The sequence below is a fragment of the Veillonella criceti genome (genome assembly GCF_900460315.1).
In the GTDB taxonomy this organism is placed as follows: Bacteria; Bacillota; Negativicutes; order Veillonellales; family Veillonellaceae; genus Veillonella_A; species Veillonella_A criceti.
On record NZ_UHIO01000001.1, the window covers coordinates 1,192,501 to 1,250,171 of the forward strand.

The 57,671-nt window shown below is 38.4% G+C and carries 40 protein-coding genes and 2 rRNA genes (1 of these 42 running past the window's edge); 8 read left to right on the forward strand and 34 right to left on the reverse strand.

Translation table 11 applies throughout. The features are described 5' to 3' along the window. The 8 genes from DYE54_RS05440 to pdxR form a co-directional block, all read right to left on the reverse strand. Window positions 1–771, reverse strand: a 23S ribosomal RNA gene (locus tag DYE54_RS05440); it reaches 2,162 nt to the left of the window's first position. Window positions 772–1,075: 304 nt separating this feature from the next. Then, window positions 1,076–2,638: ribosomal RNA gene (locus tag DYE54_RS05445) — 16S ribosomal RNA — on the reverse strand. The 16S and 23S rRNA genes sit together here, the layout of an rRNA operon. Before the next feature lie 521 nt (window positions 2,639–3,159). Next, window positions 3,160–4,305 carry an efflux RND transporter periplasmic adaptor subunit gene (locus DYE54_RS05450; protein ID WP_115310286.1) on the reverse strand — a complete coding sequence of 382 codons (1,146 nt, stop codon included), beginning with the start codon at window positions 4,303–4,305 and terminating at the stop codon, window positions 3,160–3,162. A gap of 38 nt (window positions 4,306–4,343) precedes the next feature. Next, on the reverse strand, window positions 4,344–4,961 hold the full coding sequence (locus tag DYE54_RS05455) for a TPR end-of-group domain-containing protein (RefSeq protein WP_245935694.1): 618 nt from the start codon (window positions 4,959–4,961) through the stop codon (window positions 4,344–4,346). A 217-nt stretch (window positions 4,962–5,178) separates the two neighbouring features. Beyond that, window positions 5,179–9,777 carry a glutamate synthase large subunit gene (gltB, locus tag DYE54_RS05460; protein ID WP_115310287.1) on the reverse strand — a complete coding sequence of 1,533 codons (4,599 nt, stop codon included), beginning with the start codon at window positions 9,775–9,777 and terminating at the stop codon, window positions 5,179–5,181. A gap of 355 nt (window positions 9,778–10,132) precedes the next feature. Then, window positions 10,133–13,033, reverse strand: a complete 2,901-nt coding sequence (locus tag DYE54_RS05465; RefSeq protein ID WP_115310288.1) for an ATP-binding protein — start codon at window positions 13,031–13,033, stop codon at window positions 10,133–10,135. Further along, window positions 13,023–14,291, reverse strand: coding sequence for a metallophosphoesterase family protein (locus DYE54_RS05470; protein ID WP_115310289.1), 1,269 nt, complete (start codon window positions 14,289–14,291; stop codon window positions 13,023–13,025). Before DYE54_RS05470 ends, DYE54_RS05465 begins: the two co-directional genes overlap by 11 nt. A gap of 1 nt (window position 14,292) precedes the next feature. Next, a complete protein-coding gene (gene pdxR, locus DYE54_RS05475; protein WP_115310290.1) occupies window positions 14,293–15,729 on the reverse strand; it encodes a MocR-like pyridoxine biosynthesis transcription factor PdxR in 1,437 nt (478 codons plus the stop codon). A 322-nt stretch (window positions 15,730–16,051) separates the two neighbouring features. Here pdxR and bioB point away from each other — a divergent pair, with 322 nt between their 5' ends. Next, window positions 16,052–17,074 (forward strand): biotin synthase BioB, encoded by a 1,023-nt coding sequence (gene bioB / locus DYE54_RS05480; protein ID WP_115310291.1) that lies wholly within the window; start codon window positions 16,052–16,054, stop codon window positions 17,072–17,074. Window positions 17,075–17,225: 151 nt separating this feature from the next. Here the strand turns inward: bioB and DYE54_RS05485 are convergent, their stop codons facing one another. The 4 genes from DYE54_RS05485 to pta form a co-directional block, all read right to left on the reverse strand. Continuing rightward, complete coding sequence (locus DYE54_RS05485; RefSeq protein WP_115310292.1) at window positions 17,226–18,536, reverse strand: DUF445 family protein; 1,311 nt, start codon at window positions 18,534–18,536, stop codon at window positions 17,226–17,228. Continuing rightward, entirely contained in the window at window positions 18,533–19,768 is a 1,236-nt protein-coding gene (locus DYE54_RS05490) for a DUF445 family protein (RefSeq protein WP_115310293.1), read from the reverse strand. Before DYE54_RS05490 ends, DYE54_RS05485 begins: the two co-directional genes overlap by 4 nt. A 16-nt stretch (window positions 19,769–19,784) precedes the next feature. Further along, on the reverse strand, window positions 19,785–20,489 hold the full coding sequence (locus DYE54_RS05495; RefSeq protein WP_115310294.1) for an MBL fold metallo-hydrolase: 705 nt from the start codon (window positions 20,487–20,489) through the stop codon (window positions 19,785–19,787). A 244-nt stretch (window positions 20,490–20,733) separates the two neighbouring features. Beyond that, the gene (gene pta, locus DYE54_RS05500; protein WP_115310295.1) at window positions 20,734–21,735 is read right to left on the reverse strand and encodes a phosphate acetyltransferase; all 1,002 of its coding nucleotides are present in this window, start codon (window positions 21,733–21,735) and stop codon (window positions 20,734–20,736) included. Between the two features lie 342 nt (window positions 21,736–22,077). On the opposite strand from pta, the gene DYE54_RS05505 reads away from it, so the two are divergent. Genes DYE54_RS05505 through bioF form a run of 3 tightly spaced genes read left to right on the forward strand, consistent with a single transcriptional unit; the run spans window position 22,078 to window position 24,590 of the window. Further along, a complete protein-coding gene (locus tag DYE54_RS05505; RefSeq protein WP_115310296.1) occupies window positions 22,078–22,581 on the forward strand; it encodes a hypothetical protein in 504 nt (167 codons plus the stop codon). Then, entirely contained in the window at window positions 22,571–23,359 is a 789-nt protein-coding gene (locus DYE54_RS05510) for a 6-carboxyhexanoate--CoA ligase (protein ID WP_115310297.1), read from the forward strand. The genes DYE54_RS05505 and DYE54_RS05510 overlap by 11 nt, the downstream gene beginning before the upstream one ends. Window positions 23,360–23,393: 34 nt before the next feature. Next, window positions 23,394–24,590: an 8-amino-7-oxononanoate synthase gene (gene bioF / locus DYE54_RS05515; protein WP_115310298.1), complete on the forward strand. Its 1,197-nt coding sequence runs from the start codon at window positions 23,394–23,396 to the stop codon at window positions 24,588–24,590. Here bioF and DYE54_RS05520 read toward each other — a convergent pair. The 5 genes from DYE54_RS05520 to DYE54_RS05540 all read right to left on the reverse strand — a co-directional run bounded on the left by DYE54_RS05520 (window position 24,583) and on the right by DYE54_RS05540 (window position 30,303). Beyond that, window positions 24,583–25,923, reverse strand: a complete 1,341-nt coding sequence (locus tag DYE54_RS05520) for a purple acid phosphatase family protein (protein WP_115310299.1) — start codon at window positions 25,921–25,923, stop codon at window positions 24,583–24,585. The genes bioF and DYE54_RS05520 overlap by 8 nt on opposite strands. Before the next feature lie 79 nt (window positions 25,924–26,002). Further along, on the reverse strand, window positions 26,003–26,551 hold the full coding sequence (locus DYE54_RS05525) for a cyclophilin-like fold protein (protein ID WP_115310300.1): 549 nt from the start codon (window positions 26,549–26,551) through the stop codon (window positions 26,003–26,005). 41 nt (window positions 26,552–26,592) lie between these two features. Then, window positions 26,593–27,582: an alpha/beta hydrolase gene (locus DYE54_RS05530; protein ID WP_115310301.1), complete on the reverse strand. Its 990-nt coding sequence runs from the start codon at window positions 27,580–27,582 to the stop codon at window positions 26,593–26,595. A gap of 228 nt (window positions 27,583–27,810) precedes the next feature. Next, a complete protein-coding gene (locus DYE54_RS05535; protein ID WP_172460566.1) occupies window positions 27,811–29,037 on the reverse strand; it encodes an alpha/beta hydrolase in 1,227 nt (408 codons plus the stop codon). Window positions 29,038–29,142: 105 nt separating this feature from the next. Beyond that, window positions 29,143–30,303, reverse strand: coding sequence for an MFS transporter (locus DYE54_RS05540; RefSeq protein WP_115310302.1), 1,161 nt, complete (start codon window positions 30,301–30,303; stop codon window positions 29,143–29,145). Between the two features lie 279 nt (window positions 30,304–30,582). Between DYE54_RS05540 and DYE54_RS05545 the strand changes: the two genes are divergently transcribed. Next, entirely contained in the window at window positions 30,583–31,458 is an 876-nt protein-coding gene (locus DYE54_RS05545) for a LysR family transcriptional regulator (protein WP_115310303.1), read from the forward strand. A gap of 108 nt (window positions 31,459–31,566) precedes the next feature. On the opposite strand, the gene DYE54_RS05550 is transcribed toward DYE54_RS05545, so the two are convergent. From DYE54_RS05550 to DYE54_RS05585, 8 genes are all read right to left on the reverse strand, one after another. Beyond that, entirely contained in the window at window positions 31,567–32,877 is a 1,311-nt protein-coding gene (locus DYE54_RS05550) for a purple acid phosphatase family protein (RefSeq protein ID WP_115310304.1), read from the reverse strand. Window positions 32,878–33,247: 370 nt separating this feature from the next. Beyond that, a complete protein-coding gene (mglC, locus tag DYE54_RS05555; RefSeq protein WP_245935695.1) occupies window positions 33,248–34,258 on the reverse strand; it encodes a galactose/methyl galactoside ABC transporter permease MglC in 1,011 nt (336 codons plus the stop codon). A gap of 9 nt (window positions 34,259–34,267) precedes the next feature. Further along, window positions 34,268–35,779 (reverse strand): sugar ABC transporter ATP-binding protein, encoded by a 1,512-nt coding sequence (locus DYE54_RS05560; RefSeq protein ID WP_115310305.1) that lies wholly within the window; start codon window positions 35,777–35,779, stop codon window positions 34,268–34,270. 69 nt (window positions 35,780–35,848) lie between these two features. Further along, window positions 35,849–36,889 carry a galactose ABC transporter substrate-binding protein gene (locus DYE54_RS05565; protein ID WP_115310306.1) on the reverse strand — a complete coding sequence of 347 codons (1,041 nt, stop codon included), beginning with the start codon at window positions 36,887–36,889 and terminating at the stop codon, window positions 35,849–35,851. Window positions 36,890–37,010: 121 nt separating this feature from the next. Next, window positions 37,011–38,195, reverse strand: coding sequence for an ROK family transcriptional regulator (locus tag DYE54_RS05570; protein WP_115310307.1), 1,185 nt, complete (start codon window positions 38,193–38,195; stop codon window positions 37,011–37,013). 20 nt (window positions 38,196–38,215) lie between these two features. Further along, complete coding sequence (locus tag DYE54_RS05575) at window positions 38,216–39,370, reverse strand: galactokinase (RefSeq protein ID WP_115310308.1); 1,155 nt, start codon at window positions 39,368–39,370, stop codon at window positions 38,216–38,218. Further along, window positions 39,363–40,358, reverse strand: a complete 996-nt coding sequence (galT, locus tag DYE54_RS05580) for a galactose-1-phosphate uridylyltransferase (protein ID WP_115310309.1) — start codon at window positions 40,356–40,358, stop codon at window positions 39,363–39,365. The genes DYE54_RS05575 and galT overlap by 8 nt, the downstream gene beginning before the upstream one ends. 298 nt (window positions 40,359–40,656) lie before the next feature. Then, on the reverse strand, window positions 40,657–41,838 hold the full coding sequence (locus DYE54_RS05585) for a helix-turn-helix domain-containing protein (protein ID WP_115310310.1): 1,182 nt from the start codon (window positions 41,836–41,838) through the stop codon (window positions 40,657–40,659). Between the two features lie 596 nt (window positions 41,839–42,434). Between DYE54_RS05585 and DYE54_RS05590 the strand changes: the two genes are divergently transcribed. Beyond that, window positions 42,435–43,019, forward strand: a complete 585-nt coding sequence (locus tag DYE54_RS05590) for a hypothetical protein (RefSeq protein ID WP_115310311.1) — start codon at window positions 42,435–42,437, stop codon at window positions 43,017–43,019. A 101-nt stretch (window positions 43,020–43,120) separates the two neighbouring features. Here DYE54_RS05590 and DYE54_RS05595 read toward each other — a convergent pair whose 3' ends face one another. The 6 genes from DYE54_RS05595 to DYE54_RS05620 all read right to left on the reverse strand — a co-directional run bounded on the left by DYE54_RS05595 (window position 43,121) and on the right by DYE54_RS05620 (window position 50,628). Next, window positions 43,121–43,900: a cyclase family protein gene (locus DYE54_RS05595; RefSeq protein ID WP_115310312.1), complete on the reverse strand. Its 780-nt coding sequence runs from the start codon at window positions 43,898–43,900 to the stop codon at window positions 43,121–43,123. 117 nt (window positions 43,901–44,017) lie between these two features. Further along, window positions 44,018–45,964: a P-loop NTPase fold protein gene (locus tag DYE54_RS05600; protein ID WP_115310313.1), complete on the reverse strand. Its 1,947-nt coding sequence runs from the start codon at window positions 45,962–45,964 to the stop codon at window positions 44,018–44,020. A 31-nt stretch (window positions 45,965–45,995) separates the two neighbouring features. Beyond that, on the reverse strand, window positions 45,996–46,931 hold the full coding sequence (locus DYE54_RS05605; protein WP_115310314.1) for an alpha/beta hydrolase: 936 nt from the start codon (window positions 46,929–46,931) through the stop codon (window positions 45,996–45,998). A 194-nt stretch (window positions 46,932–47,125) separates the two neighbouring features. Next, window positions 47,126–48,145: a LacI family DNA-binding transcriptional regulator gene (locus tag DYE54_RS05610; protein ID WP_115310315.1), complete on the reverse strand. Its 1,020-nt coding sequence runs from the start codon at window positions 48,143–48,145 to the stop codon at window positions 47,126–47,128. Between the two features lie 136 nt (window positions 48,146–48,281). After that, window positions 48,282–49,526 carry an Nramp family divalent metal transporter gene (locus DYE54_RS05615; RefSeq protein ID WP_115310316.1) on the reverse strand — a complete coding sequence of 415 codons (1,245 nt, stop codon included), beginning with the start codon at window positions 49,524–49,526 and terminating at the stop codon, window positions 48,282–48,284. Window positions 49,527–49,683: 157 nt separating this feature from the next. Then, complete coding sequence (locus DYE54_RS05620; protein WP_115310317.1) at window positions 49,684–50,628, reverse strand: dihydrodipicolinate synthase family protein; 945 nt, start codon at window positions 50,626–50,628, stop codon at window positions 49,684–49,686. A gap of 396 nt (window positions 50,629–51,024) precedes the next feature. Here DYE54_RS05620 and DYE54_RS05625 point away from each other — a divergent pair, with 396 nt between their 5' ends. Beyond that, a complete protein-coding gene (locus DYE54_RS05625) occupies window positions 51,025–52,302 on the forward strand; it encodes an S-layer homology domain-containing protein (protein WP_115310318.1) in 1,278 nt (425 codons plus the stop codon). Between the two features lie 142 nt (window positions 52,303–52,444). Then, window positions 52,445–53,902 carry a catalase gene (locus DYE54_RS05630; RefSeq protein WP_115310319.1) on the forward strand — a complete coding sequence of 486 codons (1,458 nt, stop codon included), beginning with the start codon at window positions 52,445–52,447 and terminating at the stop codon, window positions 53,900–53,902. Between the two features lie 126 nt (window positions 53,903–54,028). Here DYE54_RS05630 and DYE54_RS05635 read toward each other — a convergent pair whose 3' ends face one another. From DYE54_RS05635 to DYE54_RS05645, 3 genes are all read right to left on the reverse strand, one after another. Next, window positions 54,029–55,333: a YjiH family protein gene (locus tag DYE54_RS05635; protein ID WP_218564756.1), complete on the reverse strand. Its 1,305-nt coding sequence runs from the start codon at window positions 55,331–55,333 to the stop codon at window positions 54,029–54,031. 255 nt (window positions 55,334–55,588) lie between these two features. Beyond that, window positions 55,589–56,302: a hypothetical protein gene (locus tag DYE54_RS05640; protein ID WP_115310321.1), complete on the reverse strand. Its 714-nt coding sequence runs from the start codon at window positions 56,300–56,302 to the stop codon at window positions 55,589–55,591. 219 nt (window positions 56,303–56,521) lie between these two features. Then, entirely contained in the window at window positions 56,522–57,616 is a 1,095-nt protein-coding gene (locus DYE54_RS05645) for a M42 family metallopeptidase (protein WP_115310322.1), read from the reverse strand. Window positions 57,617–57,671 lie beyond the last annotated feature (55 nt).

Below are 57,671 nucleotides of genomic sequence, written 5' to 3' on the forward strand. Positions count from 1 at the left end.
GTTCGGTCCTCCACACAATTTTACCTGTGCTTCAACCTGGCCATGGATAGATCACTACGGTTTCGGGTCTACTATCACTAACTAATCGCCCTATTCAGACTCGCTTTCGCTTCGGCTCCATGTTTTCCACTTAACCTCGCTAGTAACAGTAACTCGCCGGTTCATTCTTCAATAGGCACGCCGTCGCGCTGCAATTATACGCGCTTCGACTGTTTGTAGACATACGGTTTCAGGTTCTCTTTCACTCCCCTCCCGGGGTGCTTTTCACCTTTCCCTCACGGTACTATGCGCTATCGGTCCATACTGGTATTTTGCCTTGGAGGGTGGTCCCCCCTGCTTCCCACAAGGTTTCACGTGTCTCGTGGTACTCTGGATACTGTCCCATGCATGCAGGATTTCGATTACAGGGCTTTCACCTTCTACGGCTGCGCGTTCCAACGCTATTCTTCTATCCCATTTACACTTGTTGACAGTCCTCAACCCCGGTTCGGTTTCCCGATCCGGTTTGGGCTCTTCCCCGTTCGCTCGCCGCTACTAGGAGAATCTCGTTTGATTACTCTTCCTCTGGGTACTTAGATGTTTCAGTTCCCCAGGTGCCCTCCTCATACTCTACGGTATGGGTGACGGAACATAACTTCCGCCGGGTTCCCCCATTCGGAGACCTACGGGTCAATGGTTGCTTGCACCTCTCCGTAGCTTTTCGCAGCTTACCGCGTCCTTCATCGGCCAGTATAGCCAAGGCATCCACCGTACGCCCTTAAAATCTTTACTTAGATTTTTAAGACTTTCGTCTTGCCTGTAGCTTAACCTACTTCTATAAATCAGAGAATTATTTCCTAATGTGCTTGGTTAACCCTTGGATTCCTCCAAGAGGCTTACCTTACAAATTATTATCTATCTTCTATGTAGTTTTCAAAGAACAATGCTCATATACACATATTTTGTTATATGAACTGAGAGTCTTTACAGATCTCTCAAAACCAAACAATGTAAAGTGTCTTAAACCTTAGTTTTAAGCGCCAAAGTGTCGACCTAAGTGACATCGAAAGTCTTGCTTTCGTGTATGTCTCCCTAGAAAGGAGGTGATCCAGCCGCACCTTCCGATACGGCTACCTTGTTACGACTTCACCCCAATCATCGACTTTACCTTAGACGGCTGGCTCCCGAAGGTTACCCCACCGGCTTTGGGTACTTCCGACTTTCGTGGTGTGACGGGCGGTGTGTACAAGGCCCGGGAACGTATTCACCGCAGTATGCTGACCTGCGATTACTAGCGATTCCGACTTCACGTAGGCGAGTTGCAGCCTACGATCCGAACTGAGAGCTTGTTTCTGGGGTTTGCTCCACCTCGCGGTTTCGCGTCCCTCTATTAAAGCCCATTGTAGTACGTGTGTAGCCCAGGTCATAAGGGGCATGATGACTTGACGTCATCCCCGCCTTCCTCCGCATTGTCTGCGGCAGTCTCTCATGAGTTCCCACCCGAAGTGCTGGCAACATAAGATAGGGGTTGCGCTCGTTGCGGGACTTAACCCAACATCTCACGACACGAGCTGACGACAGCCGTGCACCACCTGTTTTCTGGCTCCCGAAGGAGAAAAACAATCTCTTGTTTCGTCCATCAATGTCAAGACCTGGTAAGGTTCTTCGCGTTGCGTCGAATTAAACCACATACTCCACCGCTTGTGCGGGCCCCCGTCAATTCCTTTGAGTTTCAGCCTTGCGACCGTACTCCCCAGGCGGGGTACTTATTGCGTTAACTCCGGCACAGAAGGGGTCGATACCTCCTACACCTAGTACCCATCGTTTACGGCCAGGACTACCGGGGTATCTAATCCCGTTCGCTCCCCTGGCTTTCGCGCCTCAGCGTCAGTTGTCGTCCAGAAAGCCGCCTTCGCCACTGGTGTTCTTCCTAATATCTACGCATTTCACCGCTACACTAGGAATTCCGCTTTCCTCTCCGATACTCTAGTTCCATAGTTTCCATCCCCTCACGAGGTTGAGCCTCGCACTTTTAAGACAGACTTACGAAACCGCCTGCGCGCGCTTTACGCCCAATAATTCCGGACAACGCTTGCCACCTACGTATTACCGCGGCTGCTGGCACGTAGTTAGCCGTGGCTTTCTATTCCGGTACCGTCAAATCTCTGCACTATTCGCACAAAGACCATTCGTCCCGATTAACAGAGCTTTACAACCCGAAGGCCGTCATCACTCACGCGGCGTTGCTCCGTCAGACTTTCGTCCATTGCGGAAGATTCCCCACTGCTGCCTCCCGTAGGAGTTTGGGCCGTGTCTCAGTCCCAATGTGGCCGTTCATCCTCTCAGACCGGCTACTGATCATTGCCTTGGTGGGCCATTACCCCTCCAACTAGCTAATCAGACGCAACCCCCTCCTTCAGCGATAGCTTATAAATAGAGGCCACCTTTCAATGAACTCCGATGCCGAAGTTCATTCGCACGCGGTATTAGCAACGGTTTCCCGTTGTTATCCCCCTCTGAAGGGCAGGTTGGTTACGCGTTACTCACCCGTTCGCCACTAAGATTGATAGAAGCAAGCTTCCATCGCTCTCCGTTCGACTTGCATGTGTTAAGCACGCCGCCAGCGTTCGTCCTGAGCCAGGATCAAACTCTCCAAGATATCTTGGAGCTATTTGCTAGCTCGTTTTCGTTGTTGTTAGCTTAACCGAAGTTATCTAACTTAGAATTTATTTGGTTGGTTTCAACTAATTGAAACCCGCACTCTGGCTATGTTCATTTCGTTAAAAATGATTACCTTACATTGTTCAGTTTTCAAAGATCTGTTACAAAACTAATTTGCAATCCACGCATTTCAGTTTTGCATTTTTCTCACCGTCATCTCTGACGGTTTTTATATTGTAGCACCAACATCTCATTCTGTCAACAACTTTTTTACAAGTTATTTACAAATTTGAAACATAATTGCTACTTCTAACAAATTCATATGGCTGTCTAATACAACACTAACTTGTTAGGTTACCACCTGTAGTACTTCATAAGTTGTACCCTCAAGTGACGACTTGACTATCTTACCAAAGTAAACCTTAAACGTCAACCCCTTTTTTTATTTTTTCACAAAAAAGTAAAAACTGTTGAGCCTCAGCATGTTTTACTGTGACTCAACAGTCTCTACAATCTCACTTAATAAGTAACTTGTTCCCCCAGTTCAAAGTTTCCTTTGGACGTAATAATCCGTTCCCCTTTGCTTAACCCCATAACAATCGCCGTATATCCATCGACCGTTTCACTCGTTTCAACAACCCGAACATCAACTGTATTATCCGCTGTTACGACATACACAAACTTCCCATCTTTATTTTCATGAACAGCTTCCTTCGGTACAGCAATAACGGGTGCCGTTGCTGATGATTCAATGACAAGAGTATAGAATTCACCTGGTTTAATCACATCATCAGTGTTATTAAATGTTGCCTTTACCAATACGCTCGGCGTACCAGCTGGTGCATTCGTATCAACATAAGTTAATTCACCAGGGATTTCTTTATCATCTACTTTTAAATACACTTTCAAGGTACTTTTATTAGCAGGTTCCGCTAACTTCAATGCAAAACTCTGCGGAATGCTTAAAGAAGCTACAACAGGGGTATTCTGCTGAATAAGCATAAAGGGACGACCTTCAATAGCCACTTTACGATCTTCATTATAAATAGCCGCCACTCGCCCCGTCATTGGTGCCACAATTTGTGACTGAGCAATCTGTGTCTGCAATTGGGCAATGGCTGCTTGAATCCCCGCCACTTCCATACCACCACCGGTTGCCACATAGCCTCCACCACTAGTTACTACAGTCGCTTGCGAGCGTTGTACAATCGTTTGGTATTCTTTTTCTGTAATAATGCCATTCATCATCATTTCGTGAGCGCGATTTACATCAGCAGAAGATACGGCCCCCGGCACTACGGTCGTTTCCTGTGGCACGGCTTGCACACCTGCATGACTCTGTTGTTCACCTAATTCTTGAATCAATTGATTTAACTGTGTTTGTAATGTGCTCGTATCCAGCATAGCCACCACTTGGCCTTGTTTTACCTCATCGCCTACTTTGACAGCCATCGTACTCACTTGTCCTGATACGGTAGGTTCAATCGTCACTTTATTAAGGGCTGTAATATTAGCATCATTACTAATCTTAACAGGCATTTCTTTTGTATCTACTTCCACTGTAGTTACTTTGGTTGGCCCAAAACAACCGCTTAAAGCCAACATCATTACCATAATGATAGGAATAACGGACCAACGAATGTTTCGTTGTTGTCGCTTTGTCATCTGTACGCCTCCACTCTATTAAGCTGCTATTATTCAAACTATTTCACAAGAGCATCAAAGGTTGGATTCCCATGAAACCGGACAAAATGATCCTGTGTACGAGCCACATCTTTTACTACTGGATCTATTGATATGGCCTGTTTTAACCATTCTAAGGCCTTCTCATCATTGCCTTGATCAGCATAAATCGTCGCAATACCATAAACAGACCACGTATTACGAGGATCTTTAGCCAATACCTTTTCAAACCAATTTTTAGCCTCCTGTAAATTACCTTCTAACTTATACAGCATCGCCATGTTATAGTAATTACTTACATTATTAGGGTTTATTTTATACGCTTTCTTAGTAAATTCTAATCCACCTTGGGCTGCTCCATTAAGCCCCATCGCCATTCCTTTAATTGAATAGGCTTCGTCTGAATTAGGATATATCTTCAAAATCTCATCCGCCTTTGCAATCGCTGCCGTGTACTCATTTTTTTGTAATAAACGAGTCGCTTCTGCCACAGCTTCCACTGGTTGTGCTTTGGTAGCCACAGTCGTATTGGGCGTCACTACTTTAACCGATTCATTAGACGTTGTTTCAGCACCGCAACCACTGAGCACTAAAGTTAACACAATCATCATCCCACTTACTGTATATGTAAATTTCACTTTTTCTCCTTTGCCCTCCACAAACGGTTTTCTGTCATTCATTATATACCATTTCCAATAAATTCTAAATATTCAATCCACGAAAAAGAGAGAATAACGCAAAATGAGCCCGTTTGCAAGAGATTTAGTCTAATCTCATTAACAATAATCGGACTCATTATAATCGCTTTAAATTTACTAAAATTGAACTTCTTTTAAAAACTTCATTCTATTTTTATCATTTTATATGATAGGTATCTTTAAAGGCTTGTAATTGCGCCTCATCTTCAGTAAATCCGTTAGCTACATAAGCAGCAATAGCCTGTTTCATAGCTTCATAAGCAGTCGGTACTATTTTAGTGAAACGATGAGCAAAGTTCTGCCAATTATCTAAAATATGACGACCTTTACGACTATTAGTGTGAAGTACATGCCCTTCAATTAACATTTTAATTCGTTCCAAATCCTGTTCCGTCGCTGCACGGGGCTCTACTAGACTCGTGTTACATTTGCGTACATCGAAATCTAAAATATAAGCATAGCCACCAGACATACCGGCCCCAAAATTTCGACCTGTATTGCCAAGAACAAGTACTTCACCACCAGTCATATATTCACAACCGTGGTCACCCACACCTTCTACTACAGCCGTAAGCCCACTATTACGAACAGCAAACCGTTCACCAGCACGACCACTAATATAGGCTTCACCCGCTGTAGCGCCATAAAATGCGACATTGCCAATAATAACATTCTGATCCGCTTCAAACAAAGATGCTCTTGGGGGATATACCGTAATGACCCCACCGGATAACCCTTTGCCTAAATAATCATTCGCATCGCCTTCCAGCTCCATAGTCATCCCTTTAGGAATAAATGCTCCAAAGCTTTGACCTGCACTACCAACAAAATTAAGTTTAATCGTATTAGGTGCTAACCCATTAGCACCATAACGTTTCGTGATTTCACTTCCCACAATAGTGCCCACTACACGATGTGTATTATTAATAGCTAATTTAGCACGAATCGGTTTTTGTTCTTCAATTGCGGGCCGACACATACGAAGCAATTTACCTTCATCAAGCGTCTTCGCCAATTCATGATCTTGTTCATTTTGATGATAATGGCCTACTGAAATATCTGTATACGGGCGGAATAGAATACGTTTCAAGTCAACACGAGATAATTTATAATTATCATCTGTTACTTTTTGACGTAATAAATCAACCCGCCCTACCATTTCTTGCACCGTTCGAATACCCAAACGAGCCATAATTTCACGAAGCTCACGGGCTAAAAATATCATCAAATGCTCTACATATTCAGGTTTCCCTTTAAAATTCTTACGCAATGTTTCATCTTGAGTAGCCACACCATACGGGCAGGTATTCAAGTTACATACACGAGCCATTTTACAGCCAACTGCAATTAACGGCAAGGTACCAAAGCCAAACATTTCTGCGCCCAATAAAGCCGCTACCGCAATATCAAAGCCTGTCATAAGTTTGCTATCTACCTCAAGAATAATACGGTCTCGTAAACGGTTCAACAATAATGTTTGATGAGTTTCCGCTAAACCAAGTTCCCAAGGTGCCCCTGTATGACGCATTCCCGTACGACCAGCGGCCCCAGTACCACCATCATAACCACAGATTAAAATATTGTCGGCTTTAGCTTTAGCCACACCAGCCGCAATTGTACCAACCCCTGCCTCAGCGGCAAGCTTGACACTAATTCGAGCATTGCGATTGGCATTTTTTAAATCAAAAATTAATTCTGCCAAATCTTCAATAGAATAAATATCATGATGAGGTGGTGGCGATACCAATTCTACCCCTGGCGTAGAGTGACGGGCCTTCCCAATAGGCGGATATACCTTTTTACCCGGCAATTGACCACCTTCGCCTGGTTTTGCCCCTTGCGCACACTTAATCTGCAATTCTTTAGCATTTACTAAATATTCCGAAGTCACACCAAATCGACCAGAGGCAATTTGTTTAATCTCACTGCACCGATTATCGCCATTCGGCAACAATTCATAGCGACTAGCATCCTCGCCCCCTTCACCAGAATTACTCATTGTACCTAAACGATTCATAGCGATAGCAATTGTTTCATGAGCTTCCTTACTGATAGCCCCATAACTCATAGCCCCACCTTTGAAACGTTTCACAATCGATTCCACAGGCTCCACTTCTTCAATAGCAATTCCTCCGCCCACAGGGTAATTAAAGTCAAGTAAACTACGTAATGTTACATGATAGCCCTGACAAATTTCACGGGCATACTCTTTATATAACTCATAGTTATTATCAATGCATGCTTGTTGCAATAAATCAATCGTCTTGGGGTTATATAAATGAGGTTCCCCCTCTTTCATAGGGCCATAAAAGCCACCAGCTTCCAGTACTGTATCCTTTGTTTCAAAAGCACGGGCATGACGAGCTAATGCTTCACGGGCTACCCCTTCCGTGCCAATCCCACCAATCCGAGTTGGTGTATTTACAAAATATTTATCAATAAAATCGCTATTAAGGCCCACAGCTTCAAAAATTTGCGCCCCTTGATAACTGCGTACAGTAGAAATGCCCATTTTAGACATAACTTTTAAAATACCACCTACGACGGCTTTAATATAATTATGTTCAGCATCTTCTGGTGAAATTGACCCCAAACGACCTTCTTTTTGCAAATTAGCTACCGTTTCAAACGCAATATAAGGATTAATAGCGGTTACGCCATAGCCAATTAACGTACAAAAATGATGGACTTCTCGTGGTTCCCCAGATTCTAGTACTAAACCAATATCCGTGCGCAATACTTTTTTAATTAAGTGATTATGTACAGCTGCCACAGCTAATAGCGCAGGAATCGGTGTATGTGTAGCATCTACACCGCGGTCCGATAAAATTAACACATTATAATCTGAACGAGCTGCTTCTTCTGCTTTCGTACACAATTCAGCCAAAGCCTGACGCATCCCCTGACTTCCATCTGTAGGATTAAATAAAATGGACAATGTCGTACTCTTCATTCGCCGACAATCCAGCTGTTTAATAGCCGCAAACTCTTTATTTGTCAAAATAGGGCGATCCAACGATACACAGTAAGTACCACTTTTATGCGGATCCATCATATTACCACTATTACCAAACATCACCCCGGTAGAGGTGACCATTTCTTCACGAATCGCATCAATAGGCGGGTTAGTAACTTGAGCAAATAACTGTTTAAAATAACTATATAGCAATTGTGGTTTATCTGACAAAATGGCTAATGGTGCATCGGCCCCCATAGCGCCCACTGGATCTTTACCATCTTTGGCCATAGGCTGCAACATACGTACCAAATCTTCCTGCGTATAGCCAAATACTTGTTGCTGTTCCTTTAAATTAGTAATTGTTGGAATATCCGCTTCATCAGCTGGTGCAATATCTTCTAAATGAATAATATGCTCTTTTACCCATTCACCATAAGGCTTCTCAGTGGCAATGCGATGCTTAATTTCTTCATCAGATACAATGCGTTGTTCCTTCGTATCAACGAGCAACATTTTACCTGGCTCTAGGCGACCTTTATGTCGAATGTTTTCTGCTGATTCATTCACCACCCCTACTTCAGAGGCCATAATCAAACGATCATCACTAGTAATGTAATAGCGGGAAGGACGTAACCCATTACGATCAAGTACTCCACCGATAACAGTCCCATCAGTAAAGCCCATAGCAGCTGGCCCATCCCAAGGTTCCATCATAAAACTATTAAATTCGTAGAAATCACGTTTTTCTTGACTCATAAGTTGATTCTTTTCCCAAGGTTCAGGAATCATCATCATCATAGCATGTGGTAAACTACGTCCTGTCATATACAAAAACTCTAAAGTATTATCAAACATGGCTGAGTCAGAGCCAGTATCATCAACAACGGGGAATACTTTTTTAATCTGAGGGAAATATTCCGAACTCGCTTTCCCTTCTCGTGCATTAATCCAGTTAATATTGCCACGAATCGTATTAATTTCCCCATTATGAACAATAAAACGATTTGGATGTGCTCTAGCCCAACTTGGAAATGTATTGGTACTAAAACGAGAATGTACCATAGCCAATGCCGACGTAAAGTCCAAATCAACTAAATCTAAATAAAAATCACGCAACTGTTTTGGCGTAAGCATACCTTTATATACAATAGTCTTAGCCGATAAAGAAGCAATATAAAAGTCGCCACTGTCTGCTTTACTCAGTGGAATAATCTGTTTTTCGGCCTCTTTACGAATAACATATAAAATACGTTCAAATTCTTCGTCATTCATTACATTATCGCCCTTACCAATAAAGATCTGAATGAACCAAGGACGAATAGCGGCTGCCTCGGCCCCTACAGCATGAGAATCCACAGGTACTTCACGCCAGCCAAGAACCACTTGCCCTTCCGCCCGTACAATGTCTTCTAGGATTGCTTTTTGCTTATTCCGTAAAGCTTCATACCGATGTGCAAAAATCATGCCTACACCATAACTACCAACGGGTGGCAACGAAAATCCCAATACTTCACATTCCCGCTGAAAAAAATTGTGTGGAATTTGCACTAAAATACCAGCCCCATCACCTGATGAAGCATCAGCCCCACGAGCACCACGATGTTCAAGCCGTTCTAAAATACGCAAACCATCATCAATAATATCGTGAGATTTACGACCTTTAATATCAACTACAAAACCCATACCACAAGCATCTTTCTCATAGGCTGAATTATATAGCCCCTTAGCTTGCCACTGTGCCTGTTCTTGTTGTTGTACTTCAATTTGTGTTGTCCCTAATTGCTCTCTTTGTTCCATAAGTCCTTGCTCCTTCCAACCCTATACGCTCTCTTTCCTCTAACCAACGCTCCGTATGTAAAAACTTCTACACAATACACCCTATTTACTAACATCTATGGTGTAAAAATTTTCCAACGTCATTAATTCTATAGAAAATAGATTGTTTATATTATACTCTCCTTTCTCAAGAAATGCATATAGAAATAACATATAAATACTGTGCAATAATCTCATGTATACAAGGTACTTTCAAATACAAAAGGACTTCTTACTTAAGTAAGAAGTCCTCAATTCATCTATAGGAATAATCAACTATATTCTATCAATATGTATTTTTATACCATTTTCATTTATAAAACGCCAAATTTTATCTTTATAAAGTATCTCGAGTACTCAAATCATACACATCCATTCCTTCTATTTGAGCACTCCGTTCCGCCGTACCTTGCTGACAGGTAAAGATTAATATCTGTTCTACCATACCAATATGCGCCAATAACTTTAACGCAGCGTCTTGACGGTTTTCATCAAAGCGCAATAAAATATCGTCTAAAATAATAGGCAAAGATTCCACGCGCTCGCCAAATACTTTGGCTAAACTAAGGCGTAGTGCGAGATATACTTGATCCCCTAGCCCACTGCTCCATCGCTCTGTGGGCACAACTTCCCCAGAAGCTAATACGGCCTGTAAAGACGAAGCTGTATCGCCTAACTGCAATGTGTATTTACCATCGGTCATCATCGATAAATAGGAAGAGGCATTCGCCATGGCTTCTGGTTGACGGTCTTTTTCATAATCCATTTGGGCCAGTTCCATAAAATGACTTACTAAAACTTGCGTAGCCCAAGCAGTTAGTGCTTCTTGTAACTCCCCTTCTAACTGCTGTTCTTCTTGTAAAGCTAACGACATAGCCTTATCCTGTGATAACGTGCGCATCGCTTCTTGTACTTGTCCACGCTTTTCATGCAAAGAAGCTAACCGCTTTTCAAGGGCTTGTACTTCCGAACGACTTCGTTCCGCTTCAGATTGCCACTTTTCTTTATTGCCTGTTTTTAAACGACGATACAACGCTTCATGACTGTCCTTTTTAGAGGCAAACAGAGCCAATTGATCTCGGCTTTGCTCATATACTTTTTGCCATTGTATATATTGGTCCTGCAATAATAAACGTTGTCGATATTCACCAGCAGTAGTAATTCCATTCTTTTGTAATAATTCGGCTTGCTCTAACAGTAGCGCTTTTTCCTGACGACTCCACTGTTCATATTCTTCATGATAATTACGACGTTGTGATTCCTTTTGTTCCCAGCGAACTTGATTTTGCCGATGGGATTTTAAGAGGTTATATACACGGCGCAATTCAATAGGCGTAACAGGAATCGATAATTCTAGTTTCTCCCATAAAGCAGCACAGCGGCTTTCAATTTCATGTAAACCAGCCTCATGTTCTTGTAATCGTTTTTCATACTCCTTGTACTGGTTTAAATCCTCCATGTACGTATCATATTCTTGCTTTAACGCAAAAAACTGGTTATCCGTTAGTACTCGACTAGCCCCTTGAGGCAACCAGCGCTGCCATGCTTCCATCGCTTTATTTCCAGCAGCCTCCAACTCTTTACCTTCCGCTAACCACTGATTATACAATTGCTCATAACTGTGAATTTTAGCTAATGCTATATTTTGATTACTAAATGTGGCTCGTTTTTCTTTTACAGAGTCTTCTAAATCTACAACATCAGCCGCCGACTGTGGCGTTGTCACGCCTACATCATGTGCTAACTTTTCTAATAGTTGTTGTTGCCGCTCACATTGATGAATAACTGCTTCATAGTGCCCTTGTTGTTTACGCTTGCCTTGCCAATCATATACAAATAAAACCACACCAGCTAAAAACAGCACCAGAGCTACCCAAGGCCCCATATCCGCCATCATCAAAAGGGCTAATACAGCAACTACTAACAGACCAATCGCCCCATAGCGATAGTACGGTTTTGGTAGGTTATCAACCAAAGCTTTTCGTGCAGTCACCGCCTCATCATAGGCCGTATAAGCTTCTTTTATGGCTTTAATCCCCGCCTCTAAAGCTTTCAAAGAGTTTTCTTCCTCTTTCACGTTTGTATTAGCCAATTCAACTGGTTCCACCGGTTTTCGTTTTTGCCAATGCAAATAATTATCCTGAGCGCTGCGCAATTGTCTAGCTAAAGATTCGCCTTCGGCCCAATTCACTTCCGCAGGCATCTCTGCATCAGCACGCCAAGCATTATGTAAAGTCCGAGACACTTCCAATTGCTCTTTAACCCGCTTCAAATAGTTATGCCCTTGGTCACATTCTTTCTGTAATTGCGTCCATTTCCCTAATTCCTGAAAAAGGCCTTCAATTTCTTGACTATATACACCAATTAAAGAATCAGGCGCAAAATTATCAGGCACTAAGCCTGCTTCTTTGCCACTCCATAGCTGCATATTATTACGGCACTGCGTAATCTTTTCATCCAGTGCATAGAAGGCCTCTTTCTCTAATAAGTCTGTCACCGCATAGGTATTCATTTGTTCTTTAGCATGTTCGGCTCGTTTATATACATCCCAAGCTCGCAAGACTAAATCTACATCTTTGCCATACTCTTGCCATTCTTTAAGTCGTTCAGTCAATTCTTTTTCAGTGGTGACCATACCATCTAGCTCTTGCTGATACGCTGCATACGCCTCTTCATGCTTACCTAGATTCGCCATAGTGTCGCGAACTTGTTTCAAACGCTCCATAAGCACATTAATTTTGCGTTTACCATTAGCCGAAGCTACTAACAAATCTGAAGACGCCTTTTCAATATCTTTAACAGCTGTACTTAATCGTTCGCCACCTTCACCGCCAAAGAAACGAGCCCGCACTTCAACCTCAGCCAATACATCGGCCCCTTGTAATTCATCCACAGTAATAGCAAAAATACGATCATAGGTCTTTTTATCTAATCCATGCCACCACAAAGTCGCTGGTTCTTCCGCAATAGGTCCTTTACCCAAAGGATAAAAATTTAATTTTTTCCCGTCGCGACCAATATGATAGGTTACACCTTCACGTTCTACAATTAAGTGACCTGACCCATAGCCATACGTTTTACTCTTCTTGCCAAATAGTAAAAAGCGTAAGGCTTCTAGCAAGGAAGTTTTACCACTTTCATTAGGTCCATATATGACCTGCACCCCTGACGTAGCTGGTATAAATGACCAATCCCGATAGGGGCCAAACTCTTTAATATATATCTCCTTAATCCTCATCTGTATCTCCCATGAGGCAACGAGCCCCTACAACTTCTGCTCGTCGCAATGCTTCTTCTAAAACTTCATCTGTTAACAATTGACTATAAATGCCTAATCGTTTACTCTCTGGACGGTCAGCAATGAGTGCTCGTATACGCATCGCTTGTTCTCCTTTAGGAAGTTTCCCTAAGGTATCATAACTGCGCAAATAGTCACCTACCATATCCTCCATCTCACGTCGTGCCGTCCAGTCAGTAATACCATCAGTCTTATCTACAATCGCATAAGGCATCACAAAATTGAACTTATTCTTCTCTTCGTCCTGCGCCATCTGAAGCCATACCTGTTGCGCCTCTGGTTCACTACACAAACCATGTAATGTGCCCGTACCGGTTAATATAATTTCTAGTAACACTTGTTTCTTTAATTTTCGTAGCATTTCTTTCTTATGGCGAATCATTTCTACAATATCCGAATTATTCGTCAGACTACTTATATCTATGGTTACCTGTTCAAAACGAATCGGTGCTGTTTCTTGAAACTGCATACTAACCTGTCCGGTTGCACTCACATCCACTAAATAACAGCCTTTCGCCCCCACTTCTTTCTTATGTAGCCCCTGAGTATTCCCAGCGTATACCACATAAGGAGCTTCATGCAAAATTTGTCGTTTATGAATATGCCCAATCGCCCAATACTTCATAGGTGATTCTGTCAATTCAGACAAAGACGTCGGTCCTACCACTTCATGATCAGGCGTACTGCCTACTGTTCCATGAAATATGCCAATTGAAAACGGATCATCCGCCCAAGGTTTCAAAAATTGTGCCACATTATCAGCACGATTTTGCTCACTGCAACTAATGCCATATATATAAGCTACCACTTTTCCTTTAGAAAATAGCGCCTTTCGTTCACTTTGCGTAGCTGAAAAAATATGCACCATGTCAGGTAAACGAATATTTCGAAGCCAACTCTCAGCCGGATCATGATTTCCCTGCACTAAAAATACGGGAATTGAATGCGCACTTAACCGTTCACATTCATAAGCAAAGCGAACTTGTGACTCTAAATTATGGGTATCACTATCATAAATATCACCCGTAATCAACACAGCTTGCACTTGTTGTTCTATAGCTAGGTCAACAATGGCTTCAAAGGAGCGATACGTAGCTCGATTCACCGCCTCGTCCACTTGTTTACCTAATGACTTTATATATTTAAAAGGAGTCCCTAAATGAAGATCTCCACATTGTATAAAACGAAATGGTATCATTTCAAACTCCTTTCCATGCATTAGCTAATTGGCTAACCGCTTCTTTTAATTGCGCCGAAGGAATCGCACTAAACGATAACAAACAATGCACTTCCTCACGATTAGCCCCATCTGCTTCTATACGAACATCACACCCAGCTTCATGAGCTTTAGCTAACAATTTTTCACCACTTAACGATGTATATACGGTCAAACCAATATAAACACCACCTTCTGGTAAATACGCTTTCACTTTTTCACCAAATGCACTTTGCAACTGAGCCACTAACTGTTTACTCTTATCTGCATAATGTTTACGCAATCGCCGAATTTGCTTAGACCACTCACCAGCCGCCATATAGCGAGCCCACACGAGTTGTTCCATAACACTAGCGCTTTGTCGATACGAATTGCGATACGTTAAAAAATCATTCCACAACGACGTAGGTAATACCATGTAACTAATTCGAATGGATGGTGGTAACACTTTAGATGGTGTGCCTAAATAAATAACATGTTCTTCTCTCGCAAGGCCCTGTAAGGAGGAAATAGGCCGTCCATAATATCGAAGTTCACTATCATAATCATCTTCTATTAAATAACTACCTACCGTCTTAGACCACTGTAATAATTCTTTCCGTCGCCCTGCACTCATGACACGCCCCTGCCGATCTCCATGGGACGGAGTACAATATAACGCCTGCACGTTAGCCCGTGTCAAATCAGCAATTAACGTTTCACTATGTTGATCAATCGTCACTACCTTAAATCCATAATCCTCAAAAATATGAGTAACACCAATTAACACACTGCTATCAATAGCCACCGTTGTAATATGAGCCCGTTTTAAAAGGGCTGCAATCATCATAACCATTGCCTGAGTGCCACTGCCGATAATAATCTGCGCCGCTGTAGTTCGTACAGCTCGCGCCGTATTCAAATATTGTGCCAATTGTAAACGTAGTTCCCATTCACCTTGCGGATCGCCATAAGCCAACAAACGCTCTGGTTCGCGCAAGATGTAACCAATATACCGTTTCCAACGGGTATAATCAAAACCTTCTGGATCCATAGCCCCCGTAGCAAAATTGTATTGTATAGATTTATGATTTAAGGGTTCTGATACGTCTGCTTCTATACTATCGAACGCTAAGTTTGGTGCTAACGGATACGTTACAACCTCTTCCCACTGTGTTTCATTATTTCTTGGCGTGCTTGATAATGGTAGCGAAAGCACTTCATACGGTGATCGATCATGAGCCTTAATATACCCTTCCGCCGCTAATTGCAAATACGCCTGTTCCACGGTAATTTTACTAACACCCACTTCACCAGCTAAAGCCCGTACCGATGGCAATCGAGTCCCTGCTTCATATTGACCATACTCAATGCGCTCTTTTATATATTGATAAATTTGTTCATATAAAGGCGTGACACTATTTCGTTCTACTACTAACATGCCCTCGCCTCCTAATATTATCCAATGCCCTTACAAACCATTTATTAACAATACACTACATTACCTTCTATTTTATCACAGCCCTTTGAAATTCGTAATCTGTCCTAATCAAATTTTATGATTTTTTACAAACTGGTATTATCTATACAATAATAACGGCCCTTTTATTGTTAACCGAATCTTCCATCACACGTTATTGTTAACCTTGCGCAAAATTTGTAGTTGACTATATCCTATAAGCTACGTATAATAAAGGCAACGACTCACGGTCGGAGCTCAGAGGTAGAGCGGGAAAACTTTAAACATATAGAGGTGTAGGTTCATGACAACAACAAACAAAATTGGTTACGAAGAAATTATCGCATATGCTCAACGCATTTTAGATGGTGGCGAAATTACTCCTAAAGAAGCCGAACAATTGATTAATGTATCTGACGAAGATACTATGATTCTACTTGCTATGGCTGATAAAATTCGTCAAAAATTCAATGGTAAAGAAGTTGATTTATGCGCCATCGTTAATGCACGTTCTGGCAAATGCCCAGAAAACTGTAAATTCTGTGCCCAATCGGCACATCATGAAACAGGCGTAACAGTGTATCCTTTCATGAGGGAAGACGATATTGTAGAACATGCAAGAAAAGCTAAAGAAGCTGGCGCCATTCGTTTTTCTATCGTAACAAGTGGTCGTAATACAAATAATCCAAAAGAATTTGATCAAATTCTTAGTGCTTTGCGCCGTATTCATGAAGAAACTGGTCTTGAAATTTGCTGTTCCTTAGGGCTTCTCACCTATGAACAAGCTGTTCAATTAAAAGAAATCGGTGTAACTCGCTATCATTCTAACATCGAAACAGCGCCAAGCAATTTCCCTAATATTTGCAGCACTCATAATTTTGAAGACAAAATGTCTACTATTGAAAATGCTAAAAAAGCAGGTATTCGCGTATGTTCTGGCGGTATTATTGGCTTAAATGAAACCTTAGAACAACGTGTTGAAATGGCCTATGAATTAAAACGCTTAAATATCGATTCTGTACCACTTAACATTTTGAATCCAATTAAAGGGACTCCATTTGAACATAATAAACCATTAGCGCCACTTGAAATTTTACGTACTTTTGCTATGTTCCGTTTTGTATTACCAGCCGCTCAAATTCGTACAGCTGGTGGCCGTGAAGTAAACTTACGTGATTTACAAGTTCTAGCTTTATCCGGTGGCCTTAATGGCATCATGGTTGGTGGTTATTTAACAACAGACGGTCGTTCCCCACTTCAAGATTTACAAATGATTGAAGATTTACAACTTGATCGTACTGCACCACAACCAATTCAAGCTAACTAAGCTGCTTTCATAGTCACAAGACTATTTTAGCTATCATCTAACAGTACCATACTATGGATGACGTATATAACTTCTTATTCCTTCAAACAAGAAAGGGCATTGGAAATCCTCCATTTCCAATGCCCTTTCTTTATATGTTCCCACAAATAACTTATAGGCCCCACAGGGCCAATAAAGGCTCATAGATAAAATGTAAAAAGCTCCACGCGCCAAGCCCACAAACAGCACCAACTAAAGCACCATTAATACGAATCCAACTTAAATCATCTTCTACTTTCGATTCAATAAAATAAATAAATCGTTCCGTACTTAAAGCACCTAACACTTGTCGCACAATAATACCTAATAAAGCATGACCACGAACAATTACATAGCTAGCCATATGTTGACACATATTTTCAAGTTTCGTTTCAATTTCAGGATTACGACTATACACTTTCCATAAATCCTGCAAAGACTGTTCTAATACTTTTACTGGAGTTTCTTGTTCAAACGTTTCTTCCGTATCCGCCATATGAATAACATTATGAATATATGGACAAATATACGTTTCTAAAATGTCTTCCCAGTCTTGTTCCTCAATCCACCGTTGCCAAACACCATCAATCGTTTGACTGACAGAACTATTATAAGCTAATTCCTGTAACGGCCCTAACCATTGTTGCATCCATACCAAACGTTCTGTACTGCCCGGCCGTTTCCATCGTTCCAATACCATATATAACTCACGTAACATAGCCATAGCCATATCGCGTGCATTAATAATATCGGTTGCTTCTGAAACACCAATAACAATGGCTGATAAAAAGTTATCCTTTCGCGCTTGAATTTCACGATCAATCGTATGTGTTAACCATAAGAGAACCTGTGGCTTATCTAACGCCTCCTGTAATAGCACTAGCCCTTTAATAATGGTTGTTTCATGCTTATTAGTTTTACATATATCAGTCAAAAATTGTTGCATCGGCCCCGTAATTGACTGCTTATGTAGAAAAGTCCTTAATTTATCAGCGCCCCAAGCAGCCCATTCTTTTTCACTACGACTATGCCATACTAAATGCAATAAACTCCGTAAGGCTTTACGAATATATTGGCGGCCTCGTTCGCTTTGAATATAACTGTCAATGTATGGTAAAAACTTAACAGACTGCACGGCCTTTTGACATTGCTCTAACGTAAGCAAACGTGTTTCAATAAGGTGAACTAATCCCGATATCATGCGCTCCTTATTACGAGGAATTAAAGCTGTATGATAGGGAAATCCTAATGGCTTACGGAATAAAGCCGTCACCGCAAACCAGTCAGCTACACTACCAATAAGAGCCGACTGCACGAGCCAATACAAGGCTTCATACCAAGTGGCTTTGATATAAAATTGACCAAGAAAAACTAAACCATATAGTACAGCGGAGATGACCAAAATGCGATTGGCCCACACACGATAAGGTACGCCACCAATCATAAGCTAGCACCTCCTTGTACAAGTTGAGCCGCTACATAAAATAGTCCGCCCAACACAGCCCCCACTAAGGACCCATTAATCCGAATCATCTGCAAATCATGATATAATTTCCCTTTAATAATATCGGATAAGTGTTGTGGCGAATAAGCCATTAGTTCACGCACTACCGATGTATCAACAAAAGGTCGTAACTTACGCAATAAAGGCACCAGTTGATATAATAACAACCGCTCTAAACTTTGTAATTTAGCTTTATCCTGTAATAAGCCGCGTGCATAGGCTTCTGCTTCTTCTTGAGCCCGTTTAAAAATCCCTTGCCACGTTTTCGTATCACCGGATAAATCAACATCGTCTAATGCCTCTTGAAGCCAACGATTTTTTAAGTTCTCCACCGTATGACGCCATTGTTGATTTCGCTCTAATTCAGACAAACTCCAAAGTACCTTATTATATACATATTGTCCCATAGGTGAGTGAATCGATTCTTGCGAAGCTAAAAACTCAGTTCCTTTTTGTTGAATTAATTCTGCTACTCTATCTGGTGAAAAGCTATCACTGCCTAGTGCTAAGGCCAATTCACGCCAAAAAGAATTCTCCGCATACCGATTCATCATCGAGGCCACAATCCCTACAATATAAGGCTTAATCCCTTGAGAGCTTAATAAGCGCTGGCCCATACGATTTACATAAAGCCATAAAATAGCCACAGTCTCTCGTTTCATCATAAGATGACCAAAACGGATGAGTAATGGAGCCACTTCCCAGTGAGCAACCCCTTTTTTAATCGCCCCAGTCACTTCTTTGCGTAATGGCGCACCGTCAAATTGATGTCCCATCTGCGAACCTACTTCTTCAATAAATTGGTTAATCTGATAGCGACCTTCTTCACTAAGAAAATACATCAAAATGCGCTTAGGCAACTGCTCTTTTTTTATAATCATATACACTGGTTGCACGCGCAATAGTTCTTCTACCATCATATAACGCGCCGTTTCCACAAGCCTTGCTTTGCTACGAGGAATTAATGCCGTTTTATAGGAAATCCCCAAAGGCTTCGCAAATAAAGCCGTCACCGCATACCAATCGGCTAAACCACCAATCATTGCCGCACCACTGACATGTGTCAAAAATCCAAATAACGGCTCAGCCCGAAAAGGATACACAGCTAAAAATATAACCATCATGACCAACAATAGCAACGTCGCTATAGGCCATGCTGTCCGTTGTTTCATAAAAAATCCTTTCAGCCTATTTTATCCCATAGGCAGCTAAGTCTACGGCATCACCGGATTGTTTCGGAATCCAAAGTGGCATATGCTCATATAAAGACTTAAAATATAAAGACGGTTCCCAAATAGGACCATTCGCATGCATAGGCACAAATAATTTGGGTTGAGGTACTACATGAAGCAATTCAATAGCCCCCCATTCACGAGCCGCTTCTAATCGGGCATCAACAGGGAACAATATTAAATCAGCTTGCATACCCGCTACACGATGAAATTCTTTTTTGGCAAAGTCACGAGCAAAGTCAATATTCTCTGGCGTATCACCTAACCAATGCCACCAATTTAAATCACCGGCATGAAATAGTTTACTCTTACCAGTATCAAGTAAAAAGGAACCACCTTCATCTGTAGAGCCATACATGGTAACAGTTAAATTACCTACCACCGTTGTTTCACCTACAGCCATTACCGTTGTTCGAGGCGCTGGCATCTCTTTGTGGGGCACATCCTCATGAACAATATAGCGTGTTGTATCACTATTAAACTCTAAAATAGCAGGTGAATAATGATCTCCATGCCAATGGGTCACAAAGAACCACAATTCCTTCCCTGCTTGTTGCGCTTTTTTAACAATTTGAGTTTGATCTTTCCAATAATCAAATATGTAACATTGATGACCTGCATCAATCATAAAACCACTATGTTCTAAATAATATAATTTCATAAACAAGCCTCTCTTACTTAAAAGAATTTTTATTTTGAGAATATTATTAGTTATTCTCTTATATTATACCACAAAATAAATAACAAAAACTCCGTTATTGTCAGAGTTTTGTAAAACTACAACAAAAACGGAGTTTATGAAATCATATAATATATGAAATTAGTATTCACCTACAAGGTATTCAGTCATCCTAAAGGACAACACTATTAAGGTGAGCTAGTCTTTATAGTTAACGCTATATCAATTATTCAGCACTTTCAGCAGCGGCAATAGCTACTACATCAACAATATCAGTAGCAAAGCAACCACGAGACAAGTCATGAATTGGAGCGGCTAGACCTTGAATCAATGGTCCAAGAGCGGTAGCACCAGCAAAACGTTGAACTAATTTATAACCAATATTAGCAGCCTGAAGATCAGGGAAAATAAGAATGTTAGCTTGACCAGCTACTTTACTACCTGGCGCTTTACGTTCTGCTACAGATGGTTCAATAGATGCATCTAATTGTAATTCACCATCAAAGTCAAAATCTACATTGCGTTCTTTCAACAATTCAACAGCTGCTACTACTTTATCTACTTCAGGGGAGGACGCAGAACCCTTAGTGGAGAAAGATAAGAAGGAAACACGAGGATTAGCCATGTTACCAACTTTGCGAGCTTTTTCAACAGAAGACATAGCAATATCTGCTAATTGTTCAGATGATGGGTTAGGAATTACACCGCAATCGGAGAATACAAGCATACCTTCATCACCATATTGTTTCTTATCAGTGAATACGAACATAGAGCTAGATACAGTTTTAAGACCTGGTTTAGTACCTACTACTTGTAAAGCGGCACGCAATACATTAGCCGTTGGACTAGCAGAACCAGCTACCATACCATCAACTACACCAAGGTGTACTAACATAGCGCCAAAGAATAAGCAATCGCCAAGCATAGTTGCTTTAGCTTTTTCTGGTGTCATACCTTTTTTAGCGCGTTTTTCTACAAATACGTCAATCATTTCTGGTAAACGATCATATGTTTCAGGATTGATGATTTCAGCACCATCAATATTAAAACCTTCTTTTTGAGCTAATGCTTTAACATCTTCAGGATTACCTACCAATACTGGTGTAGCGAAACCTTCTTTAAGAATTAAAGCCGTAGCTTCTAATACACGAGCGTCTTCGTATTCTGGTAATACAATTTTTTTACCTAATGGTTTTACTTTTGCTTTTAAATTTTGTACTAATTCCACAATATCGTCCTCCTTGACTGTGAACAACCTGCCCACGCAGGTTTGTTATTACTGTTTTATTATACCAAATTCGCAAGAGAGATTAAAGGGCTATACGTTATATTACTTTTTGTAAATAGTCATGACTATATGAGATACAAGAACTAGCTAAATTCCTACTAATCAACTTCTAATTTACAACTGTCCCCTTGTAGCATATAATAAAAGCAAATTTGGTTAACCTTCATATTTAAGAAGGTTGACAATCAGTTAATTATCTACCTAGGGAATAGATAATTAGCCAATGACTTACCATTAGTCATATATTAGGGATTTAGGTTTAGGGAAAGGAACTTTGTTGCCATGAAACAAATATCGATTCGTACTCTTTGTGAAATAGGAATTTTAGCCGCTATGATAGGAATTACAGGTGCTATTAAATTACCTAATGTTATACCCGGCGTTGATTTTCAATTATCGGCCCCTTTAGCTGTCGCAATTTGTGCCGTATTTGGTTTTAAACGCTATATTATAGCCGGTTGTTTAGCCAGTCTCCTGTCCTTACTTTTAGGGACACAGAACTTACTCAATGTGGCCATTGCAATGCAGTTCCGCCTCATTGCAGGCGCGGTACTCTACTTAGGGCGCAATACAATTTGGTCTCAAATTATTGCTGGCCCTATTGCCTCTATCATAGCCCGTCTAACACTAGGTATCCTCTTTGGTAAATTAGCCTATGCGATGATTCTCATGGCTATACCTGGCTATATCTTTACAGCTATCTTCTCGCCGATTCTAGTAAAAGTTTTAAGTAAAGTACGTCGTGCTGTACCAACCACGGTCGGAGGTACCATGAATGTATTATAGTATTCGTATGCGGGCAGCTCAAGGTGGCGCCCACGAAAAAGGCGGTCATCACATTTCGGGAGCTGAACGCATTGTCACCAAAGATCAACTAGAACAACTATCTGCCGAATTAGTCCATCGAGCACTACATCATAGCAAAGGTTGTGCTGATTTTATTCGCCTCACCATCGACGCTATTGATGAAACAGGTATTCATTATGTACCGGCTTTATCGGTTAAAACTACACATGCCACTTCAGTAGAAGCGGCCTATGCCATAGCCCAGAAATTATTAACAACTCATGGCGTTACGGAAACAGCACTCCAACAAGGTCTCCATTTACTGCGCACCCAAAAAGAAGCCATGCGCGGTGCCTTAATTTGTAATGCACTTACAGGGGATAGAATGGACAACTTAGGTAATCGAGGTCTTCGCGTCAGTCGCATGGCCTTTGCCAATGAAAATAAAGCATGCCAATATTTTCAAGAACAAGGACATACAGGCATTCATTTCCAAGAAGCGCTCGTCTTAGCCACTAAAGTCCTAAGTGCGCCACAAGTGATAAGCGAATTTTGTATCTCTGATGACCCAGATTATACAACTGGCTATGTCAGCTATGGTCATACCTACCATCGTCTCGGCCCCCTCAAAGAATTTGGTGATGAGCGAGGCGGTCGTATTTTCTTTGTACAACCCAATATGTCAATTGATGACTTACAAAACTATTTAGAAAATACAACCGTATTAGTGACTACCCCCAATAATACACCTAACACTCTAATGGCATCCAACCGCTAAATTCCTATTTTTATTAACTACTACGAGGTTTCCTATGTTTTCAACAATAACCCGTGAATTTTATACATCACAACTCCAGCAATTAAACGCCACTAAACAACGCCGTCAATGTACCACCTATGAGCCCCTAGACAGCACTCATGTTCGCCTTGAAGGCAGAACCTATCTTATGATGGCTTCTAACAACTACTTAGGCCTCACGCACCATCCGTCAGTCATAGCCAGCGCCCAAGAAGCCATTACAGCTTATGGCACGGGCTCCGGTGGCGCCCGTCTAACATCAGGCACCTATCCATTATTACCACAACTAGAAACACAATTAGCCTGCTTTAAAGAAAGTGAACGAGCACTCGTCTTTAACACAGGCTATATGGCTAATGTAGGTACTATTTCAGGTCTCCTAACAAAAGGGGATTATATTCTAAGTGATGCACTCAATCACGCTAGCATTATTGATGGTTGTCGTCTTAGCGGCGCCACAATTAAAGTATATGAACATAATAACTGTGAACACCTAGAAAGCTTGCTAAAAGCCTTACCCACTACCGGTAAGCGCCTCATTGTAACAGACGGTGTGTTTAGTATGGATGGTGATATAGCACCCCTACCTGATCTCATAACCTTGGCCAAACGTTATGAAGCCTTACTCATGGTCGATGATGCACATGCTACAGGCGTTATTGGCCAAGGTCGTGGCACCGCCCATTATTTTAATTGCAGTCAAGATGTGGACATTCAATTAGGCACCCTTAGTAAAGCTTTAGGCAGCGAAGGTGGCTTTGTCTGCGCCAACGAACTACTCATTGACACTCTCATAAACCGAAGTCGTAGTTTCATTTTTTCAACAGCCTTAATACCAGCTGCTATTGGTGCGGCTCAGCAAAGTCTCACATTATTAGCCAACGATACATCCCTTTATACACAACTACAGCACAATATCGACTATATGACTCAGGCCCTATTGCGCCAAGGGATTGCCGTAACCCATAAAACAACGACCACAGGTTTAGTACACGACTATCAGCCAACACCGATTTTCCCAATTATTGTAGGTTCTGCTGAAAAAGCCTTACAGCTCTCTCAACAATTATTTGAAAAAGGTATTATTTTAACAGCCATTCGGCCACCTACAGTACCGCAAGGGGCTAGCCGTTTACGACTCACAGTAACCGCGGCTCACCAAGAGTCCGACTTACAATATGTGGCTGATACCTTAGGTCAACTTATTTAGTAAGTATTACGGAATCAAAATGCGTTCCATCGGCTAAATAAGCTTCTACCATTAATGAATTAGCTTGCTTACGAAGTACTAAGTAATTGTCACCATCTAAATAAGGTGATTTATATTCATCTAACGGATGGTCCATCCAAATATTAGCATACTTTACATCACCAGCAACCCCAGTCACAATATAATAAGGTCCCGTTGCACTTCGTTCAAAATTTTCTACATGACCACGACGTCGATACATATGATAATGAGCCGATAATACTAGATCTACCTTATATTTTTCAAAAGTAGGCATAAACATATCGCCAATTTCATTGATTCCTGGCACAGTATTGGGTGCCTTCGTATGAGGATAACGGAATGGGTCACGATGCATAAGGACTACCTTCCAAGGCTGTTTCGTATTTGCTAAATCCGCCTCTAACCAAGCTAATTGTTCAGCTTGTACCGCCTCACGATAAGTATCATTCATCTCTTGAAACTGTGTATTCAATACGACAAAATGAACGTCTCCATAATCGTATGAATAAAAAGCTCGTCTCGAAGAGTCACCTAATTGTTTACTATCTGGCTTCGCAGTAGGCGCGGCAAATTTAAAAAAGGTATCAAAAGCAGTCGGTTCCTTCATTTGCCAATCTAACGAATAATATTCGTGATTACCAATAACACCCGCTAATGGAATATTCGCAATCATAGGTTCGACTGCATCAAACCACGCATCCCATTGTGAAGCGGACTCCCCATTATCTACCAAATCGCCCATATTAACAAAAAAAGTAGCTTCAGGATTTTTCGTATACGCTGTTTCCACCAATTCATGCCAGCCTCTATAATCAGCCGATTGAGAATCAGGGAATACAAGGGCTACAAAATTACGATGATCAACCGTTTGTAAAGTATGCCAATCATTAGTGATTACATTTTGCCCTACTTGGTATTCATACGTCTTATTCGGTTCTAATTGCGTTAACTCAGCACGATATATATAGCGCACCACTTTATCCTCTTGTAAAGTGTCCATCGTAGCAGGCACAGACTGAATAGTACTGTCTGAAGCTCCCGCCTCTTTATAGAGCACTACCGGCTCTTCTGTCGCTTTACTTGTCTCCCACATAATAATACGGGAATGCGCCATATCTGGTGTCACTAATTGCCTAACATAGCGTGCTTCTGTACCGGCTTGTGGTACATAATGATAGTACAAACTACGACCTTGACGCATAATATTCGCACCCCAAGCCGTCGATGATACAATAACCCCAATCACCACAACTAATATAAACACTGTAGACAACCAAACTAACCAAGGTTGTCTTTTTATATATCCTTTCATATAATTTGCCTCCTCAAAGCGTCTCTTTTAACTCATAATCATATTATATAAGTTAGAGTTAACTTCAAGTCAAGATATTTTACTTTGAGAATGTAATGGTAACTGTCCCTTTCCCCAGTAAGGTTTCCCAATCTACAGGATCCACAACCTCTCCTAAGTCAGTATATGCATAAGAGGAGTCAAAATTTTTGTAAAATAAAACTAACCCTTGATGGCCCCATAATTTCAACTGACCGGCCTTAATAGTCCCCGCCACTTTAGAATCGGTAGTAAAGGACGTATTCAATACAATATATTTCTCATTATCATTAACATCCTGTAAGGTCAAAGTCTGTGGTAATTGATTGACGAATTGTTCAGCTGCCACAGTATCAGCTAAACGAACCTGAATCGTCTGATTACCAATATGCATCTGAATAGATTTTTGCTTACTTTCAGGCGCATGAGTATCACTCTGTTTTGGCTCACTAACCATATTAATGCTTCCATTAGAGCTTACCGTATTAACACCATTTTCAGTTGCCGTACTATTCTCCGGTTGAGCAGCTGTACAACCTGCCACCGTACTCACCAAAACAAAGAATAACCCTATTAGTAAACCTTGCCCCATTCGTTGAACGCTATACATCGTTACCGTTACCTTTCATAACACACTATGTTATATTTCAATCAATTCATATAACGATTCACAAAATCTTTCATCTCTTGTAAAGAGTCAATCGACTCCTCCATATGAGGCAATAATAAAGCAAAATCATGAGGCATTCCAGGATACACAGTTAGCGTTACTACATTGCCAGCCGCGGCCATATTCGATGCAAAAACTTCCCCTTCGGTCTCAAACAATTCATTGCCTCCCACTTGTATAAGTGTTGGTGGTAACCCTTCTAAGTTAGCATTTATCACAGATAATTTGGCATCTGAAACAGCTAATGTACCAGCATATGCGGGAGTAATAACCGCTTCATATAAAGGAGTACCTACACCTAATACTTGATCTTTAGTGGCATTTTCAGTCCTTGAAGTAGCTACCTTATGTTCAAAATCAGCCCAAGGTGAAGCTAATAACATCACTCCAGGTTGTTCTATCTGATGGTCACGCAAATATAATGACAATGCTACCGCTAAATTGCCGCCAGCCGAATCACCAACAACTATAATATGTTGCCCCTCTATACCAGCAGCCAATAAACTTTTATACACGGTAATAGCATCTTCCAATGCAGCTGGGTATTTATATTCAGGAGCCAAGCGATAATCCACACTATACACATCACTAGCTTCCATCAAAGTTGCTTCTTTTAAGGCCAATGTACGATGATAATCGGTCATGCCAGCCACATAACCACCACCATGAAATTGTAAAATCACACGATTACTTTTAATACGTTCATTATGATAATGCTCTACTGGCACTTGTTCATAATATAACATATCTTTTGACCAGCCATCGGGCATCGTAAACGGAGTCACAGTCTCCTTAGATTGCTGAAACAACACTTTAATTTCATTAGAAATATACGCCTGTTTAGCTTGCCCTGTTAAAACAACCCCTTGTGTAGGTATATCAAGTGGCAATGCCCAAGCTTGTCCCCCTATACTCCCTACAGCCAAAGTGGCTACTAACGCAGCTTTTAATACGTTCCCTTTAATTCCCATGTATACCTCCCATAACGTATCACACACAGTTTACTAAGTAGCACGCTTAATTCTAACCAACTTCTATCTACAAAACTATTAAATACAATAAAATACTACTCATAAGTATTCTTACTTACAAGTAGTATTTTAAATCTTAAAGTTAACTTCAAGTCAACTAAATAATAGAATTTATTGTGTAGCCTTAAATAGCTTTTATCAATTCGCTCTAATTATAGTGACTATTTTTTATTTCAAATTTTTGTGGAAGAATTCAGTAATTTCTTTGAATGGAATCATGTCTGTTTTATCATATAAATCTACATGAGTAGCACCTGGTACTACAAGTAATTGTTTATTATCACCAGTTAACGCTTTCATTACGTCTTCAGACATATAACGGGAATGCGCATTTTCACCAGTAACTAACAATACAGGGCGTGGTGCAATTTCATCTAAATGTGCAGACATACTGAAATTCATAAAACCATATGGCATAACATCGACCCAAGCTGTTGTGGAGTTAATGGAACGTGGGTGATAGCCACGACCAGTACGATAGAAATCAAAGAATTGTTTACCCACTGGATCCATATCAGGAGACGCTACTTCTGGTAATAAATGTCCATCAGTCAACGTAATAAGTTCACCATTTACAATTGGCACTTCATGATACCCTGGCGCCGTTGTACCACGATCAACCATTTCCCAACGTTTATCAGCTAAATAATGTAATACTTTATCACGATCTTCAGCCGTATAATAATCATTTAAGCCCTGACCAATAGAACGGGACATATCATAAAGAACAGACGTAGCCACTGCTTTTACACGTTTATCCATAGCCGCATCAGATAAAGCCATGCCGCCAAAACCACAAATCCCCATAAGACCAATATTATCACGGTCTACATTATCTAAGGAACCTAAAAAGTCAATAGCTGCACTGAAGTCTTCCGTATTAATATCTGGAGAGGCCATATTGCGTGGCGTACCACCACTTTCACCAGTATAGGATGGGTCAAAGGCAATTGTCACAAAACCTTGTTCAGCTAAGGACTGGGCATACAAACCAGAGGTTTGTTCTTTAACTGCCCCAAATGGTCCTGCTACCGCAATAGCGGCCATTTTACCAGTACCAGCTTTTGGTGTATATAAATCACCAACTAAAGTAATCCCATAACGGTTAACAAAAGTAACTTTACGATGATCTACTTTATCACTTTTAGGGAAAATTTTATCCCATTTGCTTTCTAATTTTAATGCTTCTGGTTGATTCATAGGGGAATTGATTTTATCTTGTGCATTTGTTGTTGGTATTACCTGCTGCTGTGCTTCTGCTATATGTTTTGCATTACTTGGAATTGGCACATACGCTACATTAGCTGCATCCACAGTATTAACACCGAATCCATACACCGCTGCCACAGTAGCTGCTAACACAGCTTGTTTTAAAATTGTTTTACGAAATTTCATACTACTTCCTCCTCTAACTCAATAGTAATTTACTCTTTAGCTTTAGTTTAAAAAGTTTCATAAAAAACTAAAATATAACTAATACTATTACTGTTATTTATTTAATTATAGTTGCTGTATACTGCGGGCTTCATAGATACGTTGAAGTCCATACATAACAGTAGCTATAATAACCAAAATAATTCCGCCATACATAGTGGAGCCTACCCCCAGTTGACCAATCCATAGCCCACATAAGGTAGTTCCTACGACAACACCAATGTTAGCGGCTGTAAGAAATAAGCCATTGGCAAAATTGAGTGCTTCATACGCAGCTCGGGTAATCCAATATTGAGTGATATTAGCACATATACCAGCGATAATCCCCCAAAAGAGGACTAAGCTAATCGCTAACCATGCATTCTCGCCGCCTACAATAAATCCCACATACGTGCTTATGATTAATAACAAAACAATTTGTATCGTCCACATAGCTTGTTGGCTCAATAAGCGACCAGCTAACGCACTCCCTACCATATTCATTACACCATATAATAAAAGCGTAACACTTACTATGTTGGCTGTTAAGCCACTAACCGTTAATGCATATTCAACAAAATAATTGTAAACACCATAAATAGAACCATTTAAGGCCATAACAAATAAAATAGCCATCCATAACGTGGGTTTACGCAATACCCGTAACTGTTTGCCATAGGAAATAGCTTCCACAGGCAAATTAGCGGGCACATACAAAAGGGTCATAATAAATACCAGTGCTGTAATAATTGCTGAAAATAAAAAAGCAGCACTTAAATCTACATGAACGGCTAAGAAATTGCTCACTGGAATTCCTACTACCATCCCTGCCGCTACGCCCATATTAATCTTAGCCACAGCTTTAGGGGCATTTTCCTTACCTACCACACTCGCAGCTAATGAAAAGCCCATAGCGCAATATACTGGATGTAATAAAGCAGGAATTAAACGAGCTAAAAATAACACTTCAAAAGTCGTCGCCCACGCAGCCACTATACTAGCTATGGTAAACACAGCTAATATTAATAGCATTAGCGGTTTTCTTGGTAATTTAGATAACAATAAGGGCATCGTTGGTCCGGCTATGGCTACCCCAAAAGCAAATATACTTAATAAAGTACCCGCTTGAATCAACGATACATTATACTGCTCAGCAATATAGGGTAAAACACCTATAATGCCCATTTCCGTATTTAATATACCAAATACACCAATTGCTAAAATATAAACTAATTTTGATGAATTCATTATCACAGCTCCTTCATCTAAGATTATCTTGTACCTAACCCAGATAATCTACGCTTAAGTATCACCATACAGATGGTCTATATAGTGACCCCAGTAACTCTATTATATTCAATTCCATAAATATAACAATTATTTATAATTTATACCTAGATATTCTTTTAATCTATTTCTATTTTGTATATACTATAAGTAAGTTAAGATACTGATTACTGGCAAATAGTATTGTTTTAATCCATTTGACAAACTTTACAAGAAAACATATATAAAAGGATATAAGCTATGGAAACTCGTGTATTACGCTACTTTTTAGAAATGGCGCGCGAAGGCAATATGTCTCGAGCTGCTAAAAAACTCCACATCACACAACCAACTATGTCAAAACAATTGCGCGACCTAGAATCTGAATTAGGGGTCAAACTATACGCTCGAACCAATTACAATATTGAATTAACCGAAGCTGGCCATCTATTAGAAAAACGAGCTCATGATATTGTCGACTTAGTCGATAAGACAGTCTTAGAATTTAAAAATTATGCGACCTTAGCGGAAGGAACAATCTATGTAGGGAGTGCCGAATCAGAATCCTTTAGCTTTGTAGCTAAAACCATTAAAAACCTTCGTATTACCTATCCGGGTATCCATCTACATCTTTTTAGCGGTAATATTCAAGATGTCCTAGAACAATTAGATAAGGGCATTCTCGATTTCGCGTTCATCATGGACTACGAAGAATCAACTAAATACGACAGTCTTAAAATACCTACTGTCGACCATTGGGGCTTACTCATCCCTAAAAAAGATGCCCTTAGCCAAAGAGACTCCCTTTGTTTAGACGACCTATTCGGACTGCCCCTTATTTGCTCACGTCAAAATATGATGATTGATTTCCCCCGTTGGTTTGGTAACCAAGCTAATAAATTGCAAATCATCGCTACCTATAATCTGCTCTATAATGCAGCCATTATGGTTCGTGAAAACGTGGGCTACGCCCTAACTTATGATAAAATTACAAATACCGCCTTAGATAGTAAACTGACCTTTGTTCCCTTAGTCGATGTCAATGCCTCCGCCATGTTTTGTTTATGGCGCAAACAACATACCTTTAGTAATGTAGCCCATTTATTTTTAAACGAGTTAAAACTTCAACTAAAATAAACCCACAATAACACAAAACGAGCCTTCTCTTTTAGAGGCTCGTTTTAAATTTACCTTGAATATTTTGTTATTAATATTGTACACCTATTTTAATGAGTAGTACCGTCCCTATTTACGTAAGACCACCTCATCAAACAAAGTACCATCAAACCAAAAGGCCTTTACCATTAAGGTCTCGCCTTGACGACTTAATACTAAATAATTAGATTTATCATCCCTAGCTGGTGCATATACATCTAATGGGTGAGGTTTCCAATGCTCATTATAATATATATCACCAGCAACACCACTCACTATGTAATAAGGCCCTGTTTCACTGCGCTTAAACTCACTAATATGCCCATGCCTTCGATACATATGATAATGTCCAGATAATACCAAATCAACCTTATACTTTTCAAAAATAGGCATAAAGGTTTTGCCAATATCAGAGAATCCCGACTTACTAAACGGGTTCTGAACTTCTTCATACGCTAATACATCACGATGCATAAGCACAACGTTCCAAGTTCCCTTAGACTGTTCCAAATCATTAGTCAGCCAAATAAGTTCCATCGTTATCATGTCTTGCCGTAACAGTTCAGGCACAGCATCAAATTCAGTATCGATTACTATAAAATGAACATCCCCATAATCAAAGGAGTAATACGGCTCACGCCGCAACGATGAATTGGCCTGTACAAAAGGGAAAAAATGTGCATAAGCCAAAGGAGCACGTAATTTTGAATCATGTGCATATAACTCATGATAGCCAATCACACCGGCAAAAGGAACATTAGCAATCATAGGATTGACTGCATTAAACCATGCATTCCACTGCGAGGCCGATTCGCCATTATCTACTAAATCGCCTAAATTGGCAAAAAACTGCACATTAGGGTTTTGACTATATGCTGTTTTCACTAAATTCGCCCATTGGCTATAATCCTTTGACTGTGAGTCTGGAAAAATAAGGGCTGAAAATTGCTTACTTGCTTTTGTACTTAATGAATGCCACTCATCATCCGTGTATCCTTCACGGCCTACTTGATACACATAGTCTTGATTAGGTTCTAAATCGCGCAAATCTACACGATATATATATCGCTTCTCTTTGTCATCCTCAAACATTTCAGACACTGCATACACTGTCTGAATCGTATCATCACTACTACCTTTTATTTTATATTTAATAATTGAATTTGCCTGTAATTCTTTCGTTTCCCATAAAATAATACGTCGCGTACTCATATCTGGGGTTACCAGTTGACGTATATGTAATGGCTTACTATTAGGAATTGGCATATATTTGTGGTATCCCGCCACTAAGTCTTGCCAAATGCCCGCGTCCTTTCCATCTACCTCATCATGACTCCACCATACAAAAGTCATCACAAGACACACAAAAATGGCGCTTACGGTTAGGCCCGCACGCTTCATAATCTCTTGTACTCCACTTCTATATATTTTTTACCGCCACCACAACACATACATAAATATACATATTATTTCACCCTACAATATACATATCTATATATACATTTAAATATCTCTATCATACTATACACTACTATCATTATATATCATTAATTATATATAACGCAAGATTTATAATAAACTTTCATTAATTACATATCTATACGCTAATATACGATAATTACTATCCACAAGGACAAATTCATTATAAATAGACCTTATTTTTACTACATACACAAGAAAAGAGAAATCAACGAATCGAAAAATTATTCATTGATTTCTCTTTTTTAAACATTTTAGTGCAAATTAAATCAAATCAGCTCTTATTCATTTTTTATTTGCGTGCTAAATATTTACGAACGTCTACAGCTACGGCAATAACAATGATTAACCCTTTAATAATTAACTGCCAATATGGACCCATACCAACGAAGGTTAAACCATAGTTAATAACTGTAAAAATAAGTACCCCAGCAATGATGCCTGGCACAGTACCAATACCACCAGTAACAGATACGCCCCCTACTACAGCCGCTGCGATAGCATCCAATTCGTACATGTTACCATAGTTATTCGTTGCCCCACCAGTACGAGCCGCTTCTAAAATACCACCTACACCATATAGAGCCCCAGCAATAACATAAATAGCAATTAAAGTAGTCGCTACATTAATCCCTGATACAACGGCCGCTTGCGGATTGCCACCAATGGCAAACATATTTTTACCAAGAACAGTCTTGTTATATACAATCCACATTACAAACGCAATCACTGCTGCAATAATGACAATATAGGGTATTGTAATAACCCCTAAATCGAGCGAACCAGACCCAAATACAGTAAATTCAGGACGTAGACCGCCAATTGGTTGTGAGTTATTTGGCTCCATGTCAAAATACAAAGAACATACACCATAAGTCATAACCATAGTCCCTAATGTAGCAATAAAAGGAACAATCTTTAAATACGCTACAATTAAGCCCGAAATAAGACCAACTAAGGCCCCTACAGCAATGGCAATAATAATCGGCAAAAAGGTTGGTAATTGTGGCACTTGTTCAAAAAATGGATGCGGATAATTAGGCATTTGAGATAAAGAGGCTGATACAACAGCCGTCAAACCAACCACACGCCCTGCTGATAAGTCACACCCCGCCGTAATCAAAATCATAGCCGACCCTAAGGCAATGATAACACGTGGTGAAGATTGAATTAAAATATCACGAAAACTCGTCATCGATAAAAAGTTAGGGCTATAAATAGAAATCGCTGCTACTAAAACAACTAGTACAATATAAATAGCATTTTGCGTCATAAACTTGCTAATGCGTGATCCACTCATCATTATGTCCTCCTATACTAAACCTGCTGTAGCAAGTTCCATGATTTTTTCTTCGGTTGCTTCCTTAGCATCAATAATACCTTCCATAATGCCATTGCTCATAACCATAATACGGTCACTCATACCTAATAGCTCTGACATTTCCGAAGAAATCATGATTACACTTTTCCCTTGCGAAGCTAGGCGATTAATAATCGTATAAATTTCATATTTAGCACCCACATCAATACCACGAGTCGGCTCATCAAGCAGTAAAATTTCAGGATTGGTATTTAGCCATCTAGAAATCAATACTTTTTGCTGATTACCACCAGACAACGATTGAATGCGAGTCTGTGTATCAGGAGTTTTAATACGCAGGGAAGTGACTCCTTCTTGCGTATCAATTTCACGCAATTTATCATTTAATAGACCCGCTTTATTACGATATTTAGGCATACAAGCGATGGTGTTATTATCCACAATATTAAGCATTGGGAAAATGCCTGTCGCCCGCCGTTCTTCTGTCAATAAAGCGATATGATGTTTCTTAGCATCTCGAGGACTCTTAATCTTTACTTCCTTACCATGAATAAAAATCTTACCAGAAGCTAAATGGCGAAGACCAAATAAGGCTTCAATCACTTCTGTTCGCTGGGCCCCTACGAGACCGCCAATGCCGAGAACTTCACCTTTATGGAGAGAAAAATTAACATCTTTAAAGGAATGATCGCGAATCGAGGTCATGCCTTCTACACGTAATACTTCTTCGCCCGGTTCATTCGTTTTCTCTGGGAATAATTGAGTCATTTCACGGCCAACCATCCGCTTAATTATAAGATCCGTCGTCAATTCTTCGGAGGGCCAAGTGCCTATATAATTACCATCACGCATAATCGTTACTTCGTCCGATATGCGGAGGATTTCTTCCATTTTATGAGAAATGTAAATGATGGCCACGCCTTTTGCTTTCAAGCTTTCTATAATTTTAAATAAGTGCTCTACTTCATCACTTGTCAGCGACGAGGTTGGTTCATCCATTACAATAATCCGTGAACTATGAGACACGGCTTTAGCAATTTCAATACTCTGTAATTTTGAAACAGACAGATGCCCTGCTAGTTCTTCAGGATCAATATCTACATCAATTTCTTTGAATAAAGCTAATGTATCGTCTTTCATTTTTTTATGGTCCACTAACTTAAGAGGACCATACTGTTTAGTTGGGAATCGTCCCAACCATAAATTTTCCATTACATTTCGTTGTAGCACTGGATATAATTCCTGATGAATCATAGAAATACCTAATTCCAATGCGGTTCGTGAATCAGCGATTTCTACTGGTTCACCATTAAGTATAATTTGTCCTTCATCCTGTTTGTATATGCCAAATAAGCATTTCATCAAGGTCGATTTCCCAGCACCATTTTCACCCATCAGCGCATGTACCGAACCTGGACGGAGCCGCAGAGATACATCATTTAGTGCTTTTACGCCGGGAAATGATTTGGTTATATGTTGCATCTCTAAAATATACTCACTCATGCTTGCCCTCCTACCAGTTATAGTAAGTAAGGGAGGCCTGCAACAAGCCTCCCCACCTTACTGTATGACTTATTTATCACCTAAGATTTGATCTGCATTGTCCTTTGTTACGATTTCATAAGGAACCCAAATATATTGTTTGTCAATAATTTCAAAGCCTACATTGTCTTTTGTTGGCGTTTCACCTTTGGATAATACTAGCATTAAGTTAAATACAGCATCCCCTTGTTTCTTCGCATTATTAAGCACCGTACCTAATAATGTACCATCTTTCAAGGCTTGAACAGCTGGTGCCGTAGCATCTACCCCTACTACTGGCATATATTTACCATCTTTGAAGTAGCCTGCTGCTTTTAATGCTTCAATAGCGCCAAGCGCCATATCATCATTGTTAGAAATTACAGCATCAATTCTATCGCCATAGCTAGATAAGAAAGCTGCCATTTTTTCCTGACCTTTTACACGATCCCACATAGCTGTATCTTGTGCAATTTCATCAACTTGAATGCCTTCTTTTTTGAGGGATTCAATAACATATTTGGAGCGAAGTTCAGCATCTTGATGGCCTGGTTCACCTTTAATTAATACATAGTGTAATACATTGTCTTTGCTCTTGTAAGCTTCTGGATGTTTTTTGAAGTAATCAGCTAAGATTTTACCTTGCATTTCACCGCTTTGTTCAGCTTTAGCCCCTACATAGTATACTTTGTCCCATTTAGCCATATCTTCAGTTAATGGTTCACGGTTCATGAATACAACTGGCACATTCGCTGCTTTAGCTTTTTCTATGATACCACCAGCTGCTGGACGGTCAACAATGTTAACACCAATGGCTTTGTACTTTTTGTTAAGGAATAAATCAACTTTTTCATTCTGTGTTGGTTGGGAATTCTGACTATCTACGATATCTACTTTTGCTTTGCCTTTAGCATCTGCATCGATACGAGCACGTACACCACTCATGAAGGTATCGTCAAATTTGTAAATGGCTACCCCTACTTGTGGTAAATCGCCACCACCAGAACTACCAGAATCACTGCCACAACCACTCACTACCAAAGCCCCTACTGCGAAGGTTGCTAACATTGCTGCTTTCCATGCCTTTTTCACAAGAAATTCCTCCTTTAAGATGAAACTGTAGACTCTATATTTCGCTATCAATTAGCGGTTCTACCTAATACCATACTTCACACATAACTAAATGCCCACCTAAGAACATCAGTCATACACCTCAACGACCACCACTAAGCCATACTTCACTGGCGCGTCGACTACTTACAATATCTACCATTCCCAACAAGGTATAATAACTACCATTACCAGAGTAAACTAAATCCACCGCCTGCGCGCGATGTAAATTCTTCTCTAATACAGTCCGTAATATAGGATCCATAGTGCCTACCGCATTCCCCATTGCACTACTTAATATAATCCGTTGCGGATTAATCATATTATATAAATTAGCTAAAGTAATCCCTAAATATTTACCCACTCGGTTTAATGCTTCTAGACAAATTTCATCGCCTTCCACAGCCGCTTCATAAATAGGCTCTACACGAAACGCATCCGCCAAGATGTCTTGATTAGTCGCTACTTTTGATAAACGCCCTTTCTTAATCTCAGCCAATACATATTCACGAATCGCTGTTTCTGAAGCCACCTCTTCTAAACGAGTGAATACATTACTTTTAGCTTCATCAATATCAATCACCGAATAGCCAATTTCGCCAGCATAATCATTATACCCACGATATAAGGAACCATGATAAATTAACGATGCCCCTAAACCATAGCTAAACTTTAATACTAATAAATTTTCAATGCCCTTACCACTGCCATAATAATATTCGCCAGTCGACAAGCATCGCACATCATTTTCTACATAGGTAGGTAACTGAAAACGTTCTTCTAAAATATATTTAAAAGGAATATTAGTCCACTTACCATTAGGGGAATAAATAGAAATACCCTTCTTTGAATCTACGGGGCCTCGCAAAATTAAGCCAATAGCAGCAATAGTCCAGCGCATATCTTCAATAATATCTTCTGCACAACGATAAATAGTATTCAAAATTGCTTCTACGGTTAAGCCAATAATAGATTGCTTCATTTGATGTAGAATCACACCACCAGATTGCACAACATAACAAACTACATTGTGAGTCCGTACATGAATGATAAGAAGCATCTCTTTTTGCTCATTAAATTTCAAGAGCATAGAGGGGCGGCCCAAAGCACTGCGTTCTTGTCGATCTTCATAGATTAATCCTTTATCTGCTAAGGTATTGCAAATATTCGTCACCGTCGGTGGCGTTATCCCCGTATTTCTCGCAATAATAGCCTTGGAAACCGACCCATTACGGCGTATGTAATTTAATATAATTTCATCATTACTCAATACCTGCTTAGATTGCATCCCTTCACCTCCTCAGGTATTTACAAAGTATATACGCCATCACCAATTTCAGCATCATATAAAGTAGGCTCTGTCCCAATGGCTGTTTCATATAATTTAGGCACATTCGCTTTAAAAGCGGCCACATTTTCACTGGCAACTAAAGCAATAGCGCAACCGCCAAAGCCCGCACCAGTCATGCGAGAAGCCAAACAGCCAGGCTGTTTCCGTGCAATCTCCACAATAGTATCTAACTCTACCCCACTAACTTCATAGTCATTGCGCAAAGATGTATGAGACGCCGTAATAATCTCGGCAATCTTCGCTGTATCACCGACCTGCAAGGCTTCTATAAAAGCTAACACTCTAAGGTTTTCAGTAATCGCATGACGAGCACGGCGACGTAATACATCATCAGCTATCAGTTCTAAGTCAGCTTCTGTACCAAGCGATAAACCTGTCAGCGGATGATGTTTTTGAATCTCTGCTAAAGCAGCATCACATTCCGCTTTACGTTCATTAAACTTAGAATCTACCAACCCACGCTTTTTATTCGTATTCATAATAATAAGGTGATAATCACCCCAATTAAGTGGCACATGCTTAAATTCCATGCCCGTACAATCTAACAATACACCATGACCTTCTTTACCATGACTAATAGCAAATTGATCCATAATGCCAACCTTAACACCAACAAAATTATATTCGACCTGTTGTGCCATTTCAGCCAGCTTCGTACGGTCAATTGGTGTGAGTCCTAAATGGCTCCATAGCATATAGCCCGTTAAATCTAAAATGCAAGCAGACGAAGACAAGCCAGCCCCAGCAGGTAAATTACCAGAGAAAAATAGATCCATACCTGGTAAATGATGACCTTCTTTTTTTAGAAAATCAATAATGCCTAATGGATAGTTGGCCCAATCACGAGCCACATCATAGACTAATTCATCATTAACATCAACGACAACCGTCGTTTCCATATTCTCCGAATAGAGACGAACCTTTGAATCGTCCCGTAGACGCATAGCTCCCCAAATCCCACAGGTTAAGGCTGCGGGAAAGACATGACCACCATTATAATCTTGATGTTCACCAATAATATTCACACGCCCCGGGGCAAAATAGCAATCAATGGGCTTTCCAGTATCTCCGAATTGCTCAATAAATTTAGCTATTAGTTCCTCTTTATTCATTATTCATATCTTCCTTTTCTAAAATTTGATTAACTAACTGGCGCAGTACCGGTGCCGTTTCTTCTACAGCACTAGTATTCGCAGCGGCCCAAGCGCCCATTTCAGACGAAGCATAATATTTAATCTTATTCGCTTCTCTAAATGGTGGGTAAAACTCAATATGGAAATGATAATAATCTTTCGCTTTGTTATATTCAGGACTATTCACAGGCCTCTGATGATACACCATCATATACGGGAAAGGAGCTTTAAATAATTCATCAAACGCTTGCGTTACCACTTTTAAAATACGTGCTAAGTCTTCCCGTTCTTTTGCCGTACAATCAGAAAGCATCCCCAGATGGCGTTTAGAAACAACAAATACACCATATGGATAATCTGTAAAGAATGGAATATACGCTACAAAGCTATCATTTTCTGCTACAATGCGTTTGCCCGAATCTTTCTCTTCTTCAGTCATCTGGCAAAGCAAACAACGTTTCCGCTTTTCATAATGAGCTTTACAATTGTGAAGTTCTGTCTCGATTTTCTGTGGCACAAATGGATACCCATAAATTTGGCCATGTGGATGTGGCATCGTCACGCCCACCGCTTCCCCTTTATTTTCAAAAGGATACACATATTTAATTCGTTTATCAGCACTCAGTGCTGTACAACGATCAGCAATCAAATCGAGTAATTCCACAATATGAGCGACCGATAAGTCATAAAACTTCACATTATGTCGTGGTGAATATAAAATAACTTCGCACTTGCCATAATTTTCTGCGCTCTTATAAAAACCACCATCCCAATAAGGTGCTTCTGGATGTTGGGTCAACGCCGGAAAATCATTATCATAGGCATACACAGTAAACTCTGAAGGCACCTTTTTCCCTTCACCAGGGCAAAACGGACACCAATCTTTTGGCATATTGGGACGCAATTTACGGTTTGATGCGACCATCGTCCATGTGCCGAGCAATGGATTCCATCTTAATTCTGACATATTATCCGCTCCTCGCACTTAATAAACTACTTAAGAAAATATATTATAAATATATTCTTTCATATGTTACTCTTTTTTTCAAGCTACAAATGACAATCCCTCATACCAATTTCACATACCACTCAAATAATCAAAAAAGAGGTCATAAAGTCGCATTGTAGCTACTACTTTATAACCTCTTATCTTCTTTTATATTATGAATACCCTTAAAAACAGTATTAATTACTTAATTATTTAATTAAGTATAACCTAAAAACATATATAAACTTCGATTGAATACTATCTCTAACGATTCCTATTATTTCTTCTGTTCTTTGCTAATTAAATCTGTCAAATCTGTTTCAATGACATTAGCCATTAAATCTTCATACGATATATCTTCAGTTAATGCCGCTTCATTTACTTGCCCATATTCATTATTAGATTGATCCCATTCGCGACGTTCTGCTTTTAAACCATGTTCATCTAATATTTCATCATCATAACTGGTAAGTAACGGATTGTGCCGTGATCGCTCAGCTATGGTTTGTGAAGTAACCGCCGCTATAGGTTGCGCCGTTTTATCAGCAGTACTATCAGTTGCAGTAACACCAGCCTCTTGTAAAGCCTGTACCAAAGCACTGGTATCTGTAATTTCACCAATATTACGCCATACTTCAAGTTCATCACTATCTATTAATGTAAAAAGATAAGCCCAGACAATTCGATTATGTCGTCTAAAATCAGTAACCACACGCGCTACTTTCGATGTGATACCTACTTCTTTAGCAGCGTCTTCGATAATGCGCAACAACTCTACCGTATGCCCATTAGCAATCGCTTTTACAGAGGAGGTAACAATCTCACCTAGTCGTATATGTAATGCCGACTCGGCTTTACTACCAACTTTAGCCTCATAAATCTTACGCAACTTGGAACGTACCAACATAGCTTCTTCAGAGCCAATATGCATGAAAACGATACTCATCCCTTGATCGTCTAAACGTTCGCCAAAAAGGCGTGTCATCCCCGCTTCACTAATCAAGAAAGTACCATCGCTTTCCCTACATTCCGTTTCATTAAAGCAATTAAGCCCTGTTCCTTGGCAAGCTTTAATAACAGCCGTCAAACCAACTTCCCATAATTTGGCTGCTTCACTATCCGTAAATACTTGGTCCACTACAGGTTTTGCCTTTTTAGGCGTAGGTTTCTTAATTGCTAATTCAGCTAAAGTACTCGCACTATGTTCTTCAAAATAAGGCTTTTCAAATTCATAACGAGCCTGTCCCACCATCTGCAATAACACATCATCTGGTTTTTCATAATATCGCCCGTGAAATGGATCCTTACCATACCAATTAACAACTACATCATCGATGACTACGAGTTGAAGTGTATCATATACGGACAACGTCCCTTTTTCAATGGCTTTGCTTACTTGCGCAGCTAATGCCAAATACCCTTTTCTCATAGCCTCTGAATCACAACGAAATTCTCGCATTCTACACATCCTTTCTATCAACATCGCCAGTCTGTTGAAATCTTCCTTTTATTCTAATTATCAAAATCTACATTCAATCCTTTTAATTAATATATTAAAAATACAAGGCAAGAATAATACTCTCTTTGTTAATACATGCTACATAAATAAGTATATATATCAGAATAGCTAAAAATAAAAATGTAAATATATATATTACTATTATTAAGCCATCATTTTATAACTCTATAAGTATCGCAAAGAGAAACTTCCATATGATAGATATTCTTCCATATTTTATAATAACAGTAAAATTTAATATGCGCTAGAGTAAATATCATTTAAATCATATACGCTATACATTTTTAGAATAGCAAAGGAAATGAGTATTCAATTTAAGAATTTTATTATAAAAATTTTTAGATATTTTCTCTTACACTCACATAAATTTATTATAATCAACTCTGTTAACTACTAATAAATATAACAATTAAATTGTTAAAAATTATTTTTTTCGTCCATTCCCTTGAAATTTCTGTCCTTTTTGTGCTATAATCTAAATATAGATAAAAATCGATATTCAATTTGATGTTCATTTTGAAGGGAGAATAGATATTATGAAATTACAGAAAACATTACTTTTAGGTTTAGCATTCGCAACAGTAGCAGGTGTCGCTTCTGCTAAAACATTGCCAGCTGATCAATGGTACTGGGTACATTCTGATAAAGATTACACAACTCGCGTAAATGTACAGTCCATCAACTATGATGTAAATACTGATACAGCAAACTTCCAGGCTGCGGCTGTAAACCCTAACACAGGTCTTACTGATGTTGTTAATTATAAATTAGACTTTACTAACAACACCATGTATACCTATCAGAAAGATGTATACCCTAACAACTCTGAAACCATTCAGAGTACAACCAATGCAAATGGCGCTGGTCATGCAATCCAACCTAACACAGCTGATGCTGCCCTAGAAAACGTAGTCGCTAACCTTGCTAACCGCAATTACCAATTAAAGAACAAACCTGACATCGCTATCACACCTGTTGAAGCACAACAGAAAAAAGTAGAAGATGCTAAAATTGCGGCTACTTGGCAGAATGCTAAAGTAAAAAGTGCTAACGAATTCCAGAAAACTGATGTAATCATCGAAAACACTGATACGGAAGCAGCTCAACCTGAAAAGAAATAAGATAATATAGCCAATGAGCAAGTGTAACCGTTGTATGCATTGCTCGCTATTAGTAACAGCCCCCACGGCTTAGGCCGTGGGGGCTGTTTGATTACAAATTATTAATTTTCAACTAACGCAAATACTCTCGCTGTAGAGCCTGTACCATTTTTTAATCGTGGAAAAGTTACGAAAATAATCGCTCCTACTGGTGGCAACTCATCTAAATGAGCTAACACTTCAACTTGAATCCTATCTTGCGATAAAATATATTGTTCAGCCGGCAAAGGATGGCTGTCAGGTTGAAACGCTCGAATCGCTGCATCTGTATCTGCGGTCTCATGACCAATGGCCCCAATATTACGCTCTTTTACCAAAAACTCTAAGGTAGGAATCGGCCAACCAGGAGAATGTGGCTTTCCTTCAGCATCTTTATTCTCAAAATCATTAGCAGGCCGTTTATACCAATCAGTCCGGAAAGCTACAAAAGCACCTTCAGGAATACGGCCATATTTAGCTTCAAAAGCTAAAATATCTTCAATTGATAATTCATAATCAGGATTTTGTGCTACCTCATGCGACTTATCGATAACAACTAAAGGATATACCATTTCTTCAACGCGAAGTTGATCCTGGGTCCGCCCCTTAGGATCAAAATGAATCGGTGCATCAACATGGGTTCCATATTGCCCCACTACTGTATATTCCTTAATCTGCATAGGTGCTGCGGTCCAAGTATCACCTTCTTTTTTATTCTCTGGATAATCATAAAGCACAGTCTCTTTTAATGGTTGAAAGCCCCACCAATGTGGCGTTTCAGGACTTAACTCATGTGTTAAATCAACAAAACGATATTTTGACGACTTCCAAGCCGCCACCTGTTCCCATAAATGTAAACTCATAGTCTCTCCTCTTTTCTCTATGCTTACTTGATTACGTAAATATCCGTTTGTGTACGGTAGATATATTATAGCATCAAAGGCGAGAAAGAGAATAATGAATATTAGATTTAAATTATTTCAATAAAATCTGCTCCATTTATCTAATATATCTTGTGCCAATTGTTTTAATAAAAATGAAGATAATTTATTTTCCTCCCTCTCCTCAACTTGCCTCAGAATATATTCAGCAAATTCTTTCAAAAATATATAACTTTGGAGTTTTTCATCAGCTATATATTGTTCAAAATAATTTTTTAAATATCTATTAAACCTATTTAACTCAACATTCTTTAATCTTAATAATGTTTCACATAACTCTTCTTTTTTCAACTTATAGAACAATTCATTTCTCATTTCAATAGAGCTACTTAACAATTCAAAATTTTTGTATAATATCTTAAATGCTTCATTTACATCAGAATCTAACAATACTAAAAATCTTTCATTATTACTTTCTACTTGACTCAATATAGCTTTTCTTATTAGTTTTTTTACTCTAGCTTCTACTGTAATATATAAACTATTTAAATCACTTCGCTCTTTAAGTATACTTTCAGGTTTATTTATTCTTCTATCAAAATAAATCCCCCCATTATAATCTTTCGATTCAATCGACGCCTCTATATTATTTAATCCAGTAGTAAATATTTTTTCCATTTCTTCACTAGATTTTCCCAACAATCCTCTAAATTGAAAAAATATAATATACGATAATATAGACAATATTATTCCTAAACCAATCTTACCATTTTCTATGTCAGTAATTAACTGCACTTCTATTAATTCTTTGAACTTTGAATCGGATAACTCCCAATATGAGCCATATAACAAAATATTTTGGCCTGACACTAACTCATCTTTATATCTAGAAAGCTCAACTCTTAATAGCTCTTCATCCAAAATCCCTTCTGCCAAATAATTATATATTGATTGAAATTGCTCCTTTAAATCTAATCCATATGGATAATATATTCTCTCAAACTTTTTTTTATAATTATCATGTTGAATTTCCTGCTGACCATTCGTCTCTTTTCTAAACTGTTCTTCAATTAAACGCACACCTAATGGTTCATTCAATAATTCCTTTAAATAAGAATATCTTAATTCTTTAGAAACTTCACCCGCCGTGTTAATTTCCATACTAATAGAATATAAATATTTAAAAAGAGCTTCTAGAGCAGAATCTTTCAGCTCTTCATCGTTTATACTTTTATAAATATAACTAAAATCAGAAAAAATATTATCCAAAATTCTAAAATTTTTCTTAGCGCCTCTAATCATACATTCTTCTATAAATTTTTTATATTTATTTAAAAAAACTTGTACATCAGCATCTTGTTTTACGATTAAATTGGCTAAAATCATATCCTCATCAGGATAAAAAAACAACGTTTTTCCAATAGTCTTTTCTTTAATTCTATAATAAAAATCCTTTTCTGAGGTTTTATCGGTGTCCCTAACTTCATTTTCATTTCCTAAAATAATTACTTTACATCCTTTATGCTCGACCAAATTATTTATAAATCCTAAAACCCCAACTACATCCCTATATCTTTCTAAATCATCAAAAAGTATAATCGTATCTTTAAAATCAACAATCTCCATAATTTGACTGGGACTAAAACTCAACACTTCTCCTAAAATCTCTCCATAAGGCACCAAACTTTTCGCCTTTCCAATTATATTCGTAAAAAGCTTTATAAACTGATTACCTTTTTCAATTATTTTAGAGTACGATTTAAAAAATGAAAAAAACAACTTCTCTTGAATATCTTCTACCGACTTTAATCCATTTAATGATACATAATAAATTCGATTATACTTATTCTTACCTTCAACTATAGGATTATGATCAGCAGAAGACAATCTAATATAATGATCTTCTATCAAGGGTTTTAAATGGTTAAACCAATAATACGTTTTTCCACTTCCCCACTCCCCATGGATTAAAATAGAATATTTTGTATCCTTCTTATCAAGATATTCTCGAACAGCATTTTCTATCTTCTTATTTTTATCACTCATTTTTAAACTCTCTATTTCTAAATTTAATAATTTATATACCAGTTATTATTAAGTCATACACCCACTGCTTCAATATCTCCCACCAAGAAATCAATTGATTATTAGTAACTACATTATTTTCCTTTGCGACGTGCGAATTTACAATAAACTTAGTCACTTTATCTGCCACTGCGGGCATATTTTGTGTAAATTCATGGTCATAACCCTCAAGAATTTCTAACTCTACATTATTATAAATGTTTGCAAACTGTTTACCATAGCGCGTAGGTACCATTTCATCTTGAGTACCATGAATAATTTTTACAGGACCTGTATACTGCTTTGCCGTTTCATAAATTGGTAAATTATACGCCGCTTTAAAATAATTACGACCTACTCGAAGTCCGCTAGGTAATTCAATATATTCTGGCATGGTCTCAACATTAAATTGAATTCCAAAAGTACCACTTCCTAATACTCCATCTTTAATATTACTTGCTGGCGCTAATAAAACTAAACTCTGAATAGCTGTTGAACCTTCCTTTTGACTCAATTCACCAGCCAACATACTAGCTACTACGCCACCTTGCGAGTGACCAATCAAAGATATATTCGTCACATTAGGTAATTGTTTTACATATGCATATACCTGCTTTGCATCTTCAATTTCATTAAGTACCGTCATATCTTGAAAACGGCCTTCACTATCACCATGACCATTAAAATCAAAACGAATAGAGGCAATGCCTTCTTTTTCTAAATCATTCGCAATTAGCTCTAATAGTTTATAATCTTTGTTAGCAGAAAATCCATGCATAAGAATGACCATCGGATAGGTTTCGCGATTATCAGGTGTTTGTACTACAGCAGCCAACTGTCCATGATCACCAAAAATAGTAATCTGTTCAGTTTCCCCTTGAACTAAACTAGGTATCATAAAACACCAAACGGTTAATAAAACACTAAAAATATATTTTTTATACCGCATCTTATTTTCTATACTCCTACATTCAAATCAAAAATAATTATAACTTAATCATACTATATAAAAATAAAATGTAAATGATAAAAGCGATATATAATCAATCATATTTTAAGTTCTTTATATATCGCTAACAAAAATTAAAACTGTAGTAAATATATGTCATATACTTACTACAGCCTTATTCTACTAAATTACTATTACTTTATTGCTTTTACACTATTTCCCTTTTGAAGCTCTGTAGGAAACTCAAACCTTTCAATAACGTTTGGCATTTCTTTGGGTGTTAATAATCTTTCTACTGCCTTTACACCAATTTCATATAAAGGAATTTTCATAGTCGTTAATATAGGTGAAGAATATTGACTATTAGGCAATCCTCCAATACCTACAACCGATATATCTTCCGGCACTCTTAATCCATGATCTTTAACAGCTCTCATAACGCTCAATGCTACATTATCATTATCACAAAATATAGCAGTAAATGAAGGTTTTGCTAATACCTTTTGAACTACTTCATAACTACCAGACCAAGTATTATCTGTATGAACAATTAAATTTTCATTAATCTTAATATTATGATGTTCTAATGCTTGTTTATACCCCTTTAAACGCTCTTGTACCGTACATACATTAGCAGGTCCACCTACATATAAAATAGTTTGATGCCCCAAAGATAATAAATAATCCGTCATTCTCCTTGCAGTATCAACATTATCAATCATAACTGAGTCAATATCAACACCTTGTGGAGCCAACGCAATAATTCTCAAATCTCGAGATTTATATTTTTCAATTTCTTCACTCAAAGTCTTGCGATACTGTTCCGTATTAAAGCCCCCACCACCTAATATTAGTCCTCGAATACGATACTGATTAAATAACTCATGATAACGCATTTCATCATCTGTTTTACGTCCTGTATTGCATACAAAAGATAAAACACCTTGTTTTATAGCCGCTTCTGTAATTCCTCTTGCCATTTCTCCATAATATGCATCTGATAAATCTCGAGCAATAAAGGCAATAACATTTGTATATGGTTGACGTAAAGTCTGAGCTGAAATATTAGGCTTATAATCCAACTTCTTTATTGCTTTTTCAACTTTTTTTCGAGTTTGTTCTGAAACAGCGTGACTTGAATTATTAATAACTCGAGATACTGTAGTAATCGACACACCTGCTTCTCTAGCAACATCTTCTATGGAATAAGCCATAATTTTACCTCAATTCTGTAATAGCATAAAATACACTCTAATGAGTGTATTTTATTATAAACTGCTTAGAATCCAATGAATAACAAAGTTTCTAATAACAACTATATATAATTATTATAACCCGAAGTAAAAAAATTTAAAACATTTTTGCTATTGCAAATCCTGTAATAACTAAAACAAAAAGATAACTAATTAACATAGAAAATTGAAGAAGCCGTGGTATCCCATACCCTGCATTTACATCTTTTCTAAAAATCATCAATGTCATAAAAAAACCTGCAAATGGCGTAGCAATAGCAGTTGCAACATTAGCAATAAAAATTAGTTGTGTTGGTGAGCCATCATACAAGAAACAAATTATTGTCGCAATAACAATACAAATAAAACAGCCCCATTTAATTGGTTTACTTTCCAAGCCTACAGCTTTATCAAATCCAGCATTTAATAATACCATACCTCGTTGAGTATTACCTAATAAAGATGAAAAGCCGGCTCCTAACAATGCTACCCCCATCATATATTTAGCCGCTTCTCCCATAAAAGGCGTTAATAATTCTGCAAGTTGTGCTGGCTGCTTAATAGTTAGGCCTTGCGGATGTAATACAATGGCACCAACTAACACAATTGCGCCAGAAATCAAAATGACACTTACAACATGAACCACTGAATCAGCCAACATTGTACCATTAAATAAATCTTCTTTTTTCCATTTCTTTTCAAGGCCTAAATAAGTACCATACACCCCTGCAGTTACAGATGCATTAGTGCTAATATAACCTAAAGCAGTTGCTAAACTTCCTGTTGCAATGGTCCAATGGGATAAACCATAACCAAATTCGCCCCAATCAGGCCCCCCTACAGCTCCTAAAGTAGCAAAGAAGGCAACAATCATAGCTAAAATGCAGATTAATATGCCCTTTTCAACTTTACTATACACCCCTTTAGAAAAATAACAATACATTAAAACAGCTAGCATAATCAATGCACCTAATTTCCAATTGATATTAAAAATTAACTGCATGCCTGCACCTGTACCAGTAATATTTCCAAGAGTAAAGAAAAAACAAGATAAAAACGTAGCTACACCAGCCACAATAGCTGCCCATTTGCCATAATAATGTCGTATAGCATGAATAATAGGCATTCCAGTTAACATTCCAATTCTATAAGAGGTAATCATAAATGCTATTCCCATGAACATAATTGGTAAAATTAACCAAACCATACTATAACCATAATTCGCACCTAACATTGCTGACATGGTTATATTCCCAGGACCAATAACAACTCCCGTAAGAATGATTCCCGGCCCTACTTTTTTCAACAATTCAAAAAAGCTTAACTTTCTAACTTCTTTCCCATCTACGATTACATTAGCCATATTATCTCTCCATATTTTAATGAATACATTCACCATATGGACTTACAAAAATAGAGGAGATAGACTCTATTCAGTTATCTCCTCTAACTATTGCTTGCATGTTTACTAATATACTATAAAATTATGAAAGTCACTTGGTGAATACTCTAATGTTGTCTTATACTAAATCAACAGTTTTTACATTCCCAAGTCTAATAGCTTCTGCTACACTATCTTTTTCTTCTTGAGATAATGGAACCAATGGTTTACGCATTAATGGAGAGCTAAATACTTTGCGTTGATATAAAGCTTCTTTCATACGTGCATGCGCTTCACCTGTAGGTTCACCAGTACCATAAATAGCGGCAGACATGCGCTGAACTGGTTCATTTGCTTTACGAATTTCAGCCAAGTTACCTTCTAATACTTTTTGATACATATTATTAATAGCTTCTGGTACACAACCACAGAAACCAATTAGAGCACCATCCATACCTGGGTTCAATAATGACGTACAAATATATTCATCATGGCAAGTCCACAACATTACATGAGGTGCCTTTTCACGTAGAATTCGAATATCTCGTTCATAAAGGGCTTCATCACGAGTACCCATTTTAATAGCTTTAACATTAGGAATTTTACACATTTCTAATAATGTTTGCACAGGATAAAAACCTTTAGAGTTAGCAGGATATAAATGAATTACAATGCCAATATCAATCGCATCAGCTACATCCTTAATAAACTGAATTGCTGATTCTTGTTTCATACTAAAGCGTAACCATACATGAGGAGGCATTAATAAAATTCCATCAGCACCAGCTTCTTGTGCAGCTTTAGCATCTTCAATCGCATCAATCGTACCTTCAGCACTAACACCAGAGATAACTCGAACACGACCTTTTGCTTGATCAGCAACGATTTTAGTAATACGAGCGCGTTCTTCACGAGTAAAGCCACCAATTTCACCAGTATGTCCATTAGTAACAAGACCTGTAATATGTTCATGAGAAATTAACCATTCTACATAGTTGCGAAGTTCTTTCTCATTAATAGAATAATCATCATTAAGAGGAATCATAATTGCAGGATTTAAACCTTTCCAGTTGTCATTTAACATAATTTACACGCCCTTTTCTTTCTTATGAAAACAATTTCTACTTACTATTACTACTTAAAACCGGTTTTTACTTATCACATTACGGAAAACGTTTTCCGTAATCCTTAATTACAAGATACACCTTCAAACGATATATGTCAATCATTTTTATCATGCTTTATACTCATAGTTAATGAATTATTTATTTATTTTTTATTCACTATACCTTACAAAACGCGATAGTATGGAAAACGTTATCCTTTACTTTTAATCATAATAATTCAAAAAAATTATAATATCTATTATTTTATTTTCATAATCAGTAATTAATGCTATACTCCAACTATAACTACTTACTGTTACTACCTTCTAATTAATACTAAATTCTAATACTTTGATTAAAAGGGAGTAACCGCCATGAAGAAAAATTTATTTACGACAACCCTATTAACTGCTATATTAACCACTACCACTAGTTCAGCCACAAATCCTTTTACCGATATACATCCTAATAATTGGTCTTATCAAGCTATAACTCAACTTGCAAAAGAAGGTATCATAACAGGTTATCCAAATCAAACCTTCAAAGGTGATGTAAAAATTACTCGCTATGAAATGGCTCAAATGATTGCTAAGGCCTTAGCACATCAAGAAAAAGCAAATGCAGAACAATTATCTATAATTAATAAATTATCAGCTGAATTTAATTCAGAGCTAAATAATCTAGGTATTAAAATTCAAAACTTAGAGTCAAATATTGGCAATACCAAAATATCTGGTGATATGCGCATCCGTTACAGAGGTAGTGAAAATAAAGGGGTCTTCAAAAATAACTACAAATCAAAATTTGATTATCGCGCCCGTATTCAATTTGATTCAAAAATTAATAAAAATACCACTGCTATTATCCGTTTACGAACCGGTAACACCAAAGGAGACCCAGAATTTGGAAATGCAAACAACTCAGATATAGACTTTGACAGAATAGCTATTACCCATTCATTTACTAAGAATTTTCAACTGGCATTAGGCAGAACAGGATTACGCTTAGGCGAAGGACTTGCATATAGCAATGAACCATTTGATGGTATACTAAGTTCCTATACCGATAAGGATCTTCAATTCGAAGTAGGATATGGTGCACTAACCTCCTTCTATGCTAGTACATTCCCTGCTACACGAAATGATAAACGAACTAAAATTATACCGAATTTATCCTCCGATGAAAATCCTACACTAACCATCTTACAACTACGAAAAAGTGTTGCTAAAAAAGTCAACCTTTCAGCTTACTATCTTTTTGGGAATAAAAATATTAATACTGACTTCTATGGAATTGCCACTAAAATAGGTATAAATAAATTCCTTGCAGTAGATGGCGAATGGCTTACAGCAAAAGATTTTGATAATAGTTCGGCTTGGGTTGCAGGAATAACCTATGGCAACTACAATATATTAAAACAAGATTCTTGGGATTTAAAATTACAATATTTCAATGAAGATATTAATTCTCCTATATTTACATCACGATATGCTCAAGCTTGGTTACGAGATTATAAAGGCTGGTTAGTATCAACTAATTATGCTATTGAAAAGAATTTTGGTATTTCTGCGTTTTATGGCTTTAATAGTAAAACAAAAGATGGCAAATCATTAGGAAACTATTATCGCACCGAATTTAATTTCAAATTTTAAATCAATCACCTTCTCATTACTTATTTTGCATAATCCATTGTACATTGAAAATTTTAGTGATATAATAAATCTAAACAACGGATAATAATTATCCATTATAAGTGTACAAAAAATCTAGTAAGTACTAAGGAGGACAGACAAAATGAGTGACAAGAAAAAATTAACCACTGCCTTTGGGGCACCCGTACCGGATAATAACAACAGTATGACGGCTGGTAAACGAGGCCCTGTATTAATGCAAGATGTTTGGCTTATGGAAAAGCTAGGTCACTTTGCTCGTGAAGTTATCCCTGAACGTCGCATGCATGCTAAAGGTTCTGGTGCTTTTGGTACATTTACCGTAACTCATGACATTACTAAGTACACAAAAGCTAAGATTTTTTCAGAAATCGGTAAAAAGACGGATTTATTTGTTCGTTTCTCTACTGTAGCCGGTGAACGTGGGGCCGCCGATGCAGAACGTGATATTCGTGGCTTTGCTGTTAAATTCTATACGGAAGAAGGTAACTGGGATTTAGTAGGAAATAACACACCGGTATTCTTTATTCGTGATCCATTACAATTCCCAGACTTAAATCGTGCTGTAAAACGCAATCCAAAAACTAATCTTCGTGATGCCGCTGCAAACTGGGATTTCTGGACGAGCCTACCTGAAGCCATTCATCAAGTCACCATTGTCATGAGTGACCGTGGCATTCCATCCTCCTATCGTCATATGCACGGATTTGGTAGCCATACGTATAGCCTAATCAATGCCAATGATGAACGTGTATGGGTAAAATTCCATTGGATTTGCCAACAAGGCATTGAAAATCTAACCGACGAAGAAGCGGCTAAATTAGTAGCTAACGACCGTGAAAGTCATCAACGCGATTTATTCGAAGCCATTGAAAAAGGCGATTTTCCAAAATGGAAACTTTGTATTCAAGTTATGACCGAAGAGCAAGCTAAACAAATGCCATACAATCCATTTGATTTAACCAAAGTTTGGTATCATGATGAATTCCCGCTCATCGAAGTCGGTGTTATGGAATTAAATCGCAATCCAGAAAACTATTTCCAAGATGTAGAACAATCGGCTTTTGCACCATCTACCATCGTACCTGGTATCAGTTTCTCACCAGATAGAATGTTACAAGGTCGCTTATTCTCTTATGCTGATGCCCAACGTTATCGCCTAGGTACTAACTATCATCAAATTCCCGTTAATGCTGCTAAATGCCCTGTTAACATGTACCACCGTGATGGACAAGGCCGTGTAGATGGAAATCACGGTAGCACTATTGGTTATGCACCAAATAGCCATGGCGAATGGGCTAATCAACCAGAATTTAAAGAGCCTCCTCTTGATGTGACTGGACCAGCTTATCAATATGACTTCTATGAAGATGATTCCGATTTTTATACACAACCAGGCAAATTATTCCGTCTCATGAAACCAGAACAGCAACAACTTTTATTTGAAAATACAGCACGCGCCATGAATGGTGTACCTGACTTCATCAAAGAACGCCATGCTAAACATTGTTATCAATGTGATCCAGCCTATGGCGAAGGTATTGCAAAAGCTCTTGGCATTACGGTTGATTTTTCAAAATAAACACCTAGATTGCTCAATCCCAAGATTACATATAATGAATTAAACAAACCGCACCATAGAGCCAAATTCTATGGTGCGGTTTAGTTTCTTTTACCGATTCTCTTTTAATCCTCTTTTGAAATAATACTACATAATTAGTTTAACAGCATATATCACTGGTATAGAAATTAATATAGACAAAGCGACCCGTTCAAACCAAATAATAAAATAATCACTTAATTTAATAGGAATTTCCGTAGCCATCATACAAGGAATAGATGCCGAAAAAAATAATACTTCTGAAACGCAAGTAATAGCAACTAGCATTCTAACTTCAAAACTTAATTTTGTAACTAGGACCGCTGGCAAGAACATTTCAGCAATCCCTAAGGATAACGCTTTTGCCACTAAAAATGGTTCTTCAAATCCAGTCACAAAAGTAAAAGGATATAATAAATAAGCTAATATATTAAATACAGGCGTATGGTTCGCAATAACAATGCCAAGAACACCAATCGCCATCAAAGACGGCGCAATCTTAAATGCTAAATTGAGACCATCGCGCAGATGATGGTAAGTGCCAATAAAAATACCTTCTGCTTGAGACGCCGTTTCCATCGCTTCTTCAAAGGCCACTTTAAATTTATCATGTATCACGGCTTTTTCTACATTACCTTGTACCCCTTGATAATATGCATCCGCCTTTTTACTAATTGGATATATACGAGCTGTTACAGCTGTTACTAAAAAAGTAACTATAACTGTAGCCCAGAAATATAGATTCCATATATCCACCAAATTTAGAGTCTTCGCCACAATAATCATAAACGTTGCCGATACCGTTGAAAAACCTGTTGCTATAACTACAGCTTCTTTAGCTGTATACTTGCCTTCTTTAAATACACGATTCGTAATTAATAAAGCCACCGAGTAACTACCTACAAAAGAAGCCACCGCATCAATCGCCGAACGTCCTGGCGTTTTCCATAACGGCCGCATAATCGGTCTCATAAATACACCGACAAATTCCATAAGACCATAATTAATTAAAAGTGCAAGAAAGGCAGCCCCAATAGGCACGATAGTAACTACAGGAACTACGATTTTAGAGTAAATAAATGGAATTACATCTTTATTCATCAGAAAATCTGGCCCGGTTTTCATCAACGCCATATAGACAAAGGGAATGGCTAAAATATTTAACACTGAAAAAATAGTCGTTGTGGTATTTTTGTTCCACGTTCTAGTAATAAAAGGAAGCACTGCACCGATGACGACTAAAAGTCCGCCATATATCTCCTGAAAATACGGAATTTTCAAGATGTAAGAAACCACATGATCCAAGGGAATTGTGGACTTACCACCAATCGTTATAGGTATGAAAAATATAATAATACCAAGAATACTAAAAACAACAAACCTCATTACATGTTCCATCGAATACTTTTTCATAATCATCACCCTTAAGTATTAAACATTACATTAAAAATCCTTTCTTCACTACAAATATAAACATTTTGTTACTACTTTTCATAGCAAGTACAATCACTCTACTACACTATACTTGATATGTTATGTCCAGTTTACTCTGCTAAAGTCTATAAATAGTCAAATTTTAAATTAAGTGAAACTCTAACTAAATAAAAAAATCCTTGGACTACCTCCTATCATTTGGTTATCCAAGGATTTTTTATTAATTTCAATTTACTATTTACGATAGCCTACTTCAGTCGCTAACCGTTCCATTACATCATGAACAACAGGTAAATGTTCTACTTCTACCGTATCAAAAGATTCTACATCTGTCGTTTTCAACGTATTAGCATCATAATATAAACGATATTTACTATAATATACTGTATCTGTATTTAAATCATATGCCATATAACGAGCAAATACATCAGACGTATCATCCGTTAAGAAGCCATAACTAACCAACTCAAGAGTGTCATTATCTACCCGAATCGGTTGAACATATAACTTAAAGGCTGAATTAACGAGCCCTGTATCCAACACATAACGAGATACATCAGTAAAATTATCTTGAATATAAGCTTTCTTATATGAAGCTGGTAAATTAGCTTTAGATGTCAAAGTCATTGGTAATTCACCCTTAACCTCTTTTTCCTTTACATCAGCTTGTTGCTTTTTATCTGCTTTTTCATTTTGTATTTGTAATTGATTATTAATCTGTTCATTAATAGAATCTAAATTACCACGCAACAATTGCTCAATAATAAGCGCTTGCCATTCAAGATTCTGTTTATCATTACCAGAATTATAATTTGCATGGTATTTTGCATTACTATTCGCATTAGCATTCGGTGCTGCTTTCGCTGTATCATTCAATAATGGAGTACCTACTACAGCTAATAAACTAGTGGCTATAAAACCACGTTTTAAAATTGTATTTATTTTCATATGGTAATTCCTCCCTTTGTTAACTAACTATATTTATATTTTACGATATAGTTATGAAGAAATCATGGATACCATATGTACAACAAAAATATCACTTCAGCACTCCAAAAATATTCAATAATTATAGAAACTATCACTTCTGTATTTTCATAACCAAGACTATTAATAATATAATGCTCTAATGCTTATACTCTTATTTTAATCTTACATTATAATCTCTTAACCTAATACATCCTGCCGTAAAATATGTCGAACTGTATCTTCATCAAGTGCCTTAATTACAGCGGTGGCTAAATTAGAAGCAGCCTCTAAATCACTAAGAGCACAATAATTATAATGAGAATGCACATAACGTGATGGCACTCCAATAACTAAGGTTGGCACCGCTTTTTCAGTCAAACTAATAACCCCTGCATTGGTACTACCACCACGACGCACCGCTTTTTGTATAGGAATCTGTAACTCTTTTGCAACTTTCTCAGCCACTTCTACAAAAGCAATATTAGAAATATAACTTTTATCAAATAAGCGAATTTGTGCGCCTTTTTTCATTTGCCCTTGTGCTTGCAATGGTGCCACAAAGAAATCATCTGCTGGAGATCCTTCAAACACAATGGCTAAATCAGGCTTTACTACTTGGGCCGTGACCTTGGCCCCACGCATGCCAACTTCCTCTTGTGCTGCAAAAGCACCTACAACAGTCACTACTTGTGGCTCTGCTCCCCCTGTAAATACTTTATCCATAGTATCAATGATACAGGCGCAACCAACACGATTATCAAAAGCTTTACCAAAACAAACACCCGTATGTTCATTATAATCAAATATGACTTCTGGTACTATAGGATCGCCAGGCGCAATACTGAAAGTTCTTTCAGTTTCCTCTCGACTTGTTGTCCCCACATCAACCCTCAAATTTTCAACAACAACTTGTTGAGATATTCGTTCCTGCTCCGTCATGAAATGAACTGGCTTTGCCGCAATAATACCTCGATGAAGTTCGCCTTTTCTATTACGTACTAATACCGTATGAGCTGGTAAATTAGTCGGATGAAAACCACCTAGAGTAACAATAGATAAGGTCCCATCATCACATATAGACTGAACCATAAATCCACATTCATCTAAATGAGCATCTAATTGAACAACTATATTCTTTCCTTTATCTTTAGGTCTTTTAATATACGTATTAAGCATAGCATCATGAGTAATTGAATAATCTTTAGTATATTTTGCTATAACACGCACTACATCTTCCTCAAAGCCACTAGGACCAAAAGCATTGCTTAAATCACGAACCAGCTCTACCTTCATAAATCTCCCTCCGTTCACAATATTAGTCCTACATATCGCACTTTTCTATTCACGT

Bases quoted from the DNA above. Each gene is read 5' to 3' on its own strand.
- DYE54_RS05450 (WP_115310286.1), bottom strand. From the start codon at position 4,305: ATGACAAAGCGACAACAACGAAACATTCGTTGGTCCGTTATTCCTATC.
- gltB (WP_115310287.1), bottom strand. From the start codon at position 9,777: ATGGAACAAAGAGAGCAATTAGGGACAACACAAATTGAAGTACAACAA.
- DYE54_RS05465 (WP_115310288.1), bottom strand. From the start codon at position 13,033: ATGAGGATTAAGGAGATATATATTAAAGAGTTTGGCCCCTATCGGGAT.
- DYE54_RS05470 (WP_115310289.1), bottom strand. From the start codon at position 14,291: ATGATACCATTTCGTTTTATACAATGTGGAGATCTTCATTTAGGGACT.
- pdxR (WP_115310290.1), bottom strand. From the start codon at position 15,729: ATGTTAGTAGTAGAACGAAATAGTGTCACGCCTTTATATGAACAAATT.
- bioB (WP_115310291.1), top strand. From the start codon at position 16,052: ATGACAACAACAAACAAAATTGGTTACGAAGAAATTATCGCATATGCT.
- DYE54_RS05485 (WP_115310292.1), bottom strand. From the start codon at position 18,536: ATGATTGGTGGCGTACCTTATCGTGTGTGGGCCAATCGCATTTTGGTC.
- DYE54_RS05490 (WP_115310293.1), bottom strand. From the start codon at position 19,768: ATGAAACAACGGACAGCATGGCCTATAGCGACGTTGCTATTGTTGGTC.
- DYE54_RS05495 (WP_115310294.1), bottom strand. From the start codon at position 20,489: ATGAAATTATATTATTTAGAACATAGTGGTTTTATGATTGATGCAGGT.
- DYE54_RS05505 (WP_115310296.1), top strand. From the start codon at position 22,078: ATGAAACAAATATCGATTCGTACTCTTTGTGAAATAGGAATTTTAGCC.
- DYE54_RS05510 (WP_115310297.1), top strand. From the start codon at position 22,571: ATGTATTATAGTATTCGTATGCGGGCAGCTCAAGGTGGCGCCCACGAA.
- bioF (WP_115310298.1), top strand. From the start codon at position 23,394: ATGTTTTCAACAATAACCCGTGAATTTTATACATCACAACTCCAGCAA.
- DYE54_RS05520 (WP_115310299.1), bottom strand. From the start codon at position 25,923: ATGAAAGGATATATAAAAAGACAACCTTGGTTAGTTTGGTTGTCTACA.
- DYE54_RS05525 (WP_115310300.1), bottom strand. From the start codon at position 26,551: ATGTATAGCGTTCAACGAATGGGGCAAGGTTTACTAATAGGGTTATTC.
- DYE54_RS05530 (WP_115310301.1), bottom strand. From the start codon at position 27,582: ATGGGAATTAAAGGGAACGTATTAAAAGCTGCGTTAGTAGCCACTTTG.
- DYE54_RS05535 (WP_172460566.1), bottom strand. From the start codon at position 29,037: ATGAAATTTCGTAAAACAATTTTAAAACAAGCTGTGTTAGCAGCTACT.
- DYE54_RS05540 (WP_115310302.1), bottom strand. From the start codon at position 30,303: ATGAATTCATCAAAATTAGTTTATATTTTAGCAATTGGTGTATTTGGT.
- DYE54_RS05545 (WP_115310303.1), top strand. From the start codon at position 30,583: ATGGAAACTCGTGTATTACGCTACTTTTTAGAAATGGCGCGCGAAGGC.
- DYE54_RS05550 (WP_115310304.1), bottom strand. From the start codon at position 32,877: ATGAAGCGTGCGGGCCTAACCGTAAGCGCCATTTTTGTGTGTCTTGTG.
- mglC (WP_245935695.1), bottom strand. From the start codon at position 34,258: ATGATGAGTGGATCACGCATTAGCAAGTTTATGACGCAAAATGCTATT.
- DYE54_RS05560 (WP_115310305.1), bottom strand. From the start codon at position 35,779: ATGAGTGAGTATATTTTAGAGATGCAACATATAACCAAATCATTTCCC.
- DYE54_RS05570 (WP_115310307.1), bottom strand. From the start codon at position 38,195: ATGCAATCTAAGCAGGTATTGAGTAATGATGAAATTATATTAAATTAC.
- DYE54_RS05575 (WP_115310308.1), bottom strand. From the start codon at position 39,370: ATGAATAAAGAGGAACTAATAGCTAAATTTATTGAGCAATTCGGAGAT.
- galT (WP_115310309.1), bottom strand. From the start codon at position 40,358: ATGTCAGAATTAAGATGGAATCCATTGCTCGGCACATGGACGATGGTC.
- DYE54_RS05585 (WP_115310310.1), bottom strand. From the start codon at position 41,838: ATGCGAGAATTTCGTTGTGATTCAGAGGCTATGAGAAAAGGGTATTTG.
- DYE54_RS05590 (WP_115310311.1), top strand. From the start codon at position 42,435: ATGAAATTACAGAAAACATTACTTTTAGGTTTAGCATTCGCAACAGTA.
- DYE54_RS05595 (WP_115310312.1), bottom strand. From the start codon at position 43,900: ATGAGTTTACATTTATGGGAACAGGTGGCGGCTTGGAAGTCGTCAAAA.
- DYE54_RS05600 (WP_115310313.1), bottom strand. From the start codon at position 45,964: ATGAGTGATAAAAATAAGAAGATAGAAAATGCTGTTCGAGAATATCTT.
- DYE54_RS05605 (WP_115310314.1), bottom strand. From the start codon at position 46,931: ATGCGGTATAAAAAATATATTTTTAGTGTTTTATTAACCGTTTGGTGT.
- DYE54_RS05610 (WP_115310315.1), bottom strand. From the start codon at position 48,145: ATGGCTTATTCCATAGAAGATGTTGCTAGAGAAGCAGGTGTGTCGATT.
- DYE54_RS05615 (WP_115310316.1), bottom strand. From the start codon at position 49,526: ATGGCTAATGTAATCGTAGATGGGAAAGAAGTTAGAAAGTTAAGCTTT.
- DYE54_RS05620 (WP_115310317.1), bottom strand. From the start codon at position 50,628: ATGTTAAATGACAACTGGAAAGGTTTAAATCCTGCAATTATGATTCCT.
- DYE54_RS05625 (WP_115310318.1), top strand. From the start codon at position 51,025: ATGAAGAAAAATTTATTTACGACAACCCTATTAACTGCTATATTAACC.
- DYE54_RS05630 (WP_115310319.1), top strand. From the start codon at position 52,445: ATGAGTGACAAGAAAAAATTAACCACTGCCTTTGGGGCACCCGTACCG.
- DYE54_RS05635 (WP_218564756.1), bottom strand. From the start codon at position 55,333: ATGAAAAAGTATTCGATGGAACATGTAATGAGGTTTGTTGTTTTTAGT.
- DYE54_RS05640 (WP_115310321.1), bottom strand. From the start codon at position 56,302: ATGAAAATAAATACAATTTTAAAACGTGGTTTTATAGCCACTAGTTTA.
- DYE54_RS05645 (WP_115310322.1), bottom strand. From the start codon at position 57,616: ATGAAGGTAGAGCTGGTTCGTGATTTAAGCAATGCTTTTGGTCCTAGT.